Origin of the sequence: Simiduia curdlanivorans (genome assembly GCF_030409605.1) — a bacterium.
Lineage (GTDB): Bacteria > Pseudomonadota > Gammaproteobacteria > Pseudomonadales > Cellvibrionaceae > Simiduia > Simiduia curdlanivorans.
On the sequence record NZ_JAUFQG010000004.1, the window covers coordinates 922057 to 979727 of the forward strand.

At 51.8% G+C, this 57671-nt stretch carries 55 protein-coding genes (2 of these 55 only partly in view); 45 read left to right on the forward strand and 10 right to left on the reverse strand.

What is annotated here, in order from left to right; all coding sequences use genetic code 11:
- The 4 genes in view from coxB to QWY82_RS04305 are tightly spaced (at most 17 nt apart) and all read left to right on the forward strand, a layout consistent with a single transcriptional unit that may run on beyond the window.
- Positions 1 to 886, forward strand: the 3' portion of a protein-coding gene (gene coxB / locus QWY82_RS04290) for a cytochrome c oxidase subunit II (RefSeq protein WP_290260224.1). 248 nt of this gene lie to the left of the window's left edge; the window shows 886 of its 1134 coding nt (coding positions 249-1134); its start codon lies off the left edge, out of view; its stop codon occupies positions 884 to 886.
- 12 nt (positions 887 to 898) lie between these two features.
- On the forward strand, positions 899 to 2449 hold the full coding sequence (ctaD, locus tag QWY82_RS04295; RefSeq protein ID WP_290260225.1) for a cytochrome c oxidase subunit I: 1551 nt from the start codon (positions 899 to 901) through the stop codon (positions 2447 to 2449).
- Positions 2450 to 2456: 7 nt separating this feature from the next.
- Positions 2457 to 3044 (forward strand): cytochrome c oxidase assembly protein, encoded by a 588-nt coding sequence (locus QWY82_RS04300; RefSeq protein ID WP_290260226.1) that lies wholly within the window; start codon positions 2457 to 2459, stop codon positions 3042 to 3044.
- Positions 3045 to 3061: 17 nt separating this feature from the next.
- On the forward strand, positions 3062 to 3988 hold the full coding sequence (locus tag QWY82_RS04305) for a cytochrome c oxidase subunit 3 (protein ID WP_290260227.1): 927 nt from the start codon (positions 3062 to 3064) through the stop codon (positions 3986 to 3988).
- Positions 3989 to 4009: 21 nt separating this feature from the next.
- On the opposite strand, the gene QWY82_RS04310 is transcribed toward QWY82_RS04305, so the two are convergent.
- Positions 4010 to 4240, reverse strand: coding sequence for a twin transmembrane helix small protein (locus QWY82_RS04310; RefSeq protein WP_290260228.1), 231 nt, complete (start codon positions 4238 to 4240; stop codon positions 4010 to 4012).
- Positions 4241 to 4308: 68 nt separating this feature from the next.
- On the opposite strand from QWY82_RS04310, the gene QWY82_RS04315 reads away from it, so the two are divergent.
- The 8 genes from QWY82_RS04315 to QWY82_RS04350 all read left to right on the forward strand — a co-directional run bounded on the left by QWY82_RS04315 (position 4309) and on the right by QWY82_RS04350 (position 12669).
- The gene (locus QWY82_RS04315; protein WP_290260229.1) at positions 4309 to 5097 is read left to right on the forward strand and encodes an SURF1 family protein; all 789 of its coding nucleotides are present in this window, start codon (positions 4309 to 4311) and stop codon (positions 5095 to 5097) included.
- Between the two features lie 6 nt (positions 5098 to 5103).
- Entirely contained in the window at positions 5104 to 5700 is a 597-nt protein-coding gene (locus QWY82_RS04320) for a redox-active disulfide-containing membrane protein (RefSeq protein WP_290260230.1), read from the forward strand.
- Positions 5701 to 5742: 42 nt separating this feature from the next.
- Positions 5743 to 6657: a heme o synthase gene (gene cyoE, locus QWY82_RS04325; protein WP_290260231.1), complete on the forward strand. Its 915-nt coding sequence runs from the start codon at positions 5743 to 5745 to the stop codon at positions 6655 to 6657.
- Positions 6654 to 7319 (forward strand): SCO family protein, encoded by a 666-nt coding sequence (locus QWY82_RS04330; RefSeq protein ID WP_290260232.1) that lies wholly within the window; start codon positions 6654 to 6656, stop codon positions 7317 to 7319. Before cyoE ends, QWY82_RS04330 begins: the two co-directional genes overlap by 4 nt.
- 107 nt (positions 7320 to 7426) lie before the next feature.
- Entirely contained in the window at positions 7427 to 8863 is a 1437-nt protein-coding gene (locus tag QWY82_RS04335; RefSeq protein ID WP_290260233.1) for a YcjX family protein, read from the forward strand.
- The gene (locus tag QWY82_RS04340) at positions 8860 to 9867 is read left to right on the forward strand and encodes a YcjF family protein (protein ID WP_290260234.1); all 1008 of its coding nucleotides are present in this window, start codon (positions 8860 to 8862) and stop codon (positions 9865 to 9867) included. The genes QWY82_RS04335 and QWY82_RS04340 overlap by 4 nt, the downstream gene beginning before the upstream one ends.
- Positions 9868 to 10031: 164 nt before the next feature.
- The gene (locus QWY82_RS04345; protein WP_290260235.1) at positions 10032 to 11786 is read left to right on the forward strand and encodes an aromatic amino acid hydroxylase; all 1755 of its coding nucleotides are present in this window, start codon (positions 10032 to 10034) and stop codon (positions 11784 to 11786) included.
- Between the two features lie 13 nt (positions 11787 to 11799).
- The gene (locus QWY82_RS04350; RefSeq protein ID WP_290260236.1) at positions 11800 to 12669 is read left to right on the forward strand and encodes a transporter substrate-binding domain-containing protein; all 870 of its coding nucleotides are present in this window, start codon (positions 11800 to 11802) and stop codon (positions 12667 to 12669) included.
- Between the two features lie 93 nt (positions 12670 to 12762).
- Here QWY82_RS04350 and QWY82_RS04355 read toward each other — a convergent pair whose 3' ends face one another.
- The 6 genes from QWY82_RS04355 to QWY82_RS04380 form a co-directional block, all read right to left on the reverse strand.
- Positions 12763 to 13920, reverse strand: coding sequence for a DUF3570 domain-containing protein (locus QWY82_RS04355; RefSeq protein WP_290260237.1), 1158 nt, complete (start codon positions 13918 to 13920; stop codon positions 12763 to 12765).
- Between the two features lie 145 nt (positions 13921 to 14065).
- Positions 14066 to 14284 (reverse strand): DUF4266 domain-containing protein, encoded by a 219-nt coding sequence (locus tag QWY82_RS04360; protein WP_290260238.1) that lies wholly within the window; start codon positions 14282 to 14284, stop codon positions 14066 to 14068.
- Positions 14281 to 14766 carry a TlpA family protein disulfide reductase gene (locus QWY82_RS04365; RefSeq protein WP_290260239.1) on the reverse strand — a complete coding sequence of 162 codons (486 nt, stop codon included), beginning with the start codon at positions 14764 to 14766 and terminating at the stop codon, positions 14281 to 14283. Before QWY82_RS04365 ends, QWY82_RS04360 begins: the two co-directional genes overlap by 4 nt.
- A gap of 48 nt (positions 14767 to 14814) precedes the next feature.
- Positions 14815 to 15474 (reverse strand): outer membrane beta-barrel domain-containing protein, encoded by a 660-nt coding sequence (locus QWY82_RS04370; RefSeq protein WP_290260240.1) that lies wholly within the window; start codon positions 15472 to 15474, stop codon positions 14815 to 14817.
- Complete coding sequence (locus QWY82_RS04375) at positions 15444 to 16238, reverse strand: SH3 domain-containing protein (protein ID WP_290260241.1); 795 nt, start codon at positions 16236 to 16238, stop codon at positions 15444 to 15446. Before QWY82_RS04375 ends, QWY82_RS04370 begins: the two co-directional genes overlap by 31 nt.
- 67 nt (positions 16239 to 16305) lie before the next feature.
- Complete coding sequence (locus QWY82_RS04380) at positions 16306 to 18987, reverse strand: HzsA-related protein (protein WP_290260242.1); 2682 nt, start codon at positions 18985 to 18987, stop codon at positions 16306 to 16308.
- A gap of 386 nt (positions 18988 to 19373) precedes the next feature.
- Between QWY82_RS04380 and QWY82_RS04385 the strand changes: the two genes are divergently transcribed.
- The 28 genes from QWY82_RS04385 (at position 19374) to QWY82_RS04520 (ending at position 50387) form a co-directional block, all read left to right on the forward strand.
- Positions 19374 to 20594, forward strand: a complete 1221-nt coding sequence (locus QWY82_RS04385) for a hypothetical protein (protein WP_290260243.1) — start codon at positions 19374 to 19376, stop codon at positions 20592 to 20594.
- Between the two features lie 14 nt (positions 20595 to 20608).
- Complete coding sequence (locus tag QWY82_RS04390) at positions 20609 to 23143, forward strand: LamG domain-containing protein (protein ID WP_353958676.1); 2535 nt, start codon at positions 20609 to 20611, stop codon at positions 23141 to 23143.
- Between the two features lie 18 nt (positions 23144 to 23161).
- Positions 23162 to 24760 (forward strand): general secretion pathway protein GspF, encoded by a 1599-nt coding sequence (locus QWY82_RS04395; protein ID WP_290260244.1) that lies wholly within the window; start codon positions 23162 to 23164, stop codon positions 24758 to 24760.
- A 293-nt stretch (positions 24761 to 25053) separates the two neighbouring features.
- Positions 25054 to 25920: a type II secretion system protein GspC gene (gene gspC / locus QWY82_RS04400; protein ID WP_290260245.1), complete on the forward strand. Its 867-nt coding sequence runs from the start codon at positions 25054 to 25056 to the stop codon at positions 25918 to 25920.
- A gap of 61 nt (positions 25921 to 25981) precedes the next feature.
- A complete protein-coding gene (gene gspD / locus QWY82_RS04405) occupies positions 25982 to 27952 on the forward strand; it encodes a type II secretion system secretin GspD (protein WP_290260247.1) in 1971 nt (656 codons plus the stop codon).
- 5 nt (positions 27953 to 27957) lie between these two features.
- Positions 27958 to 29391 (forward strand): GspE/PulE family protein, encoded by a 1434-nt coding sequence (locus QWY82_RS04410; RefSeq protein ID WP_290260250.1) that lies wholly within the window; start codon positions 27958 to 27960, stop codon positions 29389 to 29391.
- A gap of 4 nt (positions 29392 to 29395) precedes the next feature.
- A complete protein-coding gene (gspF, locus tag QWY82_RS04415) occupies positions 29396 to 30628 on the forward strand; it encodes a type II secretion system inner membrane protein GspF (protein WP_290260252.1) in 1233 nt (410 codons plus the stop codon).
- A gap of 31 nt (positions 30629 to 30659) precedes the next feature.
- On the forward strand, positions 30660 to 31106 hold the full coding sequence (gene gspG, locus QWY82_RS04420) for a type II secretion system major pseudopilin GspG (RefSeq protein WP_290263453.1): 447 nt from the start codon (positions 30660 to 30662) through the stop codon (positions 31104 to 31106).
- 2 nt (positions 31107 to 31108) lie between these two features.
- Entirely contained in the window at positions 31109 to 31633 is a 525-nt protein-coding gene (gspH, locus tag QWY82_RS04425; RefSeq protein WP_290260254.1) for a type II secretion system minor pseudopilin GspH, read from the forward strand.
- Positions 31623 to 32018 (forward strand): type II secretion system minor pseudopilin GspI, encoded by a 396-nt coding sequence (gene gspI / locus QWY82_RS04430; RefSeq protein ID WP_290260256.1) that lies wholly within the window; start codon positions 31623 to 31625, stop codon positions 32016 to 32018. The genes gspH and gspI overlap by 11 nt, the downstream gene beginning before the upstream one ends.
- Positions 32011 to 32808, forward strand: coding sequence for a type II secretion system protein GspJ (locus QWY82_RS04435; RefSeq protein WP_290260258.1), 798 nt, complete (start codon positions 32011 to 32013; stop codon positions 32806 to 32808). The genes gspI and QWY82_RS04435 overlap by 8 nt, the downstream gene beginning before the upstream one ends.
- Positions 32808 to 33980 carry a type II secretion system minor pseudopilin GspK gene (gene gspK / locus QWY82_RS04440; RefSeq protein WP_290260260.1) on the forward strand — a complete coding sequence of 391 codons (1173 nt, stop codon included), beginning with the start codon at positions 32808 to 32810 and terminating at the stop codon, positions 33978 to 33980. The genes QWY82_RS04435 and gspK overlap by 1 nt, the downstream gene beginning before the upstream one ends.
- Positions 33981 to 33995: 15 nt before the next feature.
- Positions 33996 to 35282, forward strand: coding sequence for a type II secretion system protein GspL (gspL, locus tag QWY82_RS04445; RefSeq protein ID WP_290260261.1), 1287 nt, complete (start codon positions 33996 to 33998; stop codon positions 35280 to 35282).
- Complete coding sequence (locus tag QWY82_RS04450) at positions 35279 to 35776, forward strand: type II secretion system protein M (protein ID WP_290260263.1); 498 nt, start codon at positions 35279 to 35281, stop codon at positions 35774 to 35776. Before gspL ends, QWY82_RS04450 begins: the two co-directional genes overlap by 4 nt.
- 31 nt (positions 35777 to 35807) lie before the next feature.
- On the forward strand, positions 35808 to 36587 hold the full coding sequence (gspN, locus tag QWY82_RS04455) for a type II secretion system protein N (protein WP_290260265.1): 780 nt from the start codon (positions 35808 to 35810) through the stop codon (positions 36585 to 36587).
- Entirely contained in the window at positions 36588 to 37568 is a 981-nt protein-coding gene (locus QWY82_RS04460; RefSeq protein ID WP_380736102.1) for an FAD:protein FMN transferase, read from the forward strand. It abuts the gene before it with no gap.
- 212 nt (positions 37569 to 37780) lie between these two features.
- Positions 37781 to 38305, forward strand: coding sequence for an AraC family transcriptional regulator (locus QWY82_RS04465; protein ID WP_290260267.1), 525 nt, complete (start codon positions 37781 to 37783; stop codon positions 38303 to 38305).
- Between the two features lie 2 nt (positions 38306 to 38307).
- Complete coding sequence (locus QWY82_RS04470) at positions 38308 to 40185, forward strand: tetratricopeptide repeat protein (protein ID WP_290260269.1); 1878 nt, start codon at positions 38308 to 38310, stop codon at positions 40183 to 40185.
- Complete coding sequence (locus tag QWY82_RS04475; protein WP_290260271.1) at positions 40185 to 43094, forward strand: tetratricopeptide repeat protein; 2910 nt, start codon at positions 40185 to 40187, stop codon at positions 43092 to 43094. Before QWY82_RS04470 ends, QWY82_RS04475 begins: the two co-directional genes overlap by 1 nt.
- Positions 43081 to 43797, forward strand: a complete 717-nt coding sequence (locus QWY82_RS04480) for a tetratricopeptide repeat protein (protein ID WP_290260273.1) — start codon at positions 43081 to 43083, stop codon at positions 43795 to 43797. The genes QWY82_RS04475 and QWY82_RS04480 overlap by 14 nt, the downstream gene beginning before the upstream one ends.
- Positions 43794 to 44078: a hypothetical protein gene (locus QWY82_RS04485; RefSeq protein WP_290260275.1), complete on the forward strand. Its 285-nt coding sequence runs from the start codon at positions 43794 to 43796 to the stop codon at positions 44076 to 44078. The genes QWY82_RS04480 and QWY82_RS04485 overlap by 4 nt, the downstream gene beginning before the upstream one ends.
- A 23-nt stretch (positions 44079 to 44101) precedes the next feature.
- Positions 44102 to 44770, forward strand: a complete 669-nt coding sequence (locus QWY82_RS04490) for a MotA/TolQ/ExbB proton channel family protein (protein ID WP_290260277.1) — start codon at positions 44102 to 44104, stop codon at positions 44768 to 44770.
- Between the two features lie 97 nt (positions 44771 to 44867).
- Positions 44868 to 45422: an ExbD/TolR family protein gene (locus QWY82_RS04495; RefSeq protein WP_290260278.1), complete on the forward strand. Its 555-nt coding sequence runs from the start codon at positions 44868 to 44870 to the stop codon at positions 45420 to 45422.
- Entirely contained in the window at positions 45419 to 45934 is a 516-nt protein-coding gene (locus QWY82_RS04500; protein WP_290260280.1) for an ExbD/TolR family protein, read from the forward strand. Before QWY82_RS04495 ends, QWY82_RS04500 begins: the two co-directional genes overlap by 4 nt.
- A 10-nt stretch (positions 45935 to 45944) precedes the next feature.
- Positions 45945 to 46901 (forward strand): AgmX/PglI C-terminal domain-containing protein, encoded by a 957-nt coding sequence (locus tag QWY82_RS04505; protein ID WP_290260282.1) that lies wholly within the window; start codon positions 45945 to 45947, stop codon positions 46899 to 46901.
- A gap of 241 nt (positions 46902 to 47142) precedes the next feature.
- On the forward strand, positions 47143 to 49272 hold the full coding sequence (locus tag QWY82_RS04510) for a molybdopterin-dependent oxidoreductase (RefSeq protein WP_290260284.1): 2130 nt from the start codon (positions 47143 to 47145) through the stop codon (positions 49270 to 49272).
- A 73-nt stretch (positions 49273 to 49345) separates the two neighbouring features.
- Positions 49346 to 49945, forward strand: coding sequence for a tRNA-uridine aminocarboxypropyltransferase (locus QWY82_RS04515; protein ID WP_290260286.1), 600 nt, complete (start codon positions 49346 to 49348; stop codon positions 49943 to 49945).
- Positions 49935 to 50387 (forward strand): GNAT family N-acetyltransferase, encoded by a 453-nt coding sequence (locus tag QWY82_RS04520; protein WP_290260288.1) that lies wholly within the window; start codon positions 49935 to 49937, stop codon positions 50385 to 50387. Before QWY82_RS04515 ends, QWY82_RS04520 begins: the two co-directional genes overlap by 11 nt.
- Positions 50388 to 50496: 109 nt before the next feature.
- On the opposite strand, the gene QWY82_RS04525 is transcribed toward QWY82_RS04520, so the two are convergent.
- On the reverse strand, positions 50497 to 51159 hold the full coding sequence (locus QWY82_RS04525; protein WP_290260291.1) for a hypothetical protein: 663 nt from the start codon (positions 51157 to 51159) through the stop codon (positions 50497 to 50499).
- Between the two features lie 236 nt (positions 51160 to 51395).
- On the opposite strand from QWY82_RS04525, the gene QWY82_RS04530 reads away from it, so the two are divergent.
- A complete protein-coding gene (locus tag QWY82_RS04530) occupies positions 51396 to 51737 on the forward strand; it encodes a DUF6164 family protein (protein ID WP_290260293.1) in 342 nt (113 codons plus the stop codon).
- Here the strand turns inward: QWY82_RS04530 and QWY82_RS04535 are convergent.
- The gene (locus QWY82_RS04535; RefSeq protein ID WP_290260295.1) at positions 51698 to 52732 is read right to left on the reverse strand and encodes a metal-dependent hydrolase; all 1035 of its coding nucleotides are present in this window, start codon (positions 52730 to 52732) and stop codon (positions 51698 to 51700) included. The two genes, QWY82_RS04530 and QWY82_RS04535, sit on opposite strands and share 40 nt — an antisense overlap.
- A gap of 156 nt (positions 52733 to 52888) precedes the next feature.
- On the opposite strand from QWY82_RS04535, the gene QWY82_RS04540 reads away from it, so the two are divergent.
- The 4 genes from QWY82_RS04540 to QWY82_RS04555 all read left to right on the forward strand — a co-directional run bounded on the left by QWY82_RS04540 (position 52889) and on the right by QWY82_RS04555 (position 57370).
- Positions 52889 to 54109, forward strand: coding sequence for an ATP-binding protein (locus tag QWY82_RS04540; protein ID WP_290260297.1), 1221 nt, complete (start codon positions 52889 to 52891; stop codon positions 54107 to 54109).
- A gap of 9 nt (positions 54110 to 54118) precedes the next feature.
- Complete coding sequence (locus QWY82_RS04545) at positions 54119 to 54946, forward strand: mechanosensitive ion channel family protein (protein ID WP_290260298.1); 828 nt, start codon at positions 54119 to 54121, stop codon at positions 54944 to 54946.
- The gene (locus QWY82_RS04550; protein ID WP_290260299.1) at positions 54939 to 55424 is read left to right on the forward strand and encodes an MOSC domain-containing protein; all 486 of its coding nucleotides are present in this window, start codon (positions 54939 to 54941) and stop codon (positions 55422 to 55424) included. The genes QWY82_RS04545 and QWY82_RS04550 overlap by 8 nt, the downstream gene beginning before the upstream one ends.
- Before the next feature lie 71 nt (positions 55425 to 55495).
- On the forward strand, positions 55496 to 57370 hold the full coding sequence (locus tag QWY82_RS04555; RefSeq protein WP_290260301.1) for a propionyl-CoA synthetase: 1875 nt from the start codon (positions 55496 to 55498) through the stop codon (positions 57368 to 57370).
- A 39-nt stretch (positions 57371 to 57409) separates the two neighbouring features.
- Here QWY82_RS04555 and QWY82_RS04560 read toward each other — a convergent pair whose 3' ends face one another.
- On the reverse strand, positions 57410 to 57671 hold the 3' portion of the coding sequence (locus tag QWY82_RS04560; protein ID WP_290260302.1) for an alpha/beta hydrolase. It continues 398 nt past the right edge of the window; only the last 262 of its 660 coding nucleotides appear in the window; the start codon falls outside the window, past its right edge; it ends in the stop codon at positions 57410 to 57412.

Consider the following 57671-nt stretch of genomic DNA (forward strand, 5'->3'; position numbering starts at 1 on the left):
CAACTTCCACGAAAGTACATTCCTTGAAGTTTTATGGACTGTGGTGCCAATTATTATTTTGGTGATCATGGTGATTCCTGCCACTAAAACCTTGATTAAGGTTTACGACACCAGTGAACCCGACTTAGATGTTGTGGTCACGGGCTATCAGTGGAAGTGGAAATACGAGTACCTGAATCAAGACGTAAGTTTCTTCTCGTCCTTGTCGACCCCGGCAGACCAGATCCACAACCTCGCGCCGAAAGGCCCTAACTATTTGTTAGAGGTGGACCATGAGCTGGTTATCCCGATTAAGAAGAAAGTGCGTTTTTTGATCACTGCCAACGACGTTATTCACGCCTGGTGGGTGCCAGATTTAGCCGTTAAAAAAGATGCAATTCCCGGCTTCATTAACGAATCTTGGACCTTTATTGACGAGCCCGGCGTCTACCGAGGCCAGTGTGCGGAGCTGTGTGGTAAAGATCACGGTTTCATGCCCATCGTGGTCAGAGCGGTCCCCCAGGAAGAGTTTGATGCTTGGATGATGAAAAAGCGTGAAGCGTCTGCAGCTATCGCTGAAGCCGCCAAACAAACGCTGACTTTTGATGAGCTCTATGCCCAGGGCGAAGTGGTCTATCAAAAGCAATGCGCTGCCTGCCATCAGCCTGATGGTAAAGGTATCGCCGGTGTTTTCCCCGCCATTGTTGGCAGCCCGATTGCCAATGGCGACATGCGCGACCATTTAGATCGTGTAATCAACGGTGGGAAAGGTATGCCTCCCTTTGGTGAGCAGCTAACCCCGGTGGAAGCCGCGGCGGTTATCACCTTCCAACGCAATGCGTTTGGCAATAACACCGGTTCACAGGTGCAGCCAATCGACATCGTGAATTTTAAGCAAGGTTCATAAGGGGAGCGACACATGGCACACGGCCCTGCTAAAGGTATTACCCGGTGGTTTTACACCACCAACCATAAAGACATCGGCAGTATGTATTTATGGTTTAGTTTCGCGATGTTTTTGATGGGCGGCGTTTTCGCCCTGGTGATTCGCGCCGAACTGTTCGAGCCAGGCTTACAAATTGTCGAGCCTGAATTTTTTAACCAAATGACCACCATGCACGGCCTGGTGATGGTGTTCGGTGCCGTTATGCCGGCCTTCGTGGGCTTGGCTAACTGGATGGTACCTATGATGATTGGCGCGCCGGACATGGCTTTGCCGCGCATGAACAACTGGTCGTTTTGGATTCTGCCCTTCGCCTTCACCATGTTGGCATCGACCTTGTTCATGGAGGGCGGAGCACCTAATTTCGGCTGGACTTTCTACGCGCCACTATCGACCACCTATGCGCCACCCAGCGTGACTTTTTTCATCTTCGCCGTTCATATTATGGGCGCCAGTTCGATCATGGGGGCAATCAATATTATCGCCACCATTTTGAACATGCGCGCCCCAGGCATGACCTTAATGAAGATGCCACTGTTCGTCTGGACTTGGTTAATTACCGCCTATCTATTGATAGCGGTTATGCCGGTACTTGCGGGCGTGGTCACCATGATGTTGATGGATATTCACTTCGGCACCAGCTTCTTCTCCGCCGCCGGTGGTGGTGATCCTGTATTGTTCCAGCACGTATTCTGGTTCTTCGGTCATCCAGAAGTGTACATCATGATTTTGCCGGCTTTTGGTGTGGTTAGTGCCATTATCCCAACCTTTGCGCGCAAACCTTTGTTCGGTTACGCGTCTATGGTGTATGCCACGGCGTCCATCGCGTTTTTAAGCTTTATTGTTTGGGCGCACCACATGTTTACCGTGGGCATGCCCATCGCCGGCGAATTGTTTTTTATGTACGCCACCATGTTGATCGCCGTGCCGACGGGTGTGAAGGTGTTTAACTGGGTCACGACCATGTTCAAGGGTTCAATGACTTTTGAAACACCGATGTTATTCAGCATCGCCTTCGTGATTTTATTTACCATCGGTGGCTTTTCGGGCTTGATGTTGGCCATCGCGCCAGCGGACTTCCAATACCACGATACCTACTTTGTAGTGGCGCATTTCCACTATGTGTTGGTGCCCGGCGCCATCTTCTCGATCACAGCGGCGGTGTATTACTGGCTGCCTAAATGGTCGGGCAAGATGTACAACGAAATCATGGGCAAAACCCATTTCTGGTTGGCGTTTATCGGCTTGAACCTAACCTTCTTCCCCATGCATTTCGCAGGGTTAGCAGGCATGCCGCGCCGTATTCCCGATTACAATCTGATGTTTGCCGATTGGAATATGATTTCATCCGTAGGTGCTTTCCTGTTCGGTGCCGCGCAAATTTTATTCCTGTACAACATCATTGCCGCCATCGTATCGGGCAAGAAAGCCACTGATCGGGTTTGGGAAGGCTCGCACGGTTTGGAGTGGACGGTACCATCGCCTGCGCCTTACCACACTTTCTCTACCCCACCAGAAGTAAAGTGATTTCGCTGTGGCCAACGAAGTAGATAAAGCCAATGCAAAACTAAGCGCGAAACTCATCGCGCTTGGTTTTGCTATGTTTGGTTTCGCCATTTTCGTCATGCCGCCTTTGTATGATGCGTTTTGTGAAATTACTGGCCTCAATGGCAAAACGGGTGATCAATATCAAGCTAAGGAAATCACCGTCGATCTGAGCCGTGAAATAACGGTTCAGTTTGTAGCTACCAATAATGAAGCTATGCCTTGGCTTTTTAAGCCGGGCGTGCAAAGCATTAAAGTTCATCCTGGGCAGGCCGTGGATGTGATTTACCACGCCGTTAACCCAACCGGGAAAGATATGGTGGCGCAAGCGGTACCAAGCTTGGTGCCCTTTAAAGCGGCCCAGTATTTTCATAAAACGGAATGTTTTTGTTTTAACAACCAGCCGTTAAAAGCTGGTGAGAGCGCTGAATTAGGTCTGCAGTTTATTGTCGACTTGGATGTACCTAAACAGGTAAATACCATTACCTTGTCTTACACGCTGTTTGATATTACCGATGCCGTTGGCGCACAACAGCTAGCAAACAGCGGTGTGGGTACCACCCTAACAACTCCATAAAAACGCGGGGTAGCAACATGGCAACAGAAGGAACTTACTACGTTCCAGAGCAAAGCAAATTACCAATATTTGCCAGTCTCGGATTATTTATAACGGTATTTGGTGCCGCTAACTGGATGAATGGCAACGACAATGGCCCCATGATATTCATGGCCGGCGGCTTTATTCTGGCGGTAGTCTTGTGGAATTGGTTTAGCACGGTTATCGATGAAAATATGAACGGTCTGAACTCCGTTCAATTGAAGCGATCCTATGTTTGGGGCATGGGCTGGTTCATATTTAGTGAGGTGATGTTCTTCGCGGCATTTTTTGGCGCGCTCTATTACATCCGAAACTTTTCTCTCCCGTGGCTCGGCGGCGAAGGTTCGCACGATACCATGACCAATGAATTGCTTTGGAACGGTTTCGAAAATCACTGGCCTTTGATGACCACACCAGACATGGCCGCCAACGGTGCCGGTGCCACGGTACTGGGCCCAGAACAAAATATGAGTGGCTCAAATCTAACAGCGGAAAATATTTGGGGCTGGCTGCCGCTGTGGAATACTATCGTGCTGCTTACGTCTTCCGTTACAGTGCACTTCGCGCACTCAGCGATTAAAAAGGACAACCGTAAAGCCTTTAATGTTTGGTTGGGTATTACGGTCGCATTGGGTATCATCTTTCTAATCTTACAAGTTGAAGAATATATCCACGCCTACCAAGAGCTCGGTTTAACCTTGGCCTCTGGTGCTTACGGAACTACCTTTTTCATGTTGACCGGCTTTCACGGCGCACACGTAACACTCGGCACCTTTATGTTGTTAGTGATGTGGTTGCGCTCTGTGTTTAAAGGCCATTTTAAGTCTGACGATCAGTTTGGTTTCGAAGCGGCCAGTTGGTATTGGCACTTTGTTGATGTGGTTTGGGTTGGGTTATTTCTCTTTGTGTACGTATTGGGCTGATCCCAACAAGGGGGCCTGTGTTTATAACAGGCCTCTGGATTCCCAAGGTGCAGTGCTCGCCAATTGGCCGGTGTAAAAGCCATAAAAAATAGTCAATAGTAGCAGTGCCGCTAAGGTCACCCGAATACCAAGCGCATAAAGGGTTCGCTTTGATTCCGTTGCACCCATATCTTTCAGTAAAAATATAAGCCCACTGGTGAGGCTGGCAACAACCGCAAGAAACAATACGCCAATTATTATTTTTAAAAACATAGGTCGCTTCCTCGATAATTAGGCAGCCACCTTACGCCTTTGCAAGGGCGCTGGCAATTGAGGTAGCTATGCCAAGCGAGCAACTCGAACACCCCACCGGTGCTTCGTCTGCAGTCCCAGAAAAACTGCATTTCGATATCAATATAAAGTTGATAACGCTGGGTCTGGTGTTTCTGCCGGTATTGCTGGCCTTGGGCTTTTGGCAACTCGATAGAGCAAACGAAAAATCCCAATTGTTGGACGCACACCGGCAACAACAACATTTAAACCCCATCTCCCTGAATGCGCTTGAGCAACAGGCCGTGCTGGCGTTGCCAGCTTTCACGAAAGTAACGCTTAACGCAAACATAGCAGCAGATACCTACTGGTTACTGGATAACCGTATTCAGCGCGGGCGGGTGGGCTATGAAGTGCTGCAAATTGCTCAGGTCAATAATGTCTGGCTGCTAATAAATCGCGGCTGGGTAGCCGGCGCTCACGATCGGCGTTTGAAACCTACCATAGCCTTACTAACCGGCCGTGTTAATCTCGCCGGGCAAATGGCCACTCAGTCTAAAAATATCATGTTAAGCGATTTGCCGCCCGATGCTCTCATTGCCGAGCGAATTGCCGAAATAGATTTAACCAAATTGAGTGAGCTCTCGGGCGTTACCTTGAGTGGCCTAGTGCAGCTGGCGCCGGAAAGCGAGGGCGCACTGAGCATTGATTGGCCCACGGTTAATATTTCACCGATCAAACATCAGGCCTATGCGTTTCAATGGTTTTCAATGGCCTTTGCATTGGTGGTACTGTTGGTGTTTGCCAATACCAATTTATTAACGGTACTAAAACAAAAGACAACGAATAATAAGACGTAGTTAAACATGACAAATGCAGAAATACCCGCGGTGCGAAAACTTCAATGGTCCAAATGGCTGGTAATGGGCGTTATTCTTGTGCCCATGGTTGTGGCCTATGTTATTTATGAAACGGGGCTAGGCATACCAACCAACACCATAAACAAAGGTGTTTTGCTGAACCCGCCCGTGCAAATAGATAGCCTTGAGTTGCGCGATCGCGATAATCAGCCCATGACAATGGCCCAGCAGCCCCAGAAATGGCGCTTGCTAGTGCCGGCAATGTCGGCCTGCGATGACGCCTGTGTAGAGGCGCTTTATATTACGAGACAGGTGCATACGCGCTTAAATGAAAAATACACGCGGGTTGAACGGGTATTTTTGGTCGCCGATCTAGATTCCGCTACTGAGCAATTGATAGCGACGGAGCATGCAAATATTCAGGTTGTTAAGGTTGACCCCAGCGCTTGGGCGGCACTCTTGGCGCAAACCAATTACGCCCAAGGCCGCTATCTGATGATGGACCCGGATGGCTTCCTTATGATGTATTATCAAGACCAGCACACGGGTAACGATCTGCTCGCTGATCTCAAGCGCATGCTGAAGTTTTCCCGCGAACACTAAAATAATAAAACCAAATAATAAAGCCAATATAGAGGTATCGAGATGCAAGCCACAGAGCCAATGGCGCAATCATTAAGCTGGCGCGACTATTACGAGCTGTGTAAACCGCGCGTGGTTATGTTGATGATCCTTACTTCTGTTATCGGTATGTTGTTAGCCGTGCCGGGTATGGTGCCGCTCGACGTATTGATTCTCGGCAATCTTGGAATTGCGCTTTGCGCCGGCTCCGCGGCCACGGTCAATCACTTGGTCGATCGACATATCGACCAAAAAATGGCGCGCACCTTTAACCGGCCGGTTGCCGGTGGTCGCATTGACCCTATGCGGGCGCTGATATTTGCCTCGGCGACGGGTTTGGCCGGTATGGCTATCCTACTGGTGTTTATCAATGCCTTAACCGCTTGGTTAACTTTGGCATCGCTGCTCGGTTACGCCGTCGTCTACACGCTGTTTTTAAAGCGCGCGACGCCGCAAAATATCGTCATTGGTGGTTTGGCCGGTGCGGCACCGCCACTGCTGGGCTGGACTGCGGTGACCGGTAGCATCGATCCCGGTGGCTTGTTGTTGGTATTGATTATCTTCGCCTGGACACCGCCACATTTTTGGGCGCTGGCGGTGCATCGCAAAGATGAATACGCCAATGCCGAAATACCCATGCTGCCGGTTACTCACGGCGAGCACTACACCAAAATTCATATTCTGCTTTACACCATCATTCTCTGTTTGGTGACCGCACTGCCTTACCTCACCGGCATGATGGGTTGGCTCTACCTGTTAGGCGCAGTAACCTTGGGTGCTGGGTTCATCTATTGGGCTTTGGTCATGCTGCTCACAGATAGGGAATCTGCCGGCATGGATACCTTTCGCTATTCCATTATCTATTTAATGGCGCTATTTGTGATTATGTTGCTGGATCACTACTTAATCAGCCCTAGCTTGTGGGTGCCGGCGCTATGACAGAGGCAATGAAAACCGAACAACAAAAGCGCGGTATTGCCCTCACCCTGGGCGTGATCGCGACATTTATTGTTATCGTTATGCTGCTATTCATCAACAAAATTACCACGCCCAGAGTGTTGAGCAATCTGGAGCTGCAAGTACACGGCACCATTGTTTTTGAGCCGCCGAGAATCTTTAAAGATTTTGTTTTACTGGATCACAAAGGCGAAGAATTTACCAAAGCGCGTTTTCAAGGTAAGTGGAGTTTCGTTTTTTTTGGCTTTACCCACTGCCCAGACATTTGCCCTACCACCATGGCAGCGCTGTCTAGCTGGTACAAAACCTTGAGCCCCGAGGTGCAAAAGCAAACCCAAATTATCATGGTGTCGGTCGATCCGGCGCGCGATAGCGTTGAAACACTGGCGCAGTATGTGCCCTATTTTAACGAGGACTTTATCGGCCTCACTGGCGAGTTTTTACCGATTAAACGCTTCGCCAATCAACTCAATGTCGCCTTTACCAAAGTTGTACAGGGCGATGACTACACGGTCGACCACAGCGGCATTATTGCCATGATTAACCCGCGCGGGGACTATCACGCTTTTATTAAGCCGCCACTGAATCCCGATAATGCCAGCTTAACCTACAGTTCGATCCGCAATAGCTTTCCAAGCGACTAGCTTTTACGTCGATGGCTGAACTTAGAAACTTGTTCGCTTGATAAAAGGTATTACGGCACAATCTCTTTTGAACTCGCGTTAATATTTTACTGAGCGCCGTTTAACCTATGAGCAGTACCATCAACCGGTTTCGCCAACAGCTTAACACCGGTGCTAAGCGCACCAAGGACAGTGCTCGCCGCTTTAAGGAGAAGGCTGGGCGCGGCATTAAGCGCGCCATCGGGCAGCGAAGCTGTATTGCGATCACCGGCTTTAGCGGCGCCGGCAAATCCACCTTATTGGCATCACTGGTCAATCAGCTGGTCAACATGGATGTGCAGCAAGCTCAACACTTGTGGCCAGACTTGCAAAATCGCTGGTTATCGGCGGCCCTAATCAGCGCCGATCAGGCCATTGCCGAGTACCCTTATGGGGCGCATCTGGCAAAATTACGAGCCGGCGAATGGCCCGCCTCGACCCAAGATTTAAGCCGCTGCCTAATTGAAATTCGGTTGAAGCCACGCTCGCGCCTAGAAGACATCTCGGGTAAAGGCTATGTTAGCCACCAAGTGGAAATTTGGGATTATCCCGGCGAGTGGTTAATGGATTTACCCCTGGCCAGTATGGGTTACGAGCAATGGGTCAGCGATTGTTTCGTGCACTTCAATAACGAACCGCGCAACACCCTAGCGCCCGAACTTTACCAAGCGCTCTTAGATATTGACCCTGTGTCTGTGTTTGAGCCCGAGCGCTTCGACGCCCTGTTCGAACGCTATCGCGCCTTTTTGATGCAGTGTAAAGCCGAAGGCTTGCACATTATTAACCCGGGCCGCTTCGCCTTGGCCTCGGCGGATAAACACCAGTTGCCGGCGTTTATTCCCCTGCTCGCCAGCCATCAACATAAATTTGAGGTCATTAGCCCGAACAGCTGGGCCGCAGAAATGCAGCGTCGCTATAAGCACTATGTCGCCGGTTATGTGAAGCCATTCTTAACCCAGGTGTTTGCGCAAGTAGACCATCAATTAGTGCTGGTGGATTTACTTGGTTCTCTCGAGCAGGGCAAATATAGTTTAGAGGAATTGCGCCGCAGCCTAACCCGCGTGTTGCAGCTGTTTAGCTATGGCAAAAATCGCTGGCTGGATAAATTGGTGGCGCCGAAGGTGGAGCAGCTGACCTTTGTCGCCAGTAAATTGGATTGCGTGCTGCCCAACCAGCGCAGTCATCTGGCGGAGTTGATGCGTGCGGTAGTGGCCGAATCTATCCAGTCGGCACGCTTTGAATCCACCGAAGTGGATCACCTCGAGCTCGCGGCTATCGCCTGTACTCAGGTGGGTAGTCGGCTGGATAGGCCAGCGTTGTTCGTGCAGCAGGGCGAGAGTGCGGCTTGGCTTAGCCACCCAAATTTACCGCGCGGTTGGCCTAACGATACCGATTGGGCGAAATTAGCCGGTTGGCGCTTACCCTTACTCCTGCCGCCGTCGCTGCCAGACCCACGGCTAAAACCCTGGCCCAATGTCAATATGGCGCAGCTGTGCGAGCATCTGCTGGGAGATTTGTACGCGTGAAGAAGACCGAAACCACAAGTGCACCGCTACCTAGCCCTTGGCTTGAGCCAATGAGTGCGGCGGAACAGCAGCAGTTGCAGGTGTTGGCCGCGCAACCCAAACAGGAACAAGAGCCAGAGGGCGACCAAGTCTGGGCGGCGCAAAGCGCGGCCACCGGCTGGCTAGAATACGCCGGCATAGCCAAGGCCGCGGCCTGGTTTGTGGGCGGCTTTGTTAGCTTACAGGCCGCCCTGATGATTGCCGGCGCTTGGTCCTATCATTGGAGTTTAGGTATTGGCGCCCTGACACTGGTTGGCATTCCCAGTTTTTGGCTACTGTCCAAACTCTGGCGGGCAAGGCGCAATGGCAAGCGGGTGGCCGCTTTGGAGCGGGTGCGGTTGTTGGCAAATCAGCTAATGGCAAGCCAGGCCGAAGAGCATTTCAGCGAATACCGAGCCGCCGCAGAGTCCGTATTACCCTCAACACACGTGTTGTTTTCTGGCCAGCCGGCGCGTTTAGGTGACTATGCCAACATCCAAGAAAAATTAGACGATCTCGATCGTCAGTTGGCCCAACGCTGCGATAAAACCGCACTTGCAGAGGTGGTTCGCGCTACCCGCCGCACCGCGCTAGGCGTAGCGGCTAGCCCGTTTCTAGCGCTGGATTTAGTGCTCACGCTGGCCGGTAATATGTCGTTGATTGGCCGCATCGCCAAGTCCTACGGCTTGGCCCCTAGCCCATTTCTGGAAGCGCAATTGCTGGTGCACGTGTACCGTCAAATTGCCGCCATGGGCGCTATCGAACTCGGCAGCGAAGTGGCGGGGCAGACACTCTCCCACGAAGTGATTAGCAAGCTTTCGGGGCGGGTTGCGCAGGGCTTTTCTGCCGGCATCTACACCTACCGCATTGGCGTAACGGCCATGGCGCTGTGCCGGCCACTGGCGTTTTCGGCGCAAACCAAACCCAAGCCCGGCACGGTATTTAAAGATTTGTTCCGCCGTCTGGAAGCCGATGAGATAGGTTAATCGAGCCCGTTAAAGAGGAATGAAACAACCGGTTTTTTCGTGTAAACCGAATAAAGCTTGCGAATTTAGTCGCCGATTGAATGGCTAAAGGCACAAGTTTCTGGTCTAGAGATTCTATACTGACGTCTTTGCGACATTGGTATCGGTCATTAGGTGGAGTTTTTATGTCTCAGCAGGAGATCATCGCTAGCCTGCCGGCGCACTTGCGTCAGTTCGTCAAAGTTCAAGACTACAACCAATACACGCCGCGCGATCACGCGGCTTGGCGCTTCCTGCTCTTGTCATTGATCGATCACATGGCCACCCATGCCCATCCGGTCTACTTGGAGGGCTTGCGTAAAACCGGCATTAGCGCCGATCACATCCCCTCCATTGACGAAATGAACCAGTGCCTTGGCAAGATTGGCTGGCAGGCCGTGGTGGTGGATGGCTTTATTCCGCCGGCGATTTTTATGGAATTCCAGGCGCGCAAGATTTTGGTTATCGCATTGGATATGCGCACTATCGATCACATGCTGTACACCCCAGCGCCGGATATCGTGCACGAATCCGCGGGTCACGCGCCTTTTATTGTCGATGTCGATTACGCCGAGTTTCTCCAGCGCTTTGGTGAAATTGGTATGAAGGCACTCTCAACCGCCAGCGACTATGCGGTTTATGAGGCTATTCGCCATTTATCGATTGTCAAAGAGGCGGTGCGCTCCAAGGCCGAAGACATAGATGCAGCAGAGGCAGCCTTAGCCGAGGCTTTGAGAATTAACGCCGCTGAAAGTCCGTCTGAGGCGAGCTTATTGTCGCGTCTGCATTGGTGGACAGTGGAATACGGTTTAGTGGGTGAGCTAGACGATTACAAAATCTATGGCGCCGGTTTGTTGTCGTCCTTAGGCGAAGGCGTGAACTGCCTAGACGATAATAAAGTGCGCAAATTGCCATTAACCGTAGATGCCATTAATACGCCCTACGATATTACCCGCGAGCAACCGCAATTGTTTGTGACCAAGAGCTGTAAACACCTGACTCAAGTGCTCGAAACCTTTGCCCATGGCATGGCGTTTAGAAAGGGTGGCGCCGAATCGGTGCGTAAAGCCATTGTCTGCAAAACCGTGTGTACCACGGTTTATAGCAGTGGCCTGCAGGTGAGCGGGAAGCTAGTGAAGGCGAAAACGGACGCCATGGACAACCTAATTTATATCGGCACCGAGGGCCCGACCCAACTGGCCTGGGCGGGGCGCGAGCTACACGGACACGGGGTCGACTACCATGCGCAAGGTTTTGGTTCGCCGGTGGGAAAAATAAAAGATATGCCGCGCTGCCTGTCGGAATACACCATGGATGAACTCAAGAGTGCCGGCATTGTCGTGGGCCAGCGCACGGTATTGGATTTTGTGTCCGGTGTGCATGTGGAGGGGTTGCTAGACCACGTGGAGCGGCGCGAGCACAAAAATATTCTATTTTCCTTCAGTGACTGCCGCGTGGTCGCACCCATGAACGCCAAAGGCGAGGCCGGCGAGACCCTCTTTGAACCAAGTTGGGGTCAGTATGACATGGCGGTGGGCGATCGCATCATCAGTGTTTTCGGCGGTACGGCGGATAAAGACCGCTATCGCTTATACGATCAAGAAGATGCAGAGCCCACGGCGAGAGTTCACTACAGCACCGATGAGGCATCGTTATTCAGCTTGTATCAAGAGTTGCGCGATGCGCGAACCAAAAACACGATCAGCGAAGCATTTTTGCTGCAGCTACATGCGCAGTTAGACGACTACCCGCACGAGTGGCTATTGCGTTTTGAGTGCTTAGAATTAACCAAGGACACGGCCTTTTCGGCTAAGCTGCATAAAGAGCTGGAGGCTCTTGCGGCCTTATCGGCCGAGCATAAAAAACTTATCGCCACAGGGTGCGCGCGTTTACCCTGTTAACCTACAGGTTGCTATGCGCATTATTGCCACCGTTGCTGCTGCTTTAATCGGGCTTGCGCTTATTGCCAGTACTCAGGCAAGCGACGCTGGGCGCCTGTTGCTTTACCCAAAGTCAAACGACGATTGGCGCGCGGCTTACCCAGTACAAATGTTAACCCGCGCCTTGACCCTAAGCGGTGGAAATTATCAGCTTCAGCCGGGTGTTGAGGATGTGCCCAAAGCGCGCAATTTCCTAAACCTTTCCACCAAGCACGGCGTCGACGTGGTTTGGAGTATGACCAGTATCGAGCGCGAGACTGAGCACCTTGCCATTAAAATTCCACTTAATCGCGGTTTAATGGGCTACCGAGTCGCGCTGGTGCGCAGCGCTGAGCCGGATATGCTGGCGAGTGTCGCAAGTCTCGAACAACTCAAGCAATTCACTGCGGGGCAAATGTATGTGTGGTCCGACACCAAAATTTTAACCTCTCAAGGTATGGTGGTGCCGGGCAGTAACTACAACACCTTATTTCGCATGCTGGTGGCGGGTCGCTTTGATTTTTTCCCGCGCTCGGTCACCGAAGTCTCGCAAGAATTAGCGCGCAATGCTGCCATGGGCATAAGCTTGGATAAGCATTTGCTGATTCGCTATCCCGCAGCCATGTACTTTTTTGTCAATAAACAAGATGCCAAACTCGCGGCGGATATTGAGCGAGGTTTAGAAATGATGTTGGCCAGTGGCGAATTTGTGCAGCGGTTTGAGCACTACTACGGCGATGTGATCCGCGAGCTGCAACTCGACGCTAGAGTAGCTATCGACTTACACAACCCTTATCTGCCGGCAGATACGCCCTTGTGTCGACGCGAGCTTTGGTGGGCCGATCTATGCCCAATTAAACAATAAGTCCGAGCATCAGATAAAAAGCAAAAAGCCCGAATTAGCTCGCGCTTTTTGCTTTAATCTTTGTAGGGGTTGCCCCGCGCTTTGTCGCTGCATCTAATACCAAAAAGAAACGAAAAAGCGCACCACACTTGCATCCAAAGAATAGGCATCCTCTTGCCCGGGTGCCACCGGGCTATCGGTAAAGCGAGCGTCAGACATACGCGCATCTTTAAAGGTGTCGTAGTCGAGCATCATATAGTCCCAGTAGAAGTTTGCTGTGGTGCGATCAAACCAGGATAGCCAACCCGCTTTCACTTCGTAGGTAACACCTAGGCCGATGTTGCTATTGGTGTATTCGCTTAATTCTTTATCCCTGGCCCGGAAGTTTGTGGCCTCTTGGAAGTCGAACAAATCCGAGTAAAAGCTTGCGCCTTTAGTTTGGTTGTATTGCCGATACTTGGCTTCGACCAACCATTGATCGCCAATGGGGTGCACGTACTTCAACTCCCAGTTGTTGGCCTCAATACCCCAACTGTCTTGGTAGACACGGGCTTCAACTTTTACCGCCGCGCGATAAGGTAAAAAATACTTAGCGCGAATGGCAAAGGCATCGCTATTGCGCGTGCGCGGGTAGAGCTCGCTTTCATTGCCGGCGGTTTCGCAGGCTTCTGCGGTGCCGGTGATGCAATAGCGCACGCTGCGGTAGGGGTTATTTAAAAAGCCTTCGTCGATAACCGTTTCGATCATGGCGCTGGCGATCATGTCCTTGGTGATAACTTGCGACAGGCTGACGTTGTAACGGGTGCGCTTGGCTTCGTCTTCGAATTCTTCGTCGCCATTGCGACGCACAATGTCGTCACCGAAGGAGACGCCTAAACTGATGGTGCTCAGGTCGCCAAAAAAATCCTGACTGATGCCGAAGCCATAAGTCTTTGCATCGTAATCGTTTTCCTTTGACGTCGTGACCCCCAAACTCATGGTGGTTTTGCCGTTCAGGTAGTCGATGCCAACCGAAGACTGGGTGCGTTCTTCCGTGTAGGCGCTGGCGGTTGTCTCTACGTCGATAGAGGCGCTGGACACCATATCCACGTAGTAATTTGCCGAGATAGAAACCGTATCGGCGAATTGTTTACGCACCAGTACCGAAGGCCCGGTAATTTCTGCACCGCCACCGTCGTAACCGTGATAGAGCACATCAATTCTATCTTCGGGCAGCACCGCCGCCAGTGCCTGACTGCTGAACAGTAACACCGCAAGCAAGCGTATTAACAACTTTGGGAACCTCTGAAAAACGTAACGAGCAAAGGTAGGTTGGTCGCCGCCGGAGCGCAGGAAGCGCAGTGTATGTTGAATAAATGAACATTCCGAGCAACGCCGGCGGGTAAGATGCCGAGCGCAGTCGTTTTTCATCGGTTTCTTAGTTGCAACCACAACCACCTCCAGAACCGCCTTCCGCACCGCGTGCGGCCTCCCGCGCCTCGTAAACGTGGTGTAAGTATTGGGTTGCCACTGGGTCTCTATCCATCGCCATAATCGGGTCGGCCAAGTTTTGGCGCTCGTAGGGTTTAACCCAGGGCTCAATGCTTGAACAGGCGACAAAGAATGGGCTGAGTAGTAAAACCAACATCAGTTTCATTCGCGAATCAGCTCTTTAATTTGTTTTTTATAGTCGTTCTCGTAGCCCGGCTTGTAGCCGCGGTGTAGATAGCGCATGTTGCCATCGCGATCGATCATCACGGTGCTGGGCATAGCGTCGATGTTGTACAGCTTGCTCACTTCTGAGGTCGGGTCCCAAAGAATGGGGAAGTTAACCGGCGTATCTTGTAAATACTTTTCCCCGGCTGAACTGTCTTGTTCAACGTTAACACCCAGTAGGGTGAAACCCGCGCGGCCATAGCGCTTGGCCAGGTCGTCGAGGATCGGCATTTCTTGTCGGCAGGGGCCGCACCAAGAAGCCCAAAAATTTAACATGACCACCTGCCCGCGCAGGTCGGCGAGGCGAATGTTTTTGCCGTCGCGACTCTTCAAGGTAAAGTCTGGCGCCGGCCCAGAGAGTTCGCCGGCGGCGAAGCTGAGGCTGCTGAATAACAGAATAAAGGCGACACAAAGTTTTTTCATAGGTTTTCTCACTACATCAAGTGTGACGGATACACCGGGCATCAAACATTAAAAGAAAAAGTTGATGCCCATGTTGGCGGATAAATTGTTAACCCACTTTTTATTGAAGCCCAACAGTTCGCGCTCGAACACATGGTCACGAAGGTCGATATTAAAATTCAGGTAATCGGTAAAATACACTTTGTAACCCGCGCCAAAGCTATAGGTGAAATATTCCGTTTCGGCGAAGGTGGTGTTGCCGGCGCCGGCGACGATATAAAAGGTCGAGTTAAAAGCGAGGCTGTCGCTGATATACACTTCACCGGGGAATAAGTTATAACCCAAATTCAAATCATAATAGGTGTATTCCCGTTGAGCATCGGTTAATGCGGGTAAGCCGCCGCCGATTTCCAGCGTGCTTTCGCCCGCGGTATGCTTGCCGTAGTTACCTTCTAAGAAAAAATCTTCGGTGATGTGGTAGGCGGCGCGTGCGCCCCAGCCCCAGCTGCTGCCGAAGTCTTCGATGCTCATAAAGCCGTAGTAGGCGCCTAGCTCGAAATCTTCGGTGTCGAGTTGATCCTCTTCGATATGGCGTCTTTCCATATCTGGCGTGACAATTTTATCGAGCACGGATTGTGTCTCGTCTTGTGCATCTGTCTGTGCCAGTGCGGCTGAGCAGGCTGTAATCAGCAGGCCACTCAGAAGAAGACGTTGAAACCTAGTTTCCATTCGTGGACTTCCTCATTTTCATCTCGGCTGGTGAGAATTTTGTGATTGTTGTATTCGAGTCGGGCGCTAAAGCGACGGCTTAAATAAACGTTTAGCCCGGCGGCAATTAACAGGCTGGCGTCGGTGTCGTCTAGTGGTTGATCGAGCGCCGAGCGCTTTTTCGATTGAATCATGCCAGCGCCCAGCTCAAAGAAAGGCGAAAAGCGCAAGTGTGGCCAAGGTTGATGCTGCAGGCGCAAGTAGCCGAGTTTGGTATCGGCGATACGGCTGGTGGCCTGGGACAAACTAAAGCCGGCCATCAAGTTAGGTGCGAAGCGATAGCCGGAGTAAAAGGTTAGCGAATCGATGCCGCCGAAATCGCCCAGCATCACGGCCAGCTCAAATTCTCGGTCAATATATTGCTGCTCGCCAGTGGCCATAAGGGTTACCGGCTGCTGGTCTGGACCGAGGGTTAGCGCAAGTTGTTCGCGCTTCACCCAGCCAACTTGACCGCGCTTGGCTTCAAATTTGATCCAATCAGTGCGCTTTTTTAACAGGGTGACCACTTCGCCCTTTTCCACCACGTGGAAAATAGGGAAGCCGCGGCCGGGGCCGGTGCGCATTTCAAGGTAGGCATCATTGACGGTGACTACCAAGGGGGCATCATCGTCGAGAAATGAAAACCAGCCGCTATCGGACTCTTCGGCTTGGGCCGGGCAGAGGCCAAGGGAAAGCGAAGCCAACAACAGGCCGGAAAGGATGTTTCGGGTCAGGCTATGCCACATTAACTCAAGCACCAGCTAATTATTTTTTTACACCGGGCTCAGAGCCCGGCACGCGTGAAAGTGTCGGTTAGTTTACAGGCACAGCAAAGGGATTGTTATAGTACTGAGCACCTAGATCAATCCATTCTGCAATTAGCTTCAATTCGGCATCGGTTAAAAAGCCCCGATGATCGACGGTGGCGCCGGCATTGGTAAAGACGTTAAAGAAGCGATTGCTGTTACCTGCACCGTTGGTGCTCATAGAGGCTTGCACGGGCACAGTCACTGGCGGCACGGGAATGGGGTCGCCATTGCCGTCGAGTATCAGGTTGCCATCGGCATCGCGCTGGTACACCGGGTCGCCGTTAGCATCGACTACTTCCACGAGCCGATCCACCAAAGCACCATTAACAATTTCCTGTTCCACATCGTTGAATAGCAATTCGCGATAGCCGACGAAATGGGCTTGTTGATCCGGTGATGGCTCAGCCCGTAGATCGAGTTGCGCGGCTGGCACCATCGCGGCTGCCATTGCATCCACATTGGTGTGGCAGCTGGTGCATTGGTTGTCCACGGTTGGCGCTACTGGGTCATCTGGGCGGCTCAAGTCCCACAATGGTTGAATGTGATCCACATAGTGGATGGTCACACGGCACTGAGCGCTCCAAGGCGAAGCACCGGTGCCACAGCCAGGGCTTGTTGGCGAGCCCGTTAATAGGTCGGCGTAGCTGTAAGCAAAGCTAGGCTGTTTGGCTTGTACCGCTGGGTCGGTCCAGTCGTCGTCATAGACGAGATCAACCGATGGTGTTCTAACACCGACAATTCTGGCGTAGGCCTGGGCCATAGTTTCGCCCATTTGCACCAGCGACAGCGTATTGGGGTCGGTATTGGGGAAGGGTGCATCGGAGGTAGGCGCACCAGGGTTAGCGGATGGCGCCTCCGCGGCTATGCGGCCATGGGGCATTTCGCTGGCGCGGGTGTGGCAGCCGTTGCAGTCGCGCTGCTCGCCGGGGCGCAGCTGCAGCCAGTTGTTGTGGCGCGGAAAGATGCGTTTACCTTGGGCGCTCACAATATCGAAGGTGAAGGCCACATCGGCCGGCACTTTCGCCATTACCGAGCCATCTGGCTCAATGGGCACATAACCAAGAATTTCGCGCATGCCGTTTGCCGCCGAGCGACCAAAGGCCGTATTCGGGAAGTCTAAAACCTCATCGCTGGGGATGGAGACGGCTTTAACTAGGCGCAAAAACCTTGCCGGCGGTGGCGTAGTCGCCCAGTTGGCGGGGTCTCTGATACCTTCAATGCCAATACTGTCGGTGCCGTCGAAGTCGTACACAGATTTAATGTGCAGCGAGCCCAAGCCCTCGTCGGCCAGGGTGGCGTCGTAATCCACATTTGCCACGGGTGGCGGAATCAGGTTGTCGGCCGTGCGCGGGATAAGCAACAAAGGCTCTACCAACATGCGGCCTTCAATAGGCAATAGCACGGGTTGTTGCGTGCGCTCTGCACTGTTGTAGATATAGATGCCATAAAGCGGATCAGCCGGCACGATGGTGGGGTCGGCTAAAAACTCTTCGGTACAGGAGGCCGGTAAATTGTTGGTGGGGTTAATCACCCGGCACCGGCTCCAGCTCACGATCATGCGCCCAGTGCCGTCGAATAAAGGGCTGGAAGAGTGAAAGATACCGTTGGCAGACAGGCTGTCGTCGGTATTAATGGGCAACACAGAAACACTTTCTTGGCCGCTAGTGCCGGCTACGTTGTACACCGGGGTGCTGGCCGAAATGTAATTTTCGTAATCAATGGCCACCATATCGCCGCCGTATTCGGTACTGACGCGATTTCTCAAGATACCGAAAATGCGCCCATCGGGTAGCTGTTGCGGTCTTACAAAGAAGGCTTCGCTGTCATCAGTGCCCGTGTCCTGACTGTGGTAGCCGTATTCCAAGGTTTGGTGCATGCCGTAGGGGTCAACGGCATAAAAACTGAGTTGATTATTGCCGGTCATGCGATCCCAGCGGCTGTAAAAAATGCGCCCATCGGGCAGAAGTGTCGGCTGGAAATCGTGCGATTGGTTGTAGGTGAGCTGCTCGATATTAGTGCCGTCGTTGTCCATGGCGTGGAGCACAAAAGACTCTTCGTTGCGGCTGTCATCCAGAGCAGAAAACTGGGGTTTATTGTCATCGAGTAACACCGCTCGCGAGCGGGTTTGGCGGGTTGAGGCAAAGACGATGCGGCGCTCAACCCCAGGCAAATAACGCGGCGACACATCGTGGCCCACCTCGGCCTGAATGTCGTCGTTAATCACCCGGCGCAAGGTGGCCGAGGGGATGTCGTACTCCCAAATATTCCATTTGGGCTGGTCTTCCTCGTCTGCATCCTCTATCTCTGGCGCGCGCATGGCGAAGACTAAGCGCTCACCATCATAGGAGGCAGACACATCCTTAACGTCGTAAAGTGCGCCCTCGGGCCAAGCTTGGGACGTAATATCAATCTCTGCTGCGGTACTGGCTGCGCGATCTTTTAGATAGAGCACAGCGCCGGGCATAAAGGTTTGCGGCATCAACACATCATCGGTTATGCGCACGCCATCTTCATCCACGGGAATGGGCCGGTTGATATAGGCCATGGGAATGTCGAGCACTACCGGATCTGGTTCTAGGTCGTCGACCACGCCAGTTTCGACGCTACTCTCGCAACCCCATAGCAGTGCCAAGGTCGATGCGACAAGAATGAGCGGAAAAGGTGCTTTATTGGTACTTGTGTGCATAGTAGGGCTGTGGCTCGCTGTGTTATTGGCCTAACTCAAAGGGCATTCATTTGCCATTGCAGGCGTGCTGCAGTGTGCGTTGTTACCGAAAACTGTCAATTATTTTGTGAATTGTGGCGGAAAAACTAAAATCTTCGGGTGTGATCTTGTGCACAAAACACACAATTTCTTGAAAACAGCTAAAAAATTGTTGGTCTGATATTGATACAGTGTTCCAGTTGTCATTAATTAAGAAAGCTTTGTGCATCAATTATTAGAACCCCGTCACAACTTGGAAGTGACTACTGACCAGCGGTAGTTACCGACCCACCAACCGCGACCCGCTGTTCAGAATTCAGGCATAGAATAGAGTCTAGCCAGCACTTAGAGCCAGCAAAGAGAATTTCATGAGAAGCTTAAATTCATTTACCCGTGTACTTGGTTGTGCCCTGTCCACTGCTTTGATGGTGTCGGTGGCTCACGCCGGCCCTCGGGAAGAGGCGAAACGCATTCACGATCGCATCGCCGGTGTCCCGCCGACGGAAGCCGTGTTGCTGGATATGGCAGCTCAGATTGAGAACGATGATCCAGCCGCGGCTGCCTACACCGCGATGGAAAACGAAGCTTTCTATAGCGTAACCTTGAAAAACCTCTACATGCCGGCGACTAATCGCGACGGCGATGTGTTTAGAGATTTCAACGATTATGTTGCCACTATCATCGGCATAGTGCGCGACGGCAGTGACTTCCGCTCGATTCTTTACGATAACGTCATCTACGTTGGCGCTTCGAATGGCTTGCCGGCCTATTCCAACAGCAATAACGATCACTATGTTTCGCTCTACGCTAGCGGTGCAGACCTAAGTGACGACACGGTTTTGGTGCGCAGAACCCAAACCGAAGTGACTGGCTTAGAAGCTGACGCCACGGCCGGCTTGATGACCACGCGCGCGGCGGCTAAATCTTTCTTCATCGCCGGTACCAACCGGGCGATGTTTCGCTTCACCCTGTTAAATCATCTCTGCATGGACCTAGAACAGGTACACGACATTACCCTTGCGCCCGATCGGATTCGCCAAGACGTGAGCCGAAGCCCTGGTGGTGACAGCCGCGTGTTTAATAACAACTGTATTGGTTGTCACACCGGCATGGACCCCATGGCGCAGGCGTTTGCTTACTACAATTTTGAATACGATGCTGAAAATGACCTGACCGGTGAAAACGGCCGCCTCGTATTTAATAGCGAGGGCATGACCGATCCCGAGACCGGCACCCGCGTTCAAGAGAAATATCACATCAATAGCACCACCTTTCCGTACGGCTTTGTTACCCCTGACGACAAGTGGGACAACTACTGGCGCACCGGTCAGAACAAGGTGCTAGGTTGGGATGAAAACCTAAGCGGCGGCGGCAATGGCGCTAAAACCATGGGTATGGAACTGTCCCATTCCGACGCCTTTGCCCAGTGTCAGGTCAAAAAAGTGTTCCGCACCGTTTGTTTACGAGAGCCAGGTGATGCTGCAGACCGGACCGCAATTAGCGACATGGTTGATAGCTTCAAAAACAATACTTACCAGCTTAAGCAAGTCTTTGCTGAATCTGCAGCTTACTGTTTAGTCACACCATAAGGGGCGCTAAGACTATGTTAACGATGACCAATATTGGCCGCGCCCTTTTGCCCCTCGGCCTCGCTGTGTTAACAGCGTGTGGCGGTGGTTCGGGTGCTGAAACTGTTACCAACAATAACCCTAACGCCGGCGGTGGTAACACCGGCTTTGTGTATACCGGCCCAGCACCATCTACCGATGACGTGCAAAGCTTTAAGATTAATGTTTGGGATAAATTGGTTGCTGAAGATCGCTGTGGCTCATGCCATGTTGACGGTGGCCAAAGCCCTCAGTTTGTACGTCGGGATGACGTTAACTTAGCCTACAACGTGGTGTTGGATGAAAGTTTGGTGGACATCGCCAACCCAGCTGCGTCGCGCCTAGTCACCAAAGTTGGTGGTGGTCACAACTGTTGGGATAACCAGCCCGCTAGCGTCTGTGGCGACGAGCTTACGCTTATGATTAGACTCTGGGCTCAAGCTAGCGGCAGTGTCGCTAACACGGTTATTTTAACCGCGCCGGAGCCGCTTAAAGATGTGGGTGCGAGCAAGAGCTTCCCGGCCACTCCAGACGGTTTTGAGCCAGTGCATGATCTGCTGGAACAATATTGCAGCAACTGTCATGCGAGTGAATCTGCCAACAAACAGCAGCCCTTTATTGGCGAGTCGGAAATACAGGTTTCCTACGATGCCGCGCGCTCGCGTATCAACTTAGATACGCCAGAAAATTCGCGCTTAGTGGTGCGGTTGCGCAGCGAGTTCCATAACTGTTGGGACAACAACTGTGCGGCGGCCTCAAATGAAATGGAGGCGGCTATTCGCGCCTTCGCCGACAGTATTGACCCCATTGAAGTCGACCCAGCCTTGGTGGTTTCGAAGGCGATGAATCTGGCTGAGGACGGTATTGTTGCCTCTTCGGGCGGCCGAGTTGAGAACAATGTAATCGCGCTCTACCAGTTTAAAACCGGTAGCGGCACTGTGGCTTACGATACCTCGGGTATGCAGCCGGCGATGCCTTTAACGCTATCGAATAACACCTCTTGGTTGGGTGCTTGGGGCGTGAAATTCAACGGCGGCAATGCCCGCGCGTCAACGGCCAATAGCCGCAAGCTCTATGATTTACTTACCGCCACAGGCGAGTACTCCATCGAGGCTTGGGTTATTCCGGATAACGTGACCCAAGATGGCCCAGCGCGCATCATTACCTACTCGGGTGGTGTCGATAGTCGCAACTTCATGCTTGGGCAAACTCTGTATAACTACGACTTTGCCAACCGCAACAGCATTGGTAACGACGCCAACGGCATGCCGCTGGTGTCTACCCCCAATGCCGATGAAGTGTTGCAAGCCACCCTACAACACGTGGTGTTAACTTACAGCCCGGTAACCGGTCGCGCCATTTATGTGAACGGCGAGTTGGTTAGCGGCGCCGATCCCATTGCCGGCGGCACCTTAGCCAATTGGGATAGCAGCTTTGCCTTCGCGTTAGGTTCCGAGGTTGGCAGTTCTAACCCATGGCTGGGTTCTATCCGCCTGCTCGCGGTACACAATCGTGCCTTGGCCATAGAAGATATTCAAACCAACTACGATGCCGGTGTGGGCGAGAAGTTCTTCCTGTTGTTTAGCGTGTCGCACCTGATCGACATGCCCGAAGCCTATGTGGTGTTTGAAGTGCAGCAGTTTGACGACTTCGGCTACCTGTTTAACTCGCCTTTCTTCATCAGCTTGGATGGCACCGCCACGCCAGCGTCGGATATCGTGCTCAAGGGTATGCGCATCGGTGTGAATGGCCAGGAAGCCACTGTTGGTCAGGCTTATGGCAAGTTGGACATGGTGATTAGCGCCGCTAATTATCTGCCGGAAGGCTTACCGCTGTCGCCGCTCGGCACCGTGATTCCGTTGGATAAGGGCCCCACCTCCGATGTGTTCTTCCTGACCTTCGATCAACTTGGCAGCAACCAATTTACCCGCGTCGAGGCTGATCCACAGCCAGCAGGTACGCCCGTAGATCTGCCGCTGCAATCGAAGATTGCCCTGCGCCACTACGAAGAAATCAATCGCTCCTTGAGCGAGTTAACCACTGTGCCGCAAACCAATGGCAATGTGGTGACCACCTTTAATGCCGTGCGCCAGCAGATGCCAACCGCTGAAAATGTCGAAGGCTTTTTAGCTGCCCACCAAATGGGTATTACCCAGTTGGCGGTGAAGTACTGTAGCGAATTGGTGGACGATACCGCTAAGCGCGCGACTTACTTCCCTGGCTTTGATTTCACTCAGAATGTCAGCAGCTTGAGCGGTAATACGGCGGAGCAAAACAAGATCATTAATCCACTCGTGGCCCGCCTGTTGGCGCATAATTTCACCAATGTTCCCTCCGGTACTAGCGTGATGTTGGATCAGCCCAACGCCGGTGAAATTGAGGCCGAGCTGCACAGCTTGATTGATAAGATGTCAGCTACCTGCGTGAGCACGGATGATAATCCTTGTAAAACACAGCAAGCGCGCACACTGAACACTGTTAAAGCCGCCTGTGCTGCCGCCACTGGCAGTGCATTGATGCTTCTGCAATAAGGGGGCTAGGAAAATATTATGAGCAAGAAATTTAAAGGTTTTCAGCCGGACGAAGCGCTCCGTCACCCAGACATGCATAAGCCTGTGTCCCGTCGAGACATGCTGGCGCAGGGTTTTCGCGCCGGCATTGGCACGGTAGTTGGCGGCAGCTTACTCGCCCTAGCGGGGAATAAATCATATGCGGATCTTTCAGCAGACATTGCTGCATTGCGTACGGGCTATTGTGATATTCCTGATGCTGGTGGCGGCAAGATCCCGTTTATTTGTTTCGATCTCGCCGGTGGCGCCAACTTTGCCGGCTCCAACGTGTTAGTCGGCGGCCGCGGCGGCCAGTTGGATTTCTTATCCACGGCCGGTTATAGCAAGCAGGGTTTGCCCGGCGATATGGTGCCTTCGATCACCAATCCTGACACCAACACCAATGATTTTGTCGATACTCGCTTGGGGTTGGCCTTCCACTCTGATAGCGCCTTGCTGCGTGGTATTACCGAGCGCGCGGTGACGGCCATGGCCACCACTAACGGCGCCGTGATTGCCGCTCGCTCGGAAAACGATACCGGCAACAACCCGCACAACCCCATGTACGGCATTAACAAAGCCGGCGCTTTCGGCGATTTATTAGCCCTGGTGGGTTCGCGCAGCTCCGATTCCGGCGGTAACTCCATGGCGCCAGCGGCCATGATTGATGCCGCAGTCCGTCCCACCAAAGTTGACCGTCGCAGCGATGTGACTGGCTTGGTGGATACCGGTGACTTGGTTGGTTTGCTATCGCAACAAGAAACCGTGGGCGTAATGGAATCTATGTATCGCATTAGCGATAAGAAAATCCAAAAGCTCGATACCGGTTTGAACACGGCAGAGAGAGAGGCAGTTGAAAAAACCTTGCGCTGTAGCTATGTCAAGGCTGCACATTTAGCGAATAAATTTGGTAACCCCGCCGCTTTAGATCCTGCGGAAGATTTAGATTTGGTTGGGCCTGACGGCGTATTTACTGCATTGGAATTTGCTACTGACGGCGAGTTCCAAAAAACTGCCTCAATCGCCAAGTTGGTCATTGAGGGCTACGCCGGTGCCGGCACAGTCACCATGGGTGGTTACGACTACCACACTGGCGACCGCGCCACCGGTGAGCGCCGCGACTTGCGCGCCGGCCGCTGCATTGGTGCGGTGCTCGAGTACGCCGCCAAGAAAGGCAAGCCGGTGATGATCTATGTCTGCTCGGATGGCTCGGTATTCAGTAATGGCATGCTCGACAACTCCATGGATGGTGCCGGTAAGGGCGTCTGGACCGGTGACAACCAGCAAACTGCGTCGGCCTTCTTCTTGGTCTACAACCCAGGTTCAAGACCGCAGTTGCGCACCAACCCAGATGGCAGCAATAACCAGCAAATTGGTTACATGCGCGCCAGTGGCGATGTGGAAACCGCGTCCAGCCCTTGCGCCAACAACGTTAACCTTCTGGTTGAGACTGTGGTTCTAAACTACATGGCTCTACACGGTCAGGAAGGTGACTTTGCCACGGCTAATTACTTCCCGAGCCAAGGCTTGGGCAATGCATCGGCGCGAGACTTGCTAACCAGTTTTGAGCCCATCGTATCGGGCACCATCCCTAACTAGCGCTTGATTAGCCGATATAAAAAAGGAGCCCACTAGGGCTCTTTTTTTCTGCGCGAAACGTCAATGACATATAGATCGCGTAATGTCCCCCCGCAAATTGCCTCAATGCCTGCAAAGCTGCAACATTCTGTACAATTGACTGTCAAACCAACGTAAAACTCCTGCTATGATGGCCCACTGCCTTGAATGCACCCCAATAAACACAAAGAAACATCGAGGATAGAGCCATCAACTTAACGAACCGAGATTGGTCAGCCCAATTTCATACCCTCACCGCCTCAACGGTACGCTTGGTGTCTGCAGTTTCGCCCACAGTTTGGCGCAACCTCGGCCTGCTGCTGTTATTGAGCTGGTTAACCTTTAGCGTCGCCAGATTAACTTGGCTAGTGGCCGCGCAACCGAATAGCTTTGTCGCCCAAGGTAGCTCGGTCAATTTGCCCCTGTTGAACCAGCAGAAGACGCAAGCCGGTGTCGATATCGAAAGTTTCGCGCAACTCAATCCCTTCGGTAAAGCAGCTGCGGAAGCAGTGGTCGAAACAGTGGCGCCATCCATCGAAGATGATGCTCAGGAGACGCGCTTGCAACTTGAACTGCAAGGCGTGTTTGCCACCGGCGATGCCGCGTCCGACAAGGCCATTATCGCCAACGGCGCCAACCAAAGCTTGTACGCCATCGGCGACGCTTTGCCTGGCGGTGCGAATGTAAAGCTCAGTAAAGTTTTGCCGGATCGAATAGTGATCGAAAATAATGGCCGCTACGAACTTCTCTGGCTTTACGACGAGAGCACGCGCGCGAAGCCGGCCTCGGCACCAGCCCCTAGGCCGATGCGCAGCAGTGCAAAAATTAGCCAAGACGTAGCCCAGCGTTTCGTCAATGACAAAAATTTGAGCGCAGAGTCTCTGGCCGACGTGGTCAAAATCAGTTTGAAGCGCGAGGGTCCTGATGTCATCGGCTTTGAAGTGAGGCCTGGGCGCGACCGGGATGTATTCGACAACCTAGGCCTGCAGTCAGGTGATATCGTCACCGCCGTGAATGGCACCAAATTATCCGATGCGGCCACTGCGGTCGAAGTGGCGAAGTCCTTAAGAGACGCGAAGCAAGCGACGTTAACTATCTTGCGGCGCGACCAAGAAACAACCTTGGATGTATCGTTAGAATAAAAACATTAGGGTGCTTGGTTATTGCCAAGTGCAGCAGTAATTGACTAAAAAGAAGAAATCCGTGAAAAAAGCCGTGCTAAATACAACTAAATTTTTCGCCACCGCTGTCTTAGCGGCAAGCCTTTTTGCCGTTTCGGTAGAAGCGGCCGGTCCTAGTTACACAGTCAACTTCAAAGACGCCGACATTCAAGAGGTGGTCAAATATGTTGCCGATACCACCGGCCGCACATTTATTGTCGACCCCTCGGTAAAAGGCCGCATCAAAGTTATTTCCTCTAAGGAGATGACCCAAGATGAACTCTACAACCTGTTTCTGGCGGTTTTGGATGTGCACGGTTTTGCCGCCATCGAGTCGGGCGATGTAACGCGTATTGTCAGCTCGAAAGAAGCCCGTAGTTTGCCGCTGGAAGTAAAAGACACCGCAACTCGCGGCAGCGATGGCATGATCACTCAAGTGATTCAGTTAAAAAATGTCTCGGCATCAAAAGCCTTGCCGGTACTGCGCCCCATGGTGCCGCAACACGCACACATGGCCGCTTACGATCCGAGCAATGCCATTATCATTACTGACACAGAAGCGAATATTGCGCGCTTGCAGGAAGTGATCGACCGCATTGATCGCTCCGCCGTCTATACCACCGAGCTGGTGAATCTAAAGCATGCCGGCGCCGAAGACTTGGTGCGCATTCTCACCCAATTACAGCGTCAGGAAGCGGGCAAAGCCGGTAACGACAACGCGCCGATGTTGGTCGCAGACAAGCGCTCCAATGGTGTGTTGATTTCGGGCGATGATTTAGCGCGCAGTAAGGTAAAAGATTTAATACGCCGGTTGGATATGCCACAGCAGCAAAGCGGCAACGTGCAGGTGGTTTACTTGGAATATGCTGAGGCGAAACAAGTTGCCACCGTGCTGACCAATGTTGTGAAGAACATGTCCAAACTCGATAAAGCCGAGGGTGCCGCGGCAACGGAAACGAGTGTCGAGGCAGACGAAGATACCAACTCATTATTAATCACCGCTGATCCCGCTACCCTACAATCTCTGAAATCCGTCATTGCGCGTTTAGATATTCGCCGTGCGCAGGTACTAGTAGAAGCGATCATCGTAGAAATTCTAGACGACAACAGTCAGGACTTGGGCGTGCAGTGGTTGTTCGGGACCAAGAATGGCACCTTCGGTTCCTCGGCACTACCAAACAGTGCCTTGGGTAGCATCGATGCAGATGAAGACGATGGTTTAGGCGCGATGATTGGTGGTTTGGCTAGTATTACCGGTCAAACGCTAGGCCAAGTATCCACTGGTGGCGGCACTGATTTTTTAGTTCTGGTAAATGCACTGCAAAGTCAAACCGACGCCAACATTCTTTCTACACCGAGCATAGTAACCTCCGATAACCACACCGCCACCATTAATGTGGGTCAAAACGTTCCTTTCGTTACTGGCTCCTTTACCAATAGCAATTCCGATAGCTCCAACCCTTTCCAGACTATTCAGCGCGAAAACGTCGGTATCATGTTAGAGGTAACGCCACACATTAACGAAGGCAATTCCGTGGTGTTGGAAATCAAACAGGAAGTTTCAAGTATTGCGGCAAATACGGTGTCTGCCACGGATTTGATTACCAATAAACGCACCATCGAAACCAAGGTCTTGGCCAGCGACGGCGAAGTGGTTGTGCTCGGTGGTTTGATGCAGGACGATGTGCAAACCGGTGAACAAAAGGTGCCGTTGCTCGGTGATATTCCATTTCTAGGTAGGCTATTTCGCTCTACCTCTGAAACAATTGTGAAAAGTAATTTGCTGGTTTTTATTCGCGCTACCGTGCTACGCGATGACGATGCCATGCGCGGCGCTACTGCAGAAAAGTATCGCTACATTTACGAAATTCAGCAAAAAACCGGCAGCATGCAAGGCTCATTTATTGACGCTCCCGAGCAAAATAAAATGGCACCTTGGAATCCCGGTAAAGGCGAACTCTTCATTATGCCCGGCGCCGAAAAAGCGCAGCAAGAAGCCGAGAGCGGTAAGTAGCGGCAATGAGAGAGCTTCTACCTTTTAGCTTTGCGCAAACCCATGGTGTGCTGCTAGCCGGCGACGAATTGTTGCACAGGGCCGGCGTTAATCATCAGGTCATCGTCGAGCTTCAGCGCCATTACGGCACGGCGTTAAACTTTGTCGAAATTCCCGATATCGATTTCAAACAGCGTTTGAAAGATGTGTATCACGACGATTCAGACGCGGCGCAGCAGGCTGTTGCCGATATGGATTTGTCGCAGCTAGTCGACGACATTCCAGAAGAAGGCGATTTGCTGGCGGGCAATAATGATGCCCCGGTCATTCGTTTGATCAACGCCATTTTGGCGCAAGCGGTTAAGGCTAAGGCCTCGGATATTCACCTTGAGCCCTGTGAAGATCGCGTCGCGGTGCGCTTTCGGGTCGATGGTGTTTTAAACGAAGTGCTACAGGCCAAGGCGCAATTGGCGCCTTTGATTAATTCCCGTATTAAAGTTATGGCGCGGCTCGATATTGCCGAGAAGCGCTTGCCCCAGGATGGCCGCATGTCGGTGACATTGGCCGGCCATACTATTGATATCCGCGTCAGCACCTTGCCCTCAGCCTACGGCGAACGCGCGGTGTTGCGTATTCTAGATCAGGCCGCCGGCGCATTGAAATTACATCAATTGGATATGCCGGCAAAAACCCACAAAGCCTTCGCCGCTTCGCTGCAAAAACCGCACGGTATTATTTTGGTTACCGGGCCTACGGGTTCGGGTAAAACCACCAGTCTTTACGCCGGCCTCACCGAGATTAATGATCGCTCGCGCAACATCATGACCATTGAAGACCCAGTGGAATATTTGTTGCCTGGCATCGCCCAAACCCAAGTTAACAGCAAGGCCAACATGACCTTCGTGCGCGGCTTGCGTGCCATACTGCGGCAAGATCCCGACGTGGTGATGATCGGTGAAATTCGCGACGGTGAAACGGCGAGTATTGCCGTGCAATCGTCATTGACCGGTCACATGGTGTTATCCACCTTGCACACCAATACCGCTATCGGTGCAGTTACCCGTTTGTTGGACATGGGCGTTGAAGCGTTCTTGTTGTCGTCGAGCTTGGATTTAATCATGGCTCAGCGGTTGGTGCGGCGTTTGTGTGCCTGTAAAAAACCCCACAAACCGACCCCGGCGGAGTGCGAACAATTAGGTTTTGCCCCAGAGGGCGAAATATTTTCGGCCAACGGCTGTGAAAAATGTAATCACACCGGATATCGCGGCCGCGTTGGTATCTATGAGCACATCGTTATCGATGAGCAGATGCGCCAGTTAATTCACGAGGGCGCGGGCGAGCAAACCATGTTGGCCTATGCTCGTCAATTTAGCCCGTCGATATTGGATGCCGGTAAAGCGCGCATTTTGGCCGGTGAAACCAGCGTAGAAGAAGTACTACGCGTGACCACCTTGAGTTAAGCCCATGCCTGCATTTTCCTATCAAGCTATCGATGAAAACGGCCGTCAGCAAAAGGGCGTTGTGGAAGGTGACTCCGAGCGCAGTGTGCGCGCCGAATTGCGCGGGCGAAATTTAAAGCCAATCAATGTCAAAGTGGCGAGCGGTGGCATGGGGCGCGAGGTGCCATCGCTGTCTTTTTCCTTTCGGATGCCAAAATTTCACCGCCGTATCAAAGATTCAGAGTTAACGGTATTAACACGGCAAATGTCGTCATTGTTAAATTCCGGTATGCCCTTGGTTGAAGCATTGCAAAGCACCGCCAACCAGCAGCGCAAACAAAATTTAAAAGAAATGATTTTACACGTGCGCTCGCGCGTGCTCGAAGGCCATAGCTTTGCCCAAGCGCTGGCTGAAGCGCCCCACGCCTTTGACTCCATGTATCGCGCCTTGGTGCGCGCCGGTGAAAGTGCCGGTTATCTGGGCCCGGTGTTGGAGCGGCTGGCCGCTTACACAGAAGCTACGTTTGAAACTCGCCAGCGGGTGCGCATGGCGATGATTTACCCCGTGGTATTACTGGTGGTGAGCATGGGTGTCATCGCCATGCTGATGACCTTCGTGGTGCCCGAACTGACCTCGGTTTTTGCCCACAGCCATCGCGAGCTTCCCACCTTAACCATCGTGTTAATTACGGTGAGCAATTATTTAAGCAATTGGGGCTTGTGGTCCTTATTGGCGCTCTTGCTCGCTATTATGGGCTTGCAAAAGTGGCTGCAAAAACCGTCGCGTACATTGAGATGGCACGGCATTATTTTACGCTTGCCGGTGTTTGGCGAAATCAGCGCGCAAATCAATTCTGCGCGTTTTGCCTCCACCCTGAGCTTGCTAACGGGCAGTGGTGTGCCTTTGCTAGACGCCATTAAAATCTCGACCCAGGTCATGACCAACGCGGTGATGGCCAAGGCCAGTGAAAAATTAGCGGTGGACGTGCAAGAGGGTTCGAGCCTGTCGCGCGCCATGGAAAAAACCAAATTATTTCCACCCCTGTTGGTGCAAATGACGGCGAGTGGTGAATCAAGTGGCGATTTGGATAAGCAACTTGAACACGCTGCGCGCAACATGGATCGCGAGTTGGAATGGCGCCTAGCGGCTGCGCTCGGGATCATGGAGCCCATGGTGGTGGTAGTCATGGGTATTTTAGTGACCGGAATTGTGATGGCAATTCTGCTACCGATATTCGAAATGAACACAATGGTTTAAACCGAGAGTCTGAGGTGTGTTAATGAGCAAAATGAAACGTAACCAAGGTTTTAGCTTGATTGAAATTATGGTGGTCTTGGTCATTTTGGGCCTATTGATCAGTATTGTTGCACCCAATGTGTTGGATAAAGCAGACGGCGCGCGCACGCAAAAGGCCTTTGCTGATTTCAAAGCCATTGAAACCGCATTGAAAACCTATCGCTTGGATAACTTCATGTATCCGTCCAGTGAGCAGGGTTTAGAAGCCTTGGTGACTAAGCCGAGTTTAGATCCAGTGCCTAAGCGCTACCCGGCCAGCGGTTATTTAAGCGCCCTGCCGAAAGATCCTTGGGGCAATGTGTATTTATATTTAAGCCCGGGCGAGCACGGTGAAATTGATATTTATTCACTGGGCGCGGATGGTGTTGCTGGCGGCGAAGGCCAGGCGGCCGACGTGGGTAACTGGATGAGCATGAGCGACTTCGACGAGCAAAATTAACTGTGCAACGAGCCCGAGGTTTTACACTCATCGAGTTGATGGTAGTCCTATTGATCATAGGGCTTGCGATCGGCATGGTGAATTTTAACTTGGGCGGCAGTGAAGAGCGTAAAGTTCGACAGGAAATTGATCGCTATTATCAGCTACTGCGCTTTGCCGATGAAAGTGCGGCGCTGCAGGGCGATCTTATCGGCTTGCTGTTTAGCAGTCAGTTTGATGGCCAATACAGCGGCCAAACCGAGCCGACAGTCACCATCGCGTGGTTTCGCTATCGCGCTGGCACCTGGGTGCCGGCAGAGGCACCTTTTACCGAGTTGACCTTGCCGGAAGGCTTGGCCTTGGAGCTGCGTTTAGACGAAGAGCCGGTCGATATCAGTAAAGAAGCTGAAACGCCACAAGTGATTTTTAGCGGCAGCGGCGAGATTTCCAATTTCGAAATGCGCTTGAGTTATCAAGATGTACCTATCGGCTATATCGCCATCGATGTCACCGGCGATTTGGTCCAGGCAGACAGCTATGAACCTTAACAGCAATCAGCGCGAAAAAGGTTTCAGTTTAGTCGAGGTGTTGGTGGCCTTGATGATCATCGGCATCGCCTTGCCGGCGCTGCTCGGGCAGATGCAATCCCAGGGCGATAGCCAAGCGCTGCTACGCAATAAAACCTTGGCGCTCTATGTGGTGCAAAACAAAGTGGCCGAATATGCCGTGTGGAAAAAACAGGGCAAGGGCAAACTATCCGATTCCGAGAGCGGCGATGTTGAGTTGGGCGGGGTGCGCTGGTACTGGAAGATGACGGCGAAAAATTTCCAGGATGTTCTCGGCCAAGGCTTTAATATGCAGCGCCTAGAAATTAGCGCCGGCCTAGAGCCGGATGAGGCCTTGAGCTCGGTTGAGGTTATTTTCAATGAATAGCTGCAACCAGCGCTGGCGCAGAAATACCCAGTTATCCGCTGCTGGCTTTACCTTAGTGGAAGTTCTAATTGCTATTTTTATCACTGCGATTATTGCCACCTTGGCCGTGCAAACCCTTGGCTCGGCAACCGTTTCCATGGAGCGCGGCAAGAGCCTCGGCGACCAATTGTCGGAAGTGGAGCGATTATTCTCGCTGATAGAGCAGGATTTGCGTTCGGTGCGTGTCGGTCGAAAATTTGAGTTCATCGGCGAAGAAGTTAGCCAAAGTTTAGCGGGCGCTGAGGAAACCAAAGACGATAGCTTCCAAGGTTACGGCGAAGTCTACGAAACCCGGGATTTAAAACAACAGCGCAAAAATCTATTAGAAAGTTTGGATACGGATCATCGCCTATTGCGATTGGTGCGCGCCGATTGGGTTAACTTCGGCCAAGCCCAACGCAGTGATTTGCAGCATGTGACTTATGCCTGGCATCAAGGCGCAATTTGGCGATTCTTTCGCCCAATCGATAGCGAAATTTTTGGCGACAACCCCATTACCGATGAGGTGTACATCGAAGATGTGTCTTTGGCGCGACGCATAATTTCCGACGTCAACAATGTCACCTTCAAATACCTAGTGCCAGGCAGTCCGTTTGAAACCGAGAGCAGTTGGTCAAATGTGTGGCCCACCACCGCTACACGCACCTCGGGCCCCAGCAGTTCGTCTTTGCCGCAAGCGGTAGAGGTCGTGCTTGAGTTAAAAGAGTTGGGCGAGATAAAGCGGGTGTTTTTACTGGGGGTTGACGGCTAATGCAGCTCTCTAAGCAGCGCGGCGCGGTATTGATTCTGGCCTTACTGATTGTCGCCTTGGTGGCCGGTTTGGCGGTGAACTATGCCAGCCAAATGCAATTGGTGCAGGCGCGCGCGGTGAATGGTTTTTACGGAGCGCAGCAAGAACTGTGGTCGGATTCTATGGTGCCCTTTGCCATAGGCGTATTAAAGTATGACGCCAATAATTCCACCACCGATCACGCCGAAGAAGATTGGGCTAAGTACCCGGTCAGCGAATCCATACCGGGTGGAAGTTTAATGGGTAGTTTGTCCGATGCTCAGGCCCTTATAAATATCAATAGTTTGGATGGCGGCATTCAGAATCAGTCTAACCCTTTAGACCCAGGCCGATTCACCGAGCCACAGCGGCGCTTTATTCGGTTCCTGCAAACCTTTGATGGTGTCACGGCAGATCCCGACGACCCTTTGGCAAAGGTGATCATCGATATGAATTTGGCCGTGGCTATTACCGAGGCGGTGGTTGATTGGATTGATAACGACGACAATACCATCGGTTATGGCGGTGCAGAGGCGTTACAGTATCAACAGGCAGGCGTCTCCTGGGTGCCGCCGAACGAGCTAATGGAGTCATTGCAAGAGTTACGACTGGTGCAAGGTATAACACCGGAAATCTATCAGGCCATTTCACCCTACTTAGTGGTGCTGCCGAATAGCCAGACGAAATTAAATATCAATACCATTCGGCCCGAGCGTTCGATGCGTATTTTACAAACGCTTAACGCGCCGACAGATTTGCTGCCCTTGCAGGCCCAAGCACTGGAGGGTTTTGCCTCGTGGCGTGGCGAGAGCGGCTTTGCCGCGCCCGCAGATTTGGCCAATAATCCAGACTTCTCTGCGATCTTGCCAGGCACGGCGCTCGATGTGTCGGATTTAACCGTTAGCTCCGAATATTTCTGGTTAAACACCGAAGTGCAAATTGAAGACAAAATCGTAAACCGACGCATTTTATTATTTCGAGATAGCGCGGATGTAAAAGTTGTGGCGCGCTATGCCGCCGGTCAAAGCACCAGCTTGCAAAGCTTGATGGACAAATCGTCAAGCGCAACAACCAGCAATGCAAAAGGTGGTAGTGGCGATCGCGCTGAAACAAAAAATGACAATAACGATGCGAACACAGATCGCAGGCGTTAACAAAAGTAGAAGATCATGACAACAGAATTAATGACCCAGACATCGACCGATGCACCCGCCGAGTTTGTTGCTGAGCAAGCGACACTTGAAGGGCTTTATCTCTACCCTTTGGCCGCTGAGCAAGCTGACGCCGGTGCCGTCTATCAATGGCAAACTTACCAGCAGGGCGAGTGGTCGGGTGTGTCGCAAGGCGACGCCGATAGCCTACTACAGGCGTTTGAGGTGTTGCCGGCCAATGTTGTTGTGGTGCTTCCCGCCAGCAGCGTGGTCACCCGCCGTGTGACGGTGAGCGAGGTGGAGCGCAGGCACTATAAAAAACTTATACCCTTTCAGCTCGAAGAAGACATTATCGAAGATGTAGAGGATCTACATTTTGTTTTTTCAAGTTTGGTTGGCGATAGCGTGGATCTTGCCTATACCGACAAAGCCCTTCTTAGCCAGTGGCTAACGCCACTGCTGGAAAAAAACATGTCGATCAGCCTAGTTACCAGCGAGGCGTGTTTATTGCCGGTGCTGGGCGAAAGTGGCTGGTGTTTTTTGTTAAAGGGCGATCGTATTGATTATCGCTTTAGCCGCAACCTCTACGGCACTCTTGCTTTGAGTTTGGCGCCACTTTTCTTTAAAAGCTTGATGGCCAAGCGCGAGGTGCCAACGCAGATTGAGCTTATCGCCGAATCGAACGACGGCCTGGCCGAGCTCGCCCAAGCGTTACCGCAAGCTTTGCAGGCGGTAGTGCAAAAGCGCCGCGTGCTAGCAACCCCACTGGCCGCGACCACGCTCAATAGCGTGAACTTGGCGGTGGGTTATTTTTTTCCGCGTATTCCCATCGCGCGCTGGTGGGCGCAATTGCGTTTGCCAACCCTGTTGTTGGGCATCGGTTTGGCGGTGCATTTGGCCGTTGCCTTAACGGAGTGGCAGCTGGCCAGTAGCCGCACCGAAGATGTTAAAGCTGCGATCACTGAACGCTACCGCGCGGCGGTACCGGTGGGCGCGATCAGTGATCCGCTCAAGCAATTGCGCAACCAAGTGGATCGCTTAGGCAACACCGGCAGTGCCAGTAACGCGCTGTTTATTCTGTCGCACTCGGTGCCTGTGCTCACTGCCATCGACGGCGTGGAAGTGAAAAACTTGCAGTTTATCAATGATGCCCAAGAGCTTCGCTTAACGATTCAAGCGCCGGCCTTGGCCGATGTAGACGCGCTGAGCGCAAATTTTAAAGCCAAGGGCTTTGGCGCCGAGGTGTTGTCCGTTAACGTCAATCAAGGTGTGCATCAGGCGCGTTTGAAGGTAACCAGAAAATGACCAATCAAAACCCTATTTCAGAATTTCTTTTTGCTCGGCCACTACGCGAGCAAACCCTGCTCGCCATTGGCGGCTGTTGTATTGCGCTGATGTTGTTGTGGCTGGTGATTGTTAAACCCATTCATGGGCTTAGGGATGAGGCATCAAAAACCTTAGTGCGCACGCAACAAATTTATGCGGAAGTGGATCAATTGGCCGCACAGCTCGAGGCCAGCAGATCTACCGGCGATGCCAATACGCGCTCGAGCAATGCCAGCATGACCGAAATTATTGATGTCAGTCTGCGCAAGTACGGCTTGTCTATTCGCGGCATTCAGCCGGGGCAGCAAGGCGAAGTCTTTGTGCGTCTCGAAGCTTCGCCAACGCAATCGGTTTGGCAGTGGCTGTATGAGATGGAGGCCGTGGTTGGTGTCAAAGTCAACGAGCTGACCATAAATCCAACGGAGAAAGAAGGTTGGGTTTTATTAACGGCACGATTAGAACAAGCGCGCTAAGCGCAGAGATAAAAACAGAAGTGAACGAGTTATGAAAATTTGGCGTTGGATTGTTCTAGGCGTAGTGTTGCTTTTTGTTTGGGTGCTACTGCTCGCGCCACCGACGCTGGTTGCTAATTTGGCCGCCAACGCTGGGCTGCAGCTGCAAGGTGTGTCCGGTAGCCTCTGGGCCGGCACGGCGAAGTCGGCGCGTTTGCAGCTGGGCAAGGTGCGCGGCAACAACCTTATCTTCGATATCGGCGAGTTTTCCTGGCGCCTAGAGCCTTTCTCGCTACTCGCGTTAAAGGCTTGTGCTGAGGTGGAAACCCAGTTGACTGTTCAGCAAGTTAAGGGTCGCGTTTGTGCATCGGCTGCCGGCAATGTCCGGGCAGAAAATCTAAGAATCAATTTCCCCGCCAGCTTTATCGAGCTTATGGCGCCGCTTGAGGCCAGTGGTCGAGTCATGCTGGCTTTAGATGATTTTCAGCTTTCCGGCGCGCAGGTTGAGCAGATGACGGGCGCCGGGCGCATTGAAAATTTAAATGTGCTTATCGGCAAAGATTGGCAAAACTTTGGTCATTTAAATCTCCAGGTGTCGGCGGCCGCGGCGCCCAATAGCGGTTTTGATTTTAGCTTGGTGAGCGATGACAGCGCGCTGCAGTGGCAGGCGAATGCTCCGGAGGTTCGGTTGGGTAACCAAGGTTTTGAAATGCATCTGCGCTCGTCCCTAAAGCTCTCCGAATCCTACCAATTGCAGTGGGGTGAGGGCTTGGCCATGATGGGTTTTGAGGAAAAAGATGGCGCTTACTTAATTGAAACCCGGTTGCCATAGATGTTGCGCCTGTTATTGCTTCTGTGGCTTGCGAGTCTGTCGCTGATTAGCCAAGCCGATTGGATCTATAAAACCGACGCCATCATGGGCACGGAAATCAGTGTTTACCTCTGGCACGACGATAGCGCTGCGGGCGAGCAAGCGGCGGCGGCGGTGATGGCCGAAATGCGCCTTATCGATCAATGGCTTAGCCCTTGGGTAGAAACCAGCGAGCTGTATAAGGTCAACCAGCAAGCCGCGCGGGCGCCGGTCCCTATTAGTGCGCCGTTTGCCGAACTGATTGCGCGCTCGATACACTACAGTGACCTGAGCAGCGGTGCCTTCGATATCACCTTTGCCTCAGTTGGCTTTAGCTACGACTATCGAGCCAAGGTTCAGCCTAGCGATGCCGACCGAGAGCGCTTGCTACCGGCCATTAACTACAAGCTACTGACGTTGGATCGCGATAAGCTGAGCTTGGCTTTTGCGCATCCCGATATCCGCATTGATCTGGGCGGCATTGCCAAGGGTTATGCGGTCGACAGAGCCATAGAGGTGCTGCAAGGCTTTGGCGTTGCCCACGCGACGGTGAGTGCCGGTGGCGACAGTCGATTGTTGGGTAATAAGCGCGGTAAACCCTGGGTGGTTGGCGTGAAAAATCCGCGCAACGAAAAGGCTATGGCGCTTAAATTGCCTTTGGAAAGTACGGCAATATCGACCTCTGGTGATTACGAACGATTCTTTATCGACGAAACCACGGGCGAGCGCATACACCACATCATGAACCCACAAACCGGTAAGGCCACGCAAGGCGTTACCAGTGTGACGGTCTTGGGCCAGCAGGGGTTCGATACCGATCCTCTCTCAACCACCGTCTTTGTATTGGGTGTGGAAAAAGGTTTGGCGTTGATCGAGCAGCTGCCGGGGTTCGATGCAATAATTATCGATTCCAGTGGCAAACTGCATTTCAGTAGTGGATTAATGCCGCCCGCCCAGAACTAAGGGCTTAAGCCTGCCTGCCGGTAGGTTTCAAGCCTCGGGCTGGGTAGAATTCGCTAAATGTGGGATACACCAAGGATTTTGCACGAGCGAACCGGTAAGCTAGCGGCTTTTTGTGTCAATCTACTTGGCGTGCCAATGCCGATGTTTTAGCTAGCTGGGTTTGGCCTGTGCCTTACCTGGCATATATAACGAAATAAGTTCGGGGATTAAGGATGTTGAAAAGCAACCAATGGCGGCGCTGGGGCGCAAGTGCGTTCTGTGCCTTAGCGCTGGGAATCGCTAGCGCGCAAGCGCAGGAAGCCAGCGACGTTGAGGCGTTAAAACAGCGGGTGCTGGAATTAAATCGAGATCTACTCATCCTCGAAGAAGAACTATTATTCCCAGCCAATACCCAGATGAGCGTGTTTCTGTCGATGGACGTGGGCAAGTTCTTTACCCTCGACTCGGTCAAGCTCATGGTGGATGACCAGCTAGTCGCTAGCCACCTCTACACCCATCAGCAGCTTGATGCACTGTTTCGCGGCGGCGTTCAGCGTCTGTATCTGGGTAACCTGAAAGCCGGTGCCCATGAAATCAGTGCCATATTCGTGGGCCAGGGTCCCGATGGCCGCGATTACAAGCGCGGCGCTCGGCTAACGATCGACAAAGACGAAGACCCCAAGGTGTTGGAGATTCGCATCACCGATTCGACGGCGCGCATGCAGCCCGAGTTTGATATCAAGGAATGGGATAACTGATAGTGACACGGCCTAGCTGTATTACCGCCGTGAAACGCACCCTGCTGGCTGCGCTTACGGTTGCCTCGGCGGCGAGCTTTGCGGCCGACGAACCCCTCCCAACTAGCGTGGCTGATCTGCGCTATGGCGTAACCCTGTACGAATATTACCAAGCCAATTATTTTGCCGCCTTGAGTGAACTCATGGTGGCCGAGGCGCGCGGTGGTATTCAAGGCCACAAAGATAACCCTGAACTCATTGCCGGCAGTATCGGCCTAGCCTTCGGCATGGAAGAGCGCGCCGGGGCTGCTTTTACCAAATTACTCGATCAAGCTCGGCCGCAAGTAGTGCGCGATACGGCTTGGTTTTACCTTGGTAAGTTGCAGTACCATCAAGGCGATTGGCTCGGCGCCGAACAGAGTTTTAGTCAAATATCGCCCGAGGTGGATAAGCGCCTGAAGCGCGAACTGGCCTCTATGCGGGTGCAGGTGTTGTTGCGCAATAATGACTTCAAAGGCGCAAAAGAGCTTGTTGATGGCCTAGAGAACTTGGGCAATTGGGCCGAGCTGATTCATTACAACATGGGTGTGTCTTTTGGCCGCGAAGGCGATGCCGTGGCGGCGCAAAGATATCTGGCCAATGTCACCGGCACGGAACTTAACGCAAACCCAGTTGAGCAAAAGCTACAGCGCGCGCTGCGCGATAGAGCTTACACCGCAAGTGGCTATGTGCACATTCAGCAAGGTGAATACGATGATGCGGTGGCCCAGTTTCAACGGGTGCGTCTAACCGGCCCCTATTCAGACCGCGCGTTGCTTGGCTTGGGTTGGGCAGAGATTTCGCGCAAGAATTACGACAAGGCCTTAGCGCCTTGGCAAACCTTAAGTGAAGGCTCGCTACAGCAGAGCCCAGTGTTAGAATCGCTGTTGGCGATACCTTATGCATACGAGCAGCTAAATGCCGATGTGGCCGCTTTATCGGCCTATGAAAGTGCCGAGCTAATCTTCATGCGCGAGCTGGAAAAAATTGCTAGCTTGCGAGAAAAATTAGCCGAGCAATTTCTATTAGAAAGTATTCGTTCAGCGGCCAGCAATCAGAATCAAAGTTGGTTTGCACTGGACGAAAAAGTCGCGCTGCAGCCAGAGCTAGCCTATCTTACGGAAATTTTTGCGCGCAACGACTTTCAAACCAAAGTGCAGTCGGTGCGGGATCTATTGTTCTTGCAGGCAACGCTAAAACAGTGGAACGAAAAGCAACGTGTGTACGCAGACCTGTTGGTTCTACGCGGTCAGGTGCGCGAACAAAAACTCGCCAACATGGAAGCCACCGGCTTGCTGACCCAAGAGGCCGAATTGCGCGAACAAGCCGCCGACTTAAGCGCTTGGGTTACGGCGGTAGAGAAAGACCGCGACTATTTAGCGCTGATTACCGACGAAGATTTGCTCGATAACTTAGACATTGTCGACACCGCTCTTGAGAACCTCGAGGACATGAGCGCCAGTGGCGAGGATATGAGTGAGGAGCTTCGACAGCTGAAGTTTTTCCGGGGCATCATTAGCTGGCAGGCGCAGAATAATTTCTCAGAAAATTTATGGGCACAAAAGCGTCACTTAGCCGAGCTAAACGCTCAGCTTGAAAAACTCACGCAAACGCAAAAGTCGCTGCAAAAAGCCATTGATGAAGCGCCTGAAATTCTGCCCTATCAGCAGCGCATGAGCGCACTCGACCAGCGTTTAGCAGCTGAAACTATGGCTATTGATCAACAATTGGCCGCCGAAGAAAAAGCGCTCCGAGCGCAAGTATTGAAAGCACTCGATGAGCAACAAATTCGCGTTAAAAATTACCTAGCGCGCGCCCGCTTAAGTGTGGCGCGCCTGTACGATGAGCGGTTAAAGCAGTGATGGGTATTGCCAGCATAAAACCAAAACCTCTAGTGGTGGCCATTGCCCTGCTGGGTGTGTTGAGCCTAACCAGCTGTAGCCTGTTTGACGACGAATTGGTCGACAACAGTCCAAAGCTGGAAAACCTTTTGCCGGCGCGCATGCCCGAGGTTCAGGCCATTGTGGCCGATACGGAATTGGAAACCGTGCAGCGGCATTATCAGGCGGCGCTAGAAGTAGCGGAAGATGAAGAAATTCGTCGCGATATTCACGAGCGTTTAGCTGAACTGGCGATGATTCGCGCCGAACAAAAATTATTAGATGGCGTGGAAGACCCAGCGCCGTACTTTGCTGAAGTCGTCACCCAGTACAAAGCGCTCCTTAGCTACCCTATGGATGAGCATTACAATCCCGCGCGGCAACAAGAGGCGGTGTATCAGCTCGCCAGAGCTTACGCGCTCACCGGCGCTATGGAAGAATCCACGCAAGCCTTGGAAACACTGACCAGCAATCATCCCGATGCGGAATTTGTGGCCGAGGCAAAGTTTCGCCAGGCCGAAGCGGCATTTAGTGCGGGCAATTACGTTGCCGCCGCCGACGGTTATCAATTAGTTATGGATCACGGTGCCGAGACGCCGTATTTCATCAACGCCACCTACATGCATGGCTGGGCTATGTTTAAACGCGGTTGGTACCCGCAAAGCTTGGATTCTTTCACCCAAGTATTGGATATTCTGTTGCCTGAGGGCTCACAGGCATCCAGCTTAGCGCCCAGTAATTTCAATTTGTTGAATGATTCGCTGCGCATTATGGCGGTGACTTTTTCCTACCTCGACGGTCCAGATACCATCGAGCAGACCTACGCGGAAACCGGTAAGCGCCACTATCATCACTTGCTGTATGAGCACCTAGGTCGCTTGTATTTGGAAAAAGAACGCTACCGCGATAGCGCCGATACCTACGGTCACTACGTGGCGAACAATCCGCTCGATGAATACTCGCCAAAATTTTCCGTGCTGCAAATTGAGGTCTACGGGCAGGGTAATTTCCCCTCGTTGATTCTGCCGGCGAAACAAGACTTTGTGCGCAACTACGGTTTTACCAGCGCCTATTGGAGTGGCTTGCCGGAGACAGATCGAGAGCCGATTCGCAAACATCTCTATACCTTTTTAGACGAGCTGGCCAGCTACGAGCACAGCAGCGCCCAGCAGGCCAAGGCCGATTTGGAAAAATTGCGCACTGATAAATCGGTCAAGCCGGAAGACAGAGACAAATTGATCGCCGCACAAATAGCCAAGCGCGTAGGCCACTATGCGCAGGCCGCGCTCTGGTATTCAGAATTTATTAGTACCTTTCCCGAAGATCCGAAAACCCCAGAAATGGCGTTTTTGATGGGTGAGGCCTTGTATGAGTCGGGCAAAATGGAATCCGCTTTTGCCGCTTTCGAAAGTGTCGCCTACCGCTATAAGGACGCCAAGCGTGGAGCAGAGGCCGGCTATAGTGCCATTCTTGCGGCCACTGAAGTATTGGCGACCGATACCTTGTCTGAAGAGGATCGCGCGGCCTGGGGCGAGTTGAAAATTGCCACCAGTCTACGCTTTGCCGATAGCTTTCCTACAGACGCTCGCTCGGCTGCGGTACTTACCCAGGCGGCCGACGAACTACTCGCATTGGGTCGTCCCGAGGAGGCGATCATCGCCGCCCAGCGCGTGACCCAGTGGCAGCCCGAGCCGAACGCCGAGCTACGCAAAACCGCGTGGCTCATTTTGGGTCAAAGTTATTACGATACTAATCAATACGCGCAAGCCGAGTCTGCCTACCAGGAAGTCCTCAACTACCTGCCAAAGGATGATCCGGCGCGCAAAGATATCACCACCCGCATTGCTGCGAGCGTGTATCGATCGGCCGAACAGTTACTGGCCGCAGGCACCGTGATGGCCGCTGTGGATCAACTCGTGCGGGTGCAGGCTTTGGCTCCAGGAAGTGATATTGCTATCAGCGCGCAATACGATGCCGCTAGTTACTTAATGGATTTAGAGCAGTGGGATGAAGCGCAGAAATTATTGTTAGATTTTAGAAAACAATACCCAGACCATAAACTCACGCCCAGTATCACGCCGAAAATGGTGGTGATCTATGAAAAACAGGAGAGCTGGTCGCTCGCAGCGGATGAATTATTAAAACAAGCCAGGGTGAGTGCCGATCCAGTGCTGCAACAGCAGTCGCTATTTGTTGCCGCCGAGTACTATGAGCGCGATAAAAAAGTGCCAGAGGCAATCAATTACTATCGCGAATATGCGCACAATTATCCCGAGCCCTTTAGTCAAAATTTAGAAGCGCAATATAAATTGAGCGAACTGTATTTGCAGGAAGGTAATGACCAGAATCGCAATTTTTGGCTGCGCAAAATGATCGATACCGATCGCGACGCCGGCGAAAATCGCTCCGATCGCTCGATCTTTTTGGCGGCCATGGCAACCAGCGTTTTTGCCGACGAAGCCTACCAGCAGTTTGCTAGCTTGCCGTTGAAATTACCCTTGAAAACCTCTTTGGCAAACAAGAAGAAGGCGCTGCAAAATACCTTGAATAAATACCAAGCGCTAAGCGCTTACGGTGTCTCTGAGTACACCACCCAAGCCAGTCACCGGGTTGGCGCCATCTACGCTCAGCTTAGCCGCGATCTTATGGACTCCCAGCGTCCTAAAGGATTGGATGAACTGGAGCTCGAGCAGTACGAAATTTTATTGGAAGAGCAGGCTTTTCCGTTCGAAGAGCAAGCCATTGAAATTTTCGAAACCAATGCGCAGAGATCCTGGGCCGGTATCTATGATAGCTGGGTCAAGCAGAGCTTTGCTGAATTAGAAAAGCTATTGCCGGCGAGATATAGAAAGCAGGAAGCCGTTGTGGAGGTTAGCAATGCGCTGCGTTAATTATTCTCGCGTTTTACTTGTGATCGCCTTTCTGTTGCTAGCCGGTTGTAATACGGCGCCGGTGGAAAAGAAAGATGCGCAGCAACGCGAAGTAGAGCTGCCAGTGGTCGATCCGTCGGCCATTGTCACCCGTGTCCCTAGCCCCAACCCCTACGATCAATTAGCGGAACCCAACGACCCAGAGGTGCGCGCCATATTTGAAAAGGCCAATGGGCTTATGGCCAAGCAACAATGGGCTTCGGCCGAAGCATTGTTGCTGCAGGCGATAGCACAAGCGCCTAGCTATGCCGGCTTGTACTATAACTTGGGCCGGGTTTATCAAAAGTTAAACCGGCCCGAAGACGCCGAAGCGCAGTACCGCAATGCCATTGGGCTCAATAGTCAGCACATCTACGCCTATAACGCCTTGGCGCAATTAAAGCGCGAAGCCGGCGCCTTTGACGAAGCTGAGGCCCTGTATCAGCAAGCGCTCGCGGTCTGGCCCGATCACGCCGATAGCTACAAAAATTTAGGCATTCTGTACGACCTCTACATGGGCAAGTTGCAAGAGGCGTTAGTGCAATACAAAAATTATCAAGCTTTACAGCCCGAGCCGGATCGTTTGATGGCCGCGTGGATTATCGATTTAGAACGCCGATTGCCCGCCGAGCCAGCGTCTGAAACAGCGCCCGTTGAATCCACCGAAGAGGTGAGTGCAGAATGAAAACATTACTAGCCTTGGCCTGTTTGATGGGCATGAGTGCATTTAGCTTTGGTCAAGACGTCACCTTAGGCACAACGGTGACCGGCAACCAAGAGCAACCCAAAGTTCTCTATATAATTCCGTGGCAAAACGCGGAGAGAAGTGGCGCATTAGAGGGCACGATGAACTCGGCGCTTTCAGATGTATTTCTATTGGTAGATCGGAATGAGCTAAAACGTGAAATTCACGTGATAGAAACGTTACTACCAGATACTAAAAGTCCAACTATTGTTGACAACTAAACCCCAGCACTGAGGAACCTTCTATGGATTTCATCAACACCATTCTTCGATTTTTTCAGGATGGCGGCACATTTATGTACCCCATTTCCCTCGTCCTCGTGATCGGGCTTGCCATCGCCATTGAGCGCTGGGTGTTTCTAACTCACGCAAAAATCAGCAATAGACGCGCATTCGATCGTATTTTGCCGCTCTTAGCAAAAGGCGAGTACAAGAAGGTTGTCTCCATGGGCAACACCGAAGATGCACCCGTTGCCCGCATGGTAGCTTCTGGTGTTGCGCGCATGGCTGAATCACAGCGCCGCGACGACATCGAGCTGGCCATGGAGGAAGGTGTAATGGAAGCCGTGCCGCGCTTGGAAAAGCGCACGCCCTACCTAGCAACTTTGGCTAACATCGCCACCTTGTTAGGTCTGCTGGGTACCATTATTGGTTTGATTGCGGCCTTCACCGCGGTAGCCAACGCAGATCCAACGGAAAAAGCCTCGCTGCTGTCGCAAAGTATTTCGGTTGCGATGAACACCACGGCTTTCGGTTTGATTGCTGCAATTCCTTTGTTGCTATTGCACGCCATGCTGCAAACCAAAACCACTGAGATTGTTGATAGTCTCGAAATGGCTGGTGTTAAGTGTTTAAACATCATGGCAAGTGCCCGTGCTGTGGTAACCAAAACGCGCACGCAAGACCCAAGTTAATAACAGCAACGTTGGCGTTATTGCCAATCATTAGCGCTGCCTAAAAACAGCAGCACATTGAAAAACGTTACTGACTATTCTCACAAAGGTTTAACGCATGTTGAGATCCAAACATAAACACAAGCCAGAGGCCGAGCTCGACATTACGTCGTTCATGAACCTCATGATCGTGCTCGTGCCGGTTTTGTTGCTCTCAATGGTGTTCGCTCATATTACCGTGTTGGATTTAAAGTTACCTGATTTGGCGGCAGACCCAGCGTCTAGCCCAGATACGCCCGATCAGTATTCATTGGAAGTGGTTATCTACCCCGAAGGGTTTGTGATAAACCAGCCGGCGGGTCGCCGTTTAAGAAGCATCCCGGCTACCGATGAAGGTCAAGACTATAAAAATCTATCCGTGACCCTTCAGGCCATCAAACAGCGCCTCGAAGAGATTGGTAATGAAAAGCGAGACATCGTTGTGCTGTCGCAAAAAGATACAGATTATCAAACTCTCGTATCTGTCATGGACACAGTTCGATCGTTTAAAGCGGTGGTCGCCGCCAATGAAGTGGATGCATCATTATTTCCCGATGTTTCACTGGGTGATGCGCCGGTAAATATTAATTTTGATGCAACGCCCGTTGCCGAAGCCGGAGGTGTTACACCATGAAACAATCACTCCGCGCTAAACGCATGGCCGCGCACCATAAGCGTCAGAAACAAGGTTCAAAACTTAACCTCGTTTCACTGATGGATATTTTCACGATTTTAGTTTTCTTCCTGCTGGTGAATTCGTCGGATGTAGAAGTTTTGCAAACCGATAAATCTATCGTGCTGCCAACCTCTAGTTCTGAGCAAATGCCCGATACGACGTTAGTGGTTCGGATCAATGCCAATGACCTCATTGTTGGCGGCAGAGCTGTGGCGCGAGTAGACGAAGTTATTGCAGCCAAAGGCCTCGATATAGAAGCGCTCGCGTTAGAACTAAAATACTTAAGTGCAAAGGCTCGTCCGCTAACACCGGAAGAGCAAGTGAAAGGTCGCGCTGTCACCATTATGGGTGATAAAGCCATACCTTATACCTTGCTTAAAAAAGTGATGGCAACCTGCGCTCAAAACGAATACCGCAATATTTCTTTGGCTGTGTCTAAAGCCGAAGAAAAAGCGGCTAGCGAAACTTGAGGCGGGGACTATGCAAAAATCATTTATAGGAATTCCGCCAAGTCTACTTCTGCCATGGAGCTCGCTAGAGCACGACAACGAAGTTTACATCAAGATTCTACGCATACTTTTGGTGGTCTTGCTGTTGCTCAGTATTGTTGTGCCCCTGATTAACGTGCCAGAAATTGACCGTGAAAAGGCAGAGGCGCTACCGCCCACCTTAGCCAAAATTATTTTGGAAAAGCAGGCGTTGCCGCCACCGCCACCGCCTAAGCCAAAGGAGCCGGAAAAGCCTAAGGAAGAGCCTAAGCCCGAGAAAAAGCCTAAGGAGCCTGAGAAGCCCAAGGAAAAGCCCAAGGAAGTTGAGCCGCCAAAACCCGATGTAGCTAAAGCGCGGGAAAAAGCCGCTGTATCTGGCTTGTTGCAGTTCCAAGATGACTTAATGGATATGCGCGAAGCCTTGGATGCTTCAGACATCGCCAGCGCTAACATTACTCGCGGTGCAGCCGAAGCTGAGAAAATGGATAGATCCATGATTACCAGCGGCGCCAAGTCTACCTCTGGTGGTATTAGTAGCGCGGCAGTGAGTCGGGAAACGGGCGGTGTTGCATTAGGCGGGCGCGAAACTACCAAGGTAGATTCCAAGCTAGCCGCCGGCGGCACGGAAGTTAAGGCGAGCAAAACCAACCGCGATGTATCCGGTCGCAGCGAGGAAGAGATTCGCCGCGTGATGGATAAAAACAAAGCGGCAATTTTTGCGATCTACAACCGTGCGCTACGTCAAAACCCAACCCTTCAGGGTAAAGTTGTGGTGAAAATGGTGATTGAACCCAATGGCTCCGTGTCGGCGGCGTCTATTGTGTCCAGTGATCTGAATGATCCCGATTTAGAAGGAAAGATACTTTCGCGTTTGAAGTTAATCCGCTTTGCCGCGGACAACGTTACGCAAACGTCGTTAAACTACTCTTTCGATTTCTTACCCTACTAAGAAAACAGCCGCCAGCCTAAGTGCTGGCGGCTTTTGTCCTGCTCACAGCCAAATATTTTCTTGCGCAATTGATTCCAAGGTGGGTGTGATTACCCAAGCTGAATCTGCGACATAAGTATCGTTTTATATAAATAAGTCGAGCGGCTGGAAATACTGTCATCCAAGTCATTGCTGCCATTGGGAATTGTGCGTCCATGCGGTTAATATGGGCATCAATGGATTGACGATTAGGCGAATAAGAATGAAGCAGACGCATCATCGCTCATGCCATTTGTGCGAAGCTATTTGTGGGTTAGTGATAGAAACTAGCGGCGAGCAAATTGTTTCAATCAAAGGCGACAAGGACGATGTCTTTAGTAAAGGTTACATTTGCCCTAAGGCTGTGGCGCTACAAGATATTCACACAGACCCAGACCGGGTTACCGAGCCGATGCGCAAAACTGCGGCGGGCTGGCAGCCCATCAGTTGGACCGAGGCGATTCAGCTTGCCGCTGAAAAGTTATGCCAGGTGCAATCGAGCTTTGGCGACGATGCGGTGGGCATTTATGCTGGCAACCCGTCCATTCACTCCTACGGCATTTGGCTCTATTCCGGCCACACCACGCGCGCGTTAAAAACCAAGAATCGCTACTCTGCCACCTCAGTCGACCAGCTGCCGCACCATGTGGTGGCGCTATTGTCCTTCGGCCACTGGTTGCGCATTCCCGTGGTCGATATCGATCGCTGTCAATGGCTGCTGATGTTGGGGGCTAATCCTCTTGCCTCAAACGGTAGCGTGATGACGGCGCCCGATATGCCTAATCGCCTGAAACGCCTAAAGGCGCGGGGGGGGAAGTTAGTGGTGGTAGATCCGCGGCGCACCGAAACGGCGAAAATAGCCGATCAATATTTAGCGATGCCACCGGGCAAAGACGTCTATTTACTCCTAGCAATGCTGCAGCACTTGCTGGCTCAGGGCTGGCAAAAGCTCGGTCGATTCGAGGGCTTAGTCGATGGCCTAGCGCAGGTAGCAGAGGCAGTAGCAGCCATCACGCCCGAGCTTGCCGAACAGCAAACCGGCATTAGTGCTCAGACCATTAAACAGTTAACCGCAGAGCTGGTGGCCGAGCCCAAAGCCGCTGTTTACGGGCGCATGGGTGTCTCCACCCAAGAGCACGGTAGCTTGTGCCAGTGGGCTATTCAGCTGTTAAATTTACTGACCGGGCATGTGGATGAAGTGGGCGGGCTAATGTTGAGTAACCCGGCCATTGATCCCGCGGGGCCCGGCTCTAACCCCCAGGGCTTCGATCGGCATCGCTCGCGCGTGCGCGGGCTGCCGGAATTTGCCGGTGAATACCCCAGCGCGACACTCGCGGAGGAAATACTGACACCGGGTGCAGGGCAGATCAAAGCGCTGTTGACCATCGCTGGCAACCCCGTGCTCTCGACGCCGAACGGCCGGCAGTTAGATCAGGCCTTGGGCCAGCTCGATTTTATGGTGGCAATAGATTTTTATATTAACGAAACCACCCGTCATGCGGATCTCATTTTGCCGCCGGTCTCGCCCTTAGAGCGGGGCCATTACGATTATATTTTTCATGCGCTGGGGGTTTATAACACCAGCCGTTTCTCCGCGCCTATTTTTGCTAAACCGGCCAAGGGTAAGCACGACTGGGAAATTTTTGTCGAGCTTGGCGATGCGATTCGCACCCTCAAGGGGCTGCCTTCGAAACCTACTATCAGCCCAGAACAAGCCTTAGACATGATGCTGCAGCAAGGCGCGCATAAACTCGATTTAGCCACCTTGGAGCAACACCCCAGCGGTGTTGACTTAGGGCCACACCTGCCGCGTATGGCGGCTTTGTACAGCGAAGACAATCCGGTGCGCTTGGCTCCCGGACAGTTTATTCAAGCCGTGCGAGATTTGAAACTCGAGCTGCCAGACGATAACACCTTAACCTTGATCGGCCGCCGACACATGCGCTCGAATAACTCCTGGATGCACAACTACCATCGCCTAGTGAAGGGCAAGCGCCGCGATCATTTGCTCATGCACCCCAGTGACATGCAGGCACGTAATATTGCAGCAGAAGCCAAGGTGGTGATAAAAAGCCGCGTGGGTAGTGTTACGGCAATCGCGCAAGTGTGTGAAGAGCTATTACCCGGAGTGGTGAGCTTGCCCCATGGTTTTGGTCACAACAGGTTGGCCACTAAACTGCATATCGCCGAACAACATGCGGGTGTTAGCGCCAATGATTTAACGGATGATCAGTATATTGATACTATCTCCGGTAACGCAGCTGTGAATGGCGTAAAAGTTGAGGTTTGCGCTGTTAAATCAGCGCCCAAGTCAAAAACACCTGAGCCATGCACAGTTGAGCTTTCCGATTAGCTAGCGGGCGTTTGATTCTCTCTGCTGTTAGATCAGGGAGAATCATTTATCTGACTCACAAGGTGGCATGGCTATGCCCAGTAAAAGAAACCTGTGTCAGGCGTGTCAGCTGCCGACGCCGGGCTGCATTTGTGCTACCGCAGATGTGATACCAAGTGCCCTGAAAATTTCTGTGTTACAACATCCTGACGAGCAGAGGCATCCAAAAAACACCTTGAGATTGGCGCAACTATGCCTGCCAAATTTGAGCGTATATGTGGGTGAAACGCCGGTAGACTTTGCCGTTATAGCGAAAAAATGCGCGGCACCTGAGGTTAAGCCCTGTGTCATTTTCCCAGCGCAAAGGAGCGATGCACTGGAAACTGTAGCTAGACACCAGTTTAATCACCTGATCTTTATCGACGCGACCTGGCGCAAAGCCTTCAAGATTTGGAGCATTAATCACTGGCTGCAGGCCTTACCCTGCTATCATTTTACTCAGGCGCCAGCGAGCCAGTACCACCTGCGTAAAACCACGCGCGCAAAGGGCCTATCGAGCCTTGAAGCGATAGCCTACGGCTTGAGCTTGATCGACCCTGTGGATGTGGCGCCTTTGTACGCCACGCAACAGGCATGGATGGATCAAAAACGGGCGCTGATGCCCAAGGAAATTCAAAAGCGCTATGAACCTTGAGCAATTGAGTTTTGTGCGACGGCAGGGGCTCGATCTACCGCTCGCCAATCAATTCTATAAGCGCGTTGATAAGCGCCTTAAAGCCCGCGCCGATGAGATTGTTTGGCAGGCCTATTTAGACGACGGACAGGCGATTGCGGCTTTGCGCTTGCGTACACTTGTGTCCGGCGAGCACCTAGTTACTGGCGTGTTGGTGGACCCAGATTGGCGCTGTCGCGGCGTGGCACATGCACTATTGCAGGCGGCGCGAATCGATTTTAGTCGCAATTACACCTATCTTTTTTGCGAGCCTCAGTTGGCGCCTTTGTATACCAAGGTAGGTTTTGCACAGGTGCAAAAAAGTGACATGCCAGACCCGCTTATTGGTCGCTGGCAGGCCTATCAGCGCAAAACGCCCGAACTGGTTGCCATGTGTTATCGATTGTCGGCGAGCCCGACCTGAGTAAAGGGCTGGCATTGACGGCCAGGGAACTTGCTAAGGCTGCCGCCAAATTAAAAAAGCGAATGGAAACCCGACTCAGAGGGGCGTGAACCCCTCTGAGGCCTAGCCATTATTCTGCGGCTTGGGCATGGGTAATGTCGATTGCGACGGCATTTGTGACGCTGATCACAACCGCGTCACCAACAGCAGAGCGCTGCAAATTGTCTGGGTTATGCGCTGTAAACTCTTGCAGTTCACCTTCGGCATTTTTCAAAATAAACGTGTTTTCTTCAAGATTTATGGCTTCCACCATGAACACTTCTACATCGGTGCGCGTCATAGCGCCAGCGGGGGTTTCACCCTCTTCGGCGCGAGCGGCGGCGGCCAGCGTGGCGCCACCAGCTTCCAAGCCTTCGCCGTCAACGACTTCGATGCTAATGTTTTCAAAAAAGGTCAAGGTGATCAGATCGCCAACGGCAACTTGATCAAGGTTTCTCGCGGCGTCACCCACAGTAAACGCTCGCTCTTCACCGTTTTCCAGTTCGAGCACAACATCGCGACTAGCGTGATCGATTGAGACAACGCGGGCGCTAACCTGAGCTTCTCTCGATTGCACGATGAATGGTTTTTCCTCTGCTACCTCAGGAGCTGGAGCTGGAGCTGGAGCAGCGGGCGCGACCACTTCTGGTGTCGTTATAACCGGTTCTTCAGCGGACTTATCTTGATTGCAACCGACCAGCGCGAACAAGGCGAAAATAGCGGATATTCTAGTTAAACGTCCTAATGTATTCATAACAATGTCCTGTAACCTATACAATTATTTTTGTGGTTTGGGTGTACTAACGGTGTCCATTAAGCCATAAACATGGGTTAATAACGATAGCGACCACTCGTTTTTGAGGCAAAGCAAACCCGCGCCAGACGCATTTAATCGCTATTGAGTTGCAGAGATACGACAGTGTTCGCAGAAATTGCAAACACAGATGACGCAACCGAGAATATAAACGCTATCAAGGGTATTGAGTACCAATGGCTATACTACTTTTCAAGCTTCACCATGTGCCCTACGAAGAGGCGGTGGAAGTGCGTCGAGTCTTGGATGACGCAGGCATTGAGTACTATGAAACCACGGCCGGTAATTGGGGGGTATCGCTAGCGGCCATTTGGTTGGCAGACGAACGTGACCTTGCCAGGGCGAAACAGCTGCTGGCGGAATTTCAATCCGGGTGGTTGGCGCAGCATCAACAGGCCATCACCGAGCCCTTCGTTCAGCGTCTGCTGCGCCAACCATTCAAATCTATTTGCGCCCTAATTGCTGCGGCTGCAATTCTCTATCTATCCATCGCGCCTTTCACTGGCGCTTGGTCATGACCGAATAACAATCCGAAAAATTTGGCGCGCTGTGCAGGCCCCGTATCGCGCTCGGTAAAATAGATGACATGCTGTCGCTCGTCGGCGTTGGGGTCTAAGGTAATGCCCCACAGCGGTTTGATTTGGTTTGGTACAAGGGAGTAGCGGGCATCGATAATGCGGTTGGCATCGCTGTTATCAATGGCGAGATAGCCATTGGAAAACCAATGAAAGCGCGCAATATCTTTGGCCTGTTGAGAGTGCTCTAGCAGCCATGGAAAATCTGCCCCAACATTTAACTTCTTGGCTTTTTCGCCGGCCACATACTCGGTGGTATGAAGTACCCGCACGGCGTCCACATAAAAGTAATCTTCGGTTTCGTAGACGATTTTCCAAAGCCATAAATTGGCAAAGGTAGGCTTGGCTTCGAGGTTAATCGGCTCGTGATTGCGCTGTTGTGCCATAGCCCAGCCCGCGGCTTCGGCCCGATCGCGCTGCACGATGCCGAGCGACAGATAAGCTAGAGCCCAAACCAAACCGACCTGCGCGAAGCCTGGGCGCCGCTTGAGGCAGCCGAGATAAATAAATACCAGCAAAGGAAGCGTAAACAGCGGGTCTATCACCGAGACATTGTTCCAGGCCACTCGTACACTCGACAAGGGCCAAAATAACTGGGTGCCAAAGGTGGTGCAGGCGTCTAGCAATGCGTGTGTGGCATAACCTAAGGTAGAAAAAACAATACTGAGCTTAAGGTTAAGTTGAAACCGCCTACCTAAAATAGCATGCAGTACCAAGCCGCAGATCAGGCCACCGACCGGAATAAAAAACAAGGAGTGGGTGAACTGGCGGTGAAACTCCAAAAATAATAAGGGGTCGGTGGATGATCGAATTAATACATCGAGATCGGGAGCCATACCGGCTAGTGCGCCCACCACCGTTGCGCCAATTATCTTCTGACGCTGGGCTACAGCTTGGGGCAGGGTAGCGCCTAAAACGCCTTGAGTGATTGGGTCCATAGAAAGCTATCCAATTCTATCTAATAATATGAAATTATTGCGCGCTGCCTATTTGATGCGCTTTGGCCGTGGCCAATCTGCTATCTTGTATCGAGCGTCAGTGTAAACCAATCAGCAAAAATATAGTGACTGTGTTACCGGCAATAGGAGCCTAGGTTGTTCAATAATCTCAAATCAGCATGGAAAACCGGCCAACAGTTTGTTGTTTCCCTATTGGGCAGCGCTGGTCGATCTACCGACAATGAGGAAGATGCGCAATCAGGCGCGGCACTGTCGCCGCAAACTATCTTACGTAAGCGCGAGGATTTAGCTGCACAGATGCCAAGCGCCGTTGTTGCGGCCTATAGCAATGAACCCCTCGAGCCGCAAGATCCGCGCTTTGTCGGCCGAGAAGAAGAGCTTGCCCGGCTGATTGATGCCTTGGAAGACTGGCGCAATGGTAGGGCTAGTTTAACGGCTATCACCGCACCCCATGGGGCCGGAATAACGAGTCTGCTTAATCAAGTGCGCAGCAAAATTCTATCGACGGAAACCTTGAGTTATTTAAGCTTGGCCAAACGCCCCTGCTCGGCAGCAGAAGCTTTGCGCTTTATTAATAGTATCTTTGAATTCGAGCAAGCACCCGAAAGTGTCGCTGAGATGGTGCTGGCTATTAAAAACAGTCCGCCCAGAGTGATCATTATTGACGACGGTCACATGCTGCTCTCGCGCAAGATGGGCAATATGGCCGCCGTGCAAACCATCGGTGCGATTTTGGTGGCTACTCAGCATTGCCATTGCTGGATAGTTGGATGTGCCAAGCAAGCTTGGCGGCGACTCTCATTTCTCTATCAAAGTGATCGCTTTTTCAATCGCATTATTGAGCTGGACTATTTTAGTGCCAGTGAGATGAGTGAAATGATTGAGCGCCGCTTCTACGGTTTGGGTTTCGAGTGGTGTGAGCGCCTCGAGCTGGAGAAGGATAAACCAGATCCAATGCCTGTCCGATTTAAACAATTGCACGATCTTTCTAATGGCCTGCCCGAAATGGCGTTCTTTTTTCTCTTATTCGCCATGGAAAAGGAACCAGATGCCGACGCGTTTCGGCTTAGCGAATTCTCTCACTTAGATACCAGTGTGATTAAAAGCTGTAGTGAAGAAGAGTTGTTTAGTTTGGCTGAGATTTTTGTCCACGGTGTGATGGCGCATGTCGATCACGAAACACTTTTTCGAATAAGCCCAGAGCAAAGTGTGCTGCGCCTAGAACGATTGTGCCGAGCCGGCATACTGCACCGAATCGCCACGGATGAACATTACACGAGTAATAGCTATTACATTTCGCCCATACTTGCACAGGCGATGGTGTCACATCTCGTGCTCAGCAATAGACTCTATTAAGGAGCTCTCGTGGAACAAACTGAAGAAATTCAAACCACATTAAACGTCATTCTAGAAATTTTTTCCTTAGAAAAAATTGCCGCTATCGCATTGTTGTTTTTTACAGCTTGGTTGTTTCTGACCCTGTTTCAAATAGTGTTATTGCGGCTTATTGCACAGTTTCCCCGTTACCGATTGTTGCTGAATCGCATTTACCCCATAACCCGCGTTGTGCTGTGGGGTAGCACAGTGGTTTACGCCATTGTCGGTATTATTGCGCCCCACGAAAGTGTGCTATTTGCAGTACTGGGTTCGGCCGGCTTGGCCATTGGTTTGGCTGCGCAAGAACCCATTAAAAATATGGTGGCGGGCTTGATCATTATGATTAACCCGCCCTATCGCGTCGGCGACATGGTCACCCTCGCGGGTCATTACGGCGAGGTAGTAAAGCTAGAGTGGAGCGTAACTTGGCTGCGCACCTTTGACGACAACACTATCATGGTACCGAATGCGGAGGCGCTTAAAGGCGCGGTATCCAACTCCAATAGTGGTGCACTGGATGAGCAAATTTCAGTTAGCTTTATGTTGCCGGCTCATGCCGATCATATGTTAGCCATGCGTTTAGCACACGAAGCTACCCTGTGCTCGCCTTTTACCTTTCTTAAAAAACCAATCGCGATCAATCTTGAGTCGGCACTTGAATGGGGCAATCCGGTAATAAAAGTCACTGTAAAAGCCTATGTGCTAGATGTCCGTCTAGAGAAAAAATTTGCTACAGATATTAATGTTCGGGTGCTGGATGCTTATAAAACAGCAGGCCTTATGCCGGTTCAATTTGTTGCATTAAATCGTGCTTGAAACAGGCTTAGGGCAGTTGTTGCAAACGCTGCCTCAACAGGGCCGCGTGCAATGGTTGGCGGTTCGGCCAGAGCGGCGAGCGGCTATGCTAATTGTCGACAGTGTGATGGCCGAAGCCGGCAAAGGGCTAGTTGGCGATCGCTACAAAAGCATCAACGGCAAGCGCCAAGTGACGCTGATTCAGGCGGAGCATTTACCAGCGATTGCATCAATGGTTGGCTTTAGCCAATTAGATCCCGCGCGCTTGCGAAGAAATATCGTGGTAAAGGGCATTAATCTTCTAGCGCTAAAAGATAAATTGTTTCAAATTGGCGGGGCGGTATTTCAGGGTAGTGGTTTGGCTCATCCCTGCTCGCGCATGGAGGAAATACTTGGCCCCGGTGGTTATAACGCGATGCGTGGTCATGGAGGTATTACTGCAATGGTTCATAAAAGCGGTATTATTCGACTTCATGATAGCGTGATCTATAGACCTTAGTTGCATCGACTAAGGTCTGGGTTGTTCCTCAATGCAAGCCTCATATACTGTTTGTATACATGAGGTGATGTATGAGCTATCGACAGGAATATCAAAAATCTCTTTCTAATCCTGAGGCATTTTGGCGCGAACAAGCTCGCGCTTTAACGTGGCATAGAGCGCCGAAGATTATCTTAGAAAAAGATCAAAGCGGCATCGATCGTTGGTTTGTCGATGGCGAAATGAATAGCTGTTATCTAGCTCTCGATGTACATATTGAGCAAGGTTATGGCGATCAAATAGCGCTTTACTATGATTCCCCGGTAACCGGTACCAAGCAATCTTTCACCTATAACCAATTGCGCGATGAGGTCGCACATTGCGCCGGCGCTCTGATTAGTCTCGGCGTAAGCCAAGGCGATCGGGTCATTATCTACATGCCAATGATTCCACAAGCAGCAATTGCCATGTTAGCTTGCGCGCGCATTGGGGCGATACACTCGGTGGTGTTTGGTGGCTTCTCGGCCACCGAATTGGCCATACGTATTGACGATGCGCAGCCGAAAGTTATTCTAACTGCCAGTTGCGGTTTAGAGATCGATAAAGTTATTGCGTACAAGCCTATGTTAGATCAGGCCATTCTTTTAGCGACCCATAAACCCACGCATTGTTTAGTCTATCAGCGCTCGATTGCACCTGCAGAACTCGTGCCCGATCGAGATATCGATTGGCAAGGCGCACTAAAAAATGCAACGCCCGCCGATTGTGTGGCCGTGAAGGCGACAGATCCGCTCTATATTCTTTACACCTCTGGTACCACAGGCAAACCAAAAGGCGTCGTGCGCGACAACGGCGGTCATGCGGTTGCAATGCATTACAGTATGCGCGCCGTCTATAACATGCAGCGCGGTGATGTATTTTGGGCAGCGTCGGATGTCGGCTGGGTGGTAGGGCATTCGTATATCGTTTACGCGCCACTTATCGCTGGTGTGACAACCGTCCTCTATGAAGGTAAACCTGTACGTACACCGGATGCCGGCGCATTTTGGCGTGTTATAGAGGAATATCAAGTGCGTGCAATTTTTGCTGCGCCAACAGCATTTCGGGCAATTAAAAAAGCTGACCCAGAATCCACACTACTTAATCCGTATAATATATCGAGTTTAAAAACTGTTTTTATGGCGGGTGAACGCTTAGATCCTCCCACCTATCATTGGATTAAAAATTTACTAGGCTTACCAGTAATCGATCACTGGTGGCAGACGGAAACGGGCTGGGCAATTTGTGCAAATCTTATGGGTATAGAAGTCATGCCAGTTAAAGCGGGCTCTGCGACACTGCCGGTACCAGGCTTTGATGTGCAGATTTTAGATGTTAGTGGCCAGCAAGTTGGAGCTCAAGAGCAGGGCAGCGTAGCGATAAAATTACCTTTGCCGCCAGGCTGTCTTTCGACTATTTGGGGTGATGTTGAACGTTTTAAGCAATCCTATCTATCAGTTTTTCCTGGCTACTATGTGTCGGGCGACGGTGGCTATAAAGATGAGGATGGTTATGTGTACGTTATGGGGCGTACCGATGACGTGATTAACGTTGCTGGACATCGACTCTCCACCGGAGAAATGGAGGAGATTATCGCCGCACACAATGCTGTCGCCGAATGCGCTGTGGTGGGAATTGAATGCGATTTAAAAGGCCAGCAACCGGTTGGTTTAGTAATACTGAAAGATGGCCAAACAATAAGTAGTATCCAACTTGAAGCTGAACTAGTCGCGACAGTAAGAGAAAAAATTGGTGCAGTGGCTTGTTTAAAAACCGTTAAAGTTGTTCGGCAGCTACCCAAAACACGCAGTGGAAAAATCTTGAGAAAATTAATTCGACAAATTGCCGACGGAGAAAATTATTTGCTCCCGTCGACAATCGATGATCCTGCCAGCGTAAAATATATTATTGAAGCGTTTCAGCGCTAATAAAGATTTACGGGTTTATGCGCTTGATTTGCGTAAGCCCTAGCTCAGCAACGCTTGTAATACCTTAGAAATATCTTGTACCTCTTCTAAGCAGACTTCGTGGCCCATCGGGTATCGGTTGTAGTTCGGTTTTAAACCTTTTTCTTTCAATACCCGTCTTGCTTCTACGCCCATTGCCTCGGGCACCACAGTGTCTTGACTCCCATGAAAAAGATGCACAGGTATTTTCGCATTCGAGGCATGAACTTGTACGCTGCGCCACGTGGCGAAGTAGGTGGAAAGTGCCAGTAAGCCCGCGAGT

Excerpts from the sequence above, each read along its gene's own strand:
- ctaD (WP_290260225.1), top strand. The coding sequence starts at position 899 with ATGGCACACGGCCCTGCTAAAGGTATTACCCGGTGGTTTTACACCACC.
- QWY82_RS04305 (WP_290260227.1), top strand. The coding sequence starts at position 3,062 with ATGGCAACAGAAGGAACTTACTACGTTCCAGAGCAAAGCAAATTACCA.
- QWY82_RS04310 (WP_290260228.1), bottom strand. The coding sequence starts at position 4,240 with ATGTTTTTAAAAATAATAATTGGCGTATTGTTTCTTGCGGTTGTTGCC.
- QWY82_RS04315 (WP_290260229.1), top strand. The coding sequence starts at position 4,309 with ATGCCAAGCGAGCAACTCGAACACCCCACCGGTGCTTCGTCTGCAGTC.
- QWY82_RS04320 (WP_290260230.1), top strand. The coding sequence starts at position 5,104 with ATGACAAATGCAGAAATACCCGCGGTGCGAAAACTTCAATGGTCCAAA.
- cyoE (WP_290260231.1), top strand. The coding sequence starts at position 5,743 with ATGCAAGCCACAGAGCCAATGGCGCAATCATTAAGCTGGCGCGACTAT.
- QWY82_RS04330 (WP_290260232.1), top strand. The coding sequence starts at position 6,654 with ATGACAGAGGCAATGAAAACCGAACAACAAAAGCGCGGTATTGCCCTC.
- QWY82_RS04335 (WP_290260233.1), top strand. The coding sequence starts at position 7,427 with ATGAGCAGTACCATCAACCGGTTTCGCCAACAGCTTAACACCGGTGCT.
- QWY82_RS04345 (WP_290260235.1), top strand. The coding sequence starts at position 10,032 with ATGTCTCAGCAGGAGATCATCGCTAGCCTGCCGGCGCACTTGCGTCAG.
- QWY82_RS04350 (WP_290260236.1), top strand. The coding sequence starts at position 11,800 with ATGCGCATTATTGCCACCGTTGCTGCTGCTTTAATCGGGCTTGCGCTT.
- QWY82_RS04360 (WP_290260238.1), bottom strand. The coding sequence starts at position 14,284 with ATGAAACTGATGTTGGTTTTACTACTCAGCCCATTCTTTGTCGCCTGT.
- QWY82_RS04365 (WP_290260239.1), bottom strand. The coding sequence starts at position 14,766 with ATGAAAAAACTTTGTGTCGCCTTTATTCTGTTATTCAGCAGCCTCAGC.
- QWY82_RS04370 (WP_290260240.1), bottom strand. The coding sequence starts at position 15,474 with ATGGAAACTAGGTTTCAACGTCTTCTTCTGAGTGGCCTGCTGATTACA.
- QWY82_RS04375 (WP_290260241.1), bottom strand. The coding sequence starts at position 16,238 with ATGTGGCATAGCCTGACCCGAAACATCCTTTCCGGCCTGTTGTTGGCT.
- QWY82_RS04380 (WP_290260242.1), bottom strand. The coding sequence starts at position 18,987 with ATGCACACAAGTACCAATAAAGCACCTTTTCCGCTCATTCTTGTCGCA.
- QWY82_RS04385 (WP_290260243.1), top strand. The coding sequence starts at position 19,374 with ATGAGAAGCTTAAATTCATTTACCCGTGTACTTGGTTGTGCCCTGTCC.
- QWY82_RS04390 (WP_353958676.1), top strand. The coding sequence starts at position 20,609 with ATGTTAACGATGACCAATATTGGCCGCGCCCTTTTGCCCCTCGGCCTC.
- QWY82_RS04395 (WP_290260244.1), top strand. The coding sequence starts at position 23,162 with ATGAGCAAGAAATTTAAAGGTTTTCAGCCGGACGAAGCGCTCCGTCAC.
- QWY82_RS04410 (WP_290260250.1), top strand. The coding sequence starts at position 27,958 with ATGAGAGAGCTTCTACCTTTTAGCTTTGCGCAAACCCATGGTGTGCTG.
- gspF (WP_290260252.1), top strand. The coding sequence starts at position 29,396 with ATGCCTGCATTTTCCTATCAAGCTATCGATGAAAACGGCCGTCAGCAA.
- gspG (WP_290263453.1), top strand. The coding sequence starts at position 30,660 with ATGAAACGTAACCAAGGTTTTAGCTTGATTGAAATTATGGTGGTCTTG.
- gspI (WP_290260256.1), top strand. The coding sequence starts at position 31,623 with ATGAACCTTAACAGCAATCAGCGCGAAAAAGGTTTCAGTTTAGTCGAG.
- QWY82_RS04435 (WP_290260258.1), top strand. The coding sequence starts at position 32,011 with ATGAATAGCTGCAACCAGCGCTGGCGCAGAAATACCCAGTTATCCGCT.
- gspK (WP_290260260.1), top strand. The coding sequence starts at position 32,808 with ATGCAGCTCTCTAAGCAGCGCGGCGCGGTATTGATTCTGGCCTTACTG.
- gspL (WP_290260261.1), top strand. The coding sequence starts at position 33,996 with ATGACAACAGAATTAATGACCCAGACATCGACCGATGCACCCGCCGAG.
- QWY82_RS04450 (WP_290260263.1), top strand. The coding sequence starts at position 35,279 with ATGACCAATCAAAACCCTATTTCAGAATTTCTTTTTGCTCGGCCACTA.
- gspN (WP_290260265.1), top strand. The coding sequence starts at position 35,808 with ATGAAAATTTGGCGTTGGATTGTTCTAGGCGTAGTGTTGCTTTTTGTT.
- QWY82_RS04460 (WP_380736102.1), top strand. The coding sequence starts at position 36,588 with ATGTTGCGCCTGTTATTGCTTCTGTGGCTTGCGAGTCTGTCGCTGATT.
- QWY82_RS04465 (WP_290260267.1), top strand. The coding sequence starts at position 37,781 with ATGTTGAAAAGCAACCAATGGCGGCGCTGGGGCGCAAGTGCGTTCTGT.
- QWY82_RS04475 (WP_290260271.1), top strand. The coding sequence starts at position 40,185 with ATGGGTATTGCCAGCATAAAACCAAAACCTCTAGTGGTGGCCATTGCC.
- QWY82_RS04480 (WP_290260273.1), top strand. The coding sequence starts at position 43,081 with ATGCGCTGCGTTAATTATTCTCGCGTTTTACTTGTGATCGCCTTTCTG.
- QWY82_RS04485 (WP_290260275.1), top strand. The coding sequence starts at position 43,794 with ATGAAAACATTACTAGCCTTGGCCTGTTTGATGGGCATGAGTGCATTT.
- QWY82_RS04490 (WP_290260277.1), top strand. The coding sequence starts at position 44,102 with ATGGATTTCATCAACACCATTCTTCGATTTTTTCAGGATGGCGGCACA.
- QWY82_RS04495 (WP_290260278.1), top strand. The coding sequence starts at position 44,868 with ATGTTGAGATCCAAACATAAACACAAGCCAGAGGCCGAGCTCGACATT.
- QWY82_RS04500 (WP_290260280.1), top strand. The coding sequence starts at position 45,419 with ATGAAACAATCACTCCGCGCTAAACGCATGGCCGCGCACCATAAGCGT.
- QWY82_RS04505 (WP_290260282.1), top strand. The coding sequence starts at position 45,945 with ATGCAAAAATCATTTATAGGAATTCCGCCAAGTCTACTTCTGCCATGG.
- QWY82_RS04510 (WP_290260284.1), top strand. The coding sequence starts at position 47,143 with ATGAAGCAGACGCATCATCGCTCATGCCATTTGTGCGAAGCTATTTGT.
- QWY82_RS04515 (WP_290260286.1), top strand. The coding sequence starts at position 49,346 with ATGCCCAGTAAAAGAAACCTGTGTCAGGCGTGTCAGCTGCCGACGCCG.
- QWY82_RS04520 (WP_290260288.1), top strand. The coding sequence starts at position 49,935 with ATGAACCTTGAGCAATTGAGTTTTGTGCGACGGCAGGGGCTCGATCTA.
- QWY82_RS04525 (WP_290260291.1), bottom strand. The coding sequence starts at position 51,159 with ATGAATACATTAGGACGTTTAACTAGAATATCCGCTATTTTCGCCTTG.
- QWY82_RS04530 (WP_290260293.1), top strand. The coding sequence starts at position 51,396 with ATGGCTATACTACTTTTCAAGCTTCACCATGTGCCCTACGAAGAGGCG.
- QWY82_RS04535 (WP_290260295.1), bottom strand. The coding sequence starts at position 52,732 with ATGGACCCAATCACTCAAGGCGTTTTAGGCGCTACCCTGCCCCAAGCT.
- QWY82_RS04555 (WP_290260301.1), top strand. The coding sequence starts at position 55,496 with ATGAGCTATCGACAGGAATATCAAAAATCTCTTTCTAATCCTGAGGCA.